The sequence below is a fragment of the Kitasatospora sp. NPDC034533 genome (assembly GCF_055575155.1).
In genome coordinates this window covers 1-52,947 of record NZ_JBVITE010000060.1, presented here as the reverse complement: position 1 = coordinate 52,947, position 52,947 = coordinate 1, and the positions used below count along the sequence as shown (strand labels likewise).

Sequence of the window (52,947 nt, the reverse complement as noted above, 5' to 3'; positions counted from 1 at the left end):
GGCGTTGACTTTTGGCACGCTGTTGAGTTCTCAAGGAACGGACGCTTCCTTCGGACCGCCTTCCGGCAGGCCCTCCGGGCTTCGTTCTTTCGTGTCCCCAGCTTATCAGACGTTTTCCGCTCCGTTTTCCGGAGTTTCATTCATCCGATCCGCTTTCGCCTTTCGGCGCTCCCGAACTCTACCAGAGTTCCTCGGTCCGTTTTCCCCGGTCGTTCTCGAATTCGAATTCGAGCCCGTTTCCGAGGGGCCGTCCCGTGGGGCAACCCGGAGAACATTACGCACCGGGTCGCCCCACGTCAAACCAGCGTCAGCCGGCGTTGAACGAGCGTCAGACCTCGACCACGACCGGCAGGATCATCGGCCGGCGGCGGTAGTTGTCCGCGACCCACTTGCCGACGGTCCGGCGGACGAGCTGCTGCACCTGACGGGGCTCCAGCACGCCGTCGCTCGCCGAGCGGTCCAGCGCCTCCTGGAGCTTCGAGACCACCGGGACGAACGCGTTGTCGTCGATGCCGGAGCCGCGGGCCTGGATGGACGGGCCGCCGACGATCTTGCCGTTGGTCGAGTCGACCGCGACGAAGACCGAGATGAAGCCCTCCTCGCCGAGGATCCTGCGGTCCTTGAGCGAGGCCTCGCTGATGTCGCCGACCGAGGAGCCGTCCACGTACACGTAACCGGCCTGCACCTTGCCGACGATCCGGGCGACGCCGCCTTCGAGATCGACGCAGACGCCGTCCTCGGCGATGACCACGCGGTTGCGCGGCACGCCGGTGGCGATGCCCAGCTCGGCGGCGGCGCGCAGGTGGCGCCACTCGCCGTGGACCGGCATCAGGTTGCGCGGCTTGCAGATGTTGAAGAAGTAGAGCAGCTCGCCGGCCGAGGCGTGGCCCGAGACGTGCACCTTGGCGTTGCCCTTGTGCACGACCTTGGCACCCCAGCGGGTCAGGCCGTTGATCACCCGGTAGACGGCGTTCTCGTTGCCCGGGATGAGCGACGAGGCCAGGACGACGGTGTCGCCCTCGACGATGCGGATCTGGTGGTCGCGGTTGGCCATCCGGGACAGCGCCGCCATCGGCTCGCCCTGCGAGCCGGTACAGATCAGCACGACCTCCTTGTCCGGCAGGTCGTCCAGCTGCTTGACGTCCACGATCATGTTGCCGGGCACCTTCAGGTAGCCGAGGTCCCGGGCGATGCCCATGTTGCGGACCATCGAGCGGCCGACGAAGGCGACCTTGCGCTTGTACTCGTGGGCGGCGTCCAGCACCTGCTGGATGCGGTGCACGTGGCTCGCGAAGGAGGCCACGATGATGCGCTTCTCGGCGTTCGCGAAGACGTTGCGCAGCGCCGCCGAGATGTCCCGCTCGTGCGGGATGAAGCCGGGGACCTCGGCGTTGGTGGAGTCCACCAGCAGCAGGTCCATGCCCTCCTCCGCCAGCTTGGCGAAGGTCGGCAGGTCGGTCAGGCGGCCGTCCAGCGGCAGCTGGTCCATCTTGAAGTCACCGGTGGCCACGACCATGCCGGCGGGGGTGCGGACCGCCACGGCGAGGGCGTCCGGGATGGAGTGGTTGACCGCGATGAACTCGCAGTCGAAGGGGCCGATGCGCTCGCGCTCGCCCTCCTTGACCTCCAGCACGTACGGCCGGATGCGGTGCTCGGCGAGCTTGGCCTCGATCAGCGCCAGGGTCAGCTTGGAGCCGATCAGCGGGATGTCCGGGTTCTCCCGCAGGAGGAACGGGACGGCGCCGATGTGGTCCTCGTGCCCGTGGGTGAGGATGATGCCGTCGACCTTGTCGAGGCGGTCCCGGATGTAGCTGAAGTCCGGGAGGATGAGGTCCACGCCGGGCTGCTCGTCCTCGGGGAAGAGGACGCCGCAGTCGATGATCAGGATGCGGTCCCCGTACTCCAGGACCGTCATGTTGCGGCCGATCTCGCCGAGGCCGCCGAGCGGGGTGATCCGGAGGGCGCCCTCCTTCAGGGCCGGGGGTGCGCCGAGCTCGGGGTGCGGGTGGCTCAAAAGACTCTCCTCACGACGCACGCCATATGCCCGGGGTCCTCCCCCTGGAGACATATGGCGTGCGTACTCAGTGTCGTTTTCCTACTGGGTCTGTGCTCTCGCGCCTGCGGTCCGGTCCAGCGGCGGACCCTGGAGGGTCCGGCGAGCCGGGGCGCGCACGTCGTTGTCTGCTACAGGTGTACCCCGCCGGCGGCGAGATCCTTCTTCAATCGCGCGACCTCCTCGGGCGTCGCGCCGACCAGCGGCGGGCGCAGCGGTCCGGCGGGCAGGCCCTGGAGCTCCAGGGCGGCCTTGGTGAGGATCACGCCCTGGGTGCGGAACATACCGCTGAACACCGGCAGCAGGCGCTGGTGGATGCTGGTGGCCTTGACCACATCGCCCGCCAGGAAGGCCTCGATCATCGCCCGCAGGTCCCCGGCCACCACGTGCCCGACGACGCTGACCACGCCGACGGCTCCGACGGACAGCAGCGGCAGGTTGAGCACGTCGTCGCCGGAGTACCAGGCGAGGTCGGCCCGGGCGATGGCCCAGGCCGCGGCGCCGAGGTCGCCCTTGGCGTCCTTGTTGGCGACGATCCGCGGGTGCTCGCCGAGCCGGACCAGCGTCTCGTGGCTCAGAGCGACCCCGCTGCGGCCCGGGATGTCGTACAGCATGACCGGCAGCCCGGTCGCGTCGGCGATGGTGACGTTGTGCCGGTACAGGCCCTCCTGCGGGGGCTTGCTGTAGTACGGCGTGACGACCAGCAGGCCGTCCGCTCCGGCGGCCTCCGCCTGCCGGGCCAGCTCGACGCTGTGGCGGGTGTCGTTGGTGCCGACGCCGGCCACCACGTGGGCGCGGTCCCCGACCGCCTCGACCACGGCGCGGACCAGCTGGTCCTTCTCGGCGTCACTGGTGGTCGGGGACTCGCCGGTGGTGCCGTTGACGACGAGGCCGTCGTTGCCGGAGTCGACGAGGTGCGTGGCGAGGCGCTGGGCGCCGTCGAGGTCGAGGTCGCCGTCGGCGGTGAACGGGGTGACCATCGCGGTCAGGACCCGGCCGAACGGCGTCTGGGGGGTGGAGGTCGGAGCCATGCGTCCAAAGCTACTCGTAGGCGGTGGGGCGTCCCCCATGCCGGTCCGGTGTTCGGACAGCTGAACCGCGTCGGTGGCACTGACGTGGGATTCCGGTGCTGCCCGCTCGGGGGTTCAGGCAGCACCGGAATCCGTGTTCACGAATGTAGGGAGCGGCCAGAAAAGCCGCAATCCAGACATGCCAGACACTCTGCCCGTATGCCCGTCGCCCCAGGTCAGGGGGCGACCCGGCCGTGCTTCTCGAAGGCCGCATGGGTGAGCGGCATGAGCCGGGCCCACTGCTCCTCCATCTGCTCGGCGACCATCTCGATCTCGCGCTGCGGGAAGGACGGCACCGCCGAGTTCTCCCGCTTGGTACGCAGCGACAGGAAGTGCATCAGCGAGCGCGAGTTGCAGGTCGCGTACATCGAGGAGAACAGGCCCACCGGCAGCACCGCGCGGGCCACCTCGCGGGCCACGCCGGCCGCCAGCATCTCCTGGTAGCGGGCGTAGGACTCGCGGTACGCGGCCTCCATCGCCCCGGTGGTGGTCCGGTGCTGCTCGGGCGTGCCCTCGTGGAACTCGTACTTGCCGGGGCGGCCCTGCTGGACCAGCTTGCGGTCCTCGCCCGGGACGTAGAAGACCGGCTGGAGCTCGCGGTAGCGGCCGGACTCCTCGTTGTAGGACCAGCCGCTGCGGTGCCGGTGGAACTCCCGGAACACGAAGATCGGCGCGCTGATGAAGAAGGTCATCGAGTTGTGCTCGAACGGCGTGCCGTGCCGGTCGCGCATCAGGAAGTTGATCAGTCCCTTGGACTTCTCCGGGTCCTGCTGGACGGCTTCCAGGGACTGCTCGCCCGCGGTCGAGACCCGGGCCGCCCAGATGACGTCCGAGTCGGCGGCGGCGCTGCGGACCAGCTCCACCGTCACGTCGCTGCGGAAGCTGGGGGCCGTCGGTTCGTCGCTCACGCGTTACTCCTTGCGGGTTCGGTGCTGTGCAGCTTGATGGCGTGCTGCATGGTCTTGCGGGCGCGCGGGGTGTCACCGGCGTCGGCGTACGCCACGGCGAGGCGGAACCAGACGCGCCAGTCGCCCGGCGCGTCCTGCGCCTCGGCCTGGCGGCGGGCGAACACCGCGTCGGCCGAGGCCCGGTCGATCCGCCCGCCCTTGCTGCGCTTCAGCTCGTCGACCGGCAGGCCGCCCTCGGCCTCCAGCTCGCGGGCCATCCGCTCGCTGGCCCTGCCGAAGCGGACGGTCTGGCGCAGGAACCAGACGCCGATCAGCGGGATCACGAAGGCGCAGATCCCGATGCCGATGCCGAGCGGCTTGCCGGTGGCGACCAGCTGGACGCCCTCCCCCACGCAGACGAGGGCGACCAGCAGCAGCACGCCGGACAGGACGAAGAAGCCGGTGCGCGAGGTCATCGGACACTCCCTGGGTTCGACACTGTCACAGGTCCAGGAAGTGTTCGAGGCCGAAGGTCAGCCCCGGCGTCCCGACGACCTTGCGGGCGCCCAGCAGGATGCCCGGCATGAAGCTGCTGTGGTGCAGCGAGTCGTGCCGGATGGTGAGCGTCTCGCCGGTGTCGCCGAACATCACCTGCTGGTGGGCGAGCAGCCCGCGCAGCCGTACCGCGTGCACCGGCACCCCGTCCACGTCGGCGCCGCGCGCGCCGGGCAGGCTGTGGGTGGTCGGGTCCTGCTGCTTCGGGCGGCCGGCCTCGGCCCGGGCGGCGGCGATCAGCTGGGCGGTGCGGGTGGCGGTGCCGCTGGGGGCGTCGGCCTTGCGGTCGTGGTGGAGCTCGACCACCTCGACCGACTCGAAGTAGCGGGCGGCGATCTGCGAGAACTTCATGCCGAGGATCGCGCCGATGGAGAAGTTCGGGGCGATCAGCAGGCCGAGCTCCGGGGCCTCGTCCAGCCAGCCGCGGACGGTGGCGAGCCGCTCGTCCGTCCAGCCGGTGGTGCCGGTGACCACGTGGATGCCGTGGTGCAGGCAGTAGTCCAGGTTGCCCATCACCGAGTCCGGGTGGGTCAGCTCGACGGCGACCTGGGCACCGGCCCGGGTCAGTTCCGCCAACTCGGAGCCGCGGCCGAGGGTGGCCACCAGTTCCAGGTCCGGCGCGGCCTCGACGGCCTTGACCGCCTCGGAGCCGATCCGTCCCTTGGCGCCGATCACGGCGACACGCAGCGTCATAGCGAAGTTCCTCTCACCAACAGGTTCAGACCAGCAGATCGGCGAGCTTGGCGGCCCGCTTGTCGTTGACCGGGCCGATCAGGGCGAGCGACGGCCGGTACGCGCCCAGCACATCACGCGCCACCGCGTGGACGTCCTCCAGGGTCACCGCCGCGATCCGCTCCAGCATCTCGTCCACCGACAGGTGGTGCCCGTAGCTGAGTTCGGCCTTGCCGATCCGGTTCATCAGCGAACCGGTGTCCTCCATGCCGAGCACCGTGGAGCCGGAGATCTGCCCGATCGCCCGCCGCAGCTCCTCCTCGGTGATGCCCTCCTCGACCACCTTGGCCAGCTCGGCGCGGCAGATCCGCAGCACCTCCTCGACCCGCTTGGGCTGGCAGCCGGCGTAGATGCCGAACAGGCCGCTGTCCGCGTAGGACGAGGAGTACGAGTAGACCGAGTACGCCAGGCCCCGCTTCTCGCGGACCTCCTGGAACAGCCGGGAGCTCATCCCGCCGCCGAGCGCCGCGTTGAGCACGCCCATCGCCCAGCGGCGCTCGTCGTGCCGGGGCACGCCGGGCACGCCGAGCACCAGGTGGGCCTGCTCGGTGGAGCGGTTGAGCACCTCGACCTTGCCGGCCGTGCGCAGCGCCTTGACGCCGCGGCGGGCCTCGGCCGGGGCCGCGGTGGAGGCCGCCAGCACCGGCGCGAAGGCCTGCTCGACCTGCTTGACCACCTTGCGGTGGTCGAGGTTGCCGGCCGCGGCGACGACCAGCTGCTCGGGCCGGTAGCGGCGGCGGTAGAAACCGGCGATCTGGTCCCGGGTGAGGGTCCGGATGGTCTCCTGGGTGCCGAGGATCGGGCGGCCGAGCGGTCCGCTGCCGTAGATGACCTTGGCGAACAGGTCGTGCACCACGTCGCCCGGGTCGTCCTCGGCCATCGCCATCTCTTCGAGGATGACGCCGCGCTCGGCCTCCACGTCCTCGGTGCGGATCAGCGAGCCGGTGAGCATGTCGCAGACCACGTCGATGGCCAGCGGCAGGTCGGTGTCCAGGACCCGGGCGTAGTAGCAGGTGTTCTCCTTCGCGGTGAAGGCGTTCATCTCGCCGCCGACCGCGTCCAGGGCCGCCGAGATGTCCAGCGCGCTGCGCCGCTCGGTGCCCTTGAAGAGCAGGTGCTCCAGGTAGTGGGTCGCGCCGTTGAGCTGCGGGGTCTCGTCCCGCGAGCCGACGCCGACCCAGATGCCGAAGGTCGCGGAGCGAACCGTCGGCAGGGTTTCGGTGACGACCCGCAGGCCGCCGGGGAGGACGGTGCGGCGTACGGTGCCGGCGCCGTCGACGCCCTTGAGCAGGGTCCGGGTGGTGCCGGGACGCTGCGTTACCGCCGGGGCCTGCGCCACGGGGGGTACCTCCAGAGGGAACGCACGTGCGGGAGCACGTGCGGACGAACGCGTGGACAACGGGGTGCGGCCCGCACGCCGGGAGGCGTACGGGCCGCGGGGTCAGCTAGCGGCGCTTCACTCGGAAGCGGCCTCGCCGCCCTCCTCGCCCTCGATGACCGGGATCAGGGAGAGCTTGCCGCGCGGGTCGATCTCGGCGATCTCGACCTGGACCTTGGCGCCGACGCCGAGGACGTCCTCGACGTTCTCGACGCGCTTGCCGCCGGCCAGCTTGCGGATCTGCGAGATGTGCAGCAGGCCGTCCTTGCCCGGCATCAGCGACACGAACGCGCCGAACGTCGTGGTCTTGACCACGGTGCCCAGGTAGCGCTCGCCGACCTCCGGCATGGTCGGGTTGGCGATCTGGTTGATCGTGGTGCGGGCGGCCTCGGCGGCCGGGCCGTCGGCGGCACCGATGTAGATGGTGCCGTCGTCCTCGATCGTGATCTCGGCGCCGGTGTCCTCCTGGATCTGGTTGATCATCTTGCCCTTGGGGCCGATGACCTCGCCGATCTTGTCCACCGGGATCTTGATGGTGATGATGCGCGGCGCGTTCGGGGACATCTCGTCGGGCGAGTCGATGGCCTCGTTCATCACGTCGAGGATGTGCAGGCGGGCGTCCTTGGCCTGCTTCAGCGCGGCGGCGAGCACCGACGCCGGGATGCCGTTCAGCTTGGTGTCCAGCTGGAGGGCGGTGATGAAGTTGCGGGTGCCGGCGACCTTGAAGTCCATGTCGCCGTACGCGTCCTCGGCGCCGAGGATGTCGGTCAGCGTGACGTAGTGGGTCTCGCCGTCGATCTCCTGGGAGATCAGGCCCATGGCGATGCCGGCGACGGCGGCCTTCAGCGGCACACCGGCGTTCAGCAGCGACATGGTCGAGGCGCAGACCGAGCCCATCGAGGTGGAGCCGTTGGAGCCGAGCGCCTCGGAGACCTGGCGGATGGCGTACGGGAACTCCTCGCGGGTCGGCAGCACCGGCAGCAGGGCGCGCTCGGCCAGCGCGCCGTGGCCGATCTCGCGGCGCTTGGGCGAGCCCACGCGGCCGGTCTCACCGACGGAGTACGGCGGGAAGTTGTAGTTGTGCATGTAGCGGCGGCGCGTCTCCGGGGAGAGCGTGTCCAGCTGCTGCTCCATGCGCAGCATGTTCAGCGTGGTGACGCCCAGGATCTGGGTCTCGCCGCGCTCGAACAGGGCCGAGCCGTGCACCCGCGGGATGGCCTCGACCTCGGCGGCCAGGGTGCGGATGTCGGTGACGCCGCGGCCGTCGATGCGGACCTTGTCCTTGATGACGCGCTCGCGGACGATCTTCTTGGTCAGCGCGTTGTAGGCGGCGCTGATCTCCTTCTCGCGGCCCTCGAACTCGGGGAGCAGCTTCTCGGCGGCCAGCGCCTTGACGCGGTCCAGCTCGTTGTTGCGCTCCTGCTTGCCCGGGATGGTCAGGGCCTGGGCGAGCTCGTCCTTGACGGCGGCGGTCAGCGCGGCGAGGACGTCGTCCTGGTAGTCCAGGAAGACCGGGAACTCGCCGGTCGGCTTGGCGGCCTGGGCGGCCAGCTGCGACTGCGCGGCGCACAGGACCTTGATGAACGGCTTCGCGGCCTCCAGGCCGGAGGCGACGACCTCCTCGGTCGGCGCGTCGGCGCCGCCCTCGACCAGCTTGATGGTCTTGTCGGTGGCCTCGGCCTCGACCATCATGATCGCGACGTCGCCGTCCGGCAGGACGCGACCGGCGACGACCATGTCGAAGACGGCCGACTCCAGCTCGCTGTGGGTCGGGAAGGCGACCCACTGGCCGTTGATCAGCGCGACGCGGACGCCACCGATCGGGCCGGAGAACGGCAGGCCCGCCAGCTGGGTGGAGGCGGAGGCGGCGTTGATGGCGACCACGTCGTACAGGTGGTCCGGGTTGAGCGCCATCACGGTGACGACGACCTGGACCTCGTTGCGCAGGCCCTTGACGAAGGACGGGCGCAGCGGGCGGTCGATCAGGCGGCAGGTGAGGATCGCGTCCTCGGAGGGCCGGCCCTCACGACGGAAGAACGAGCCGGGGATGCGACCGGCGGCGTACATCCGCTCCTCGACGTCCACGGTCAGCGGGAAGAAGTCGAAGTGCTCCTTCGGCTGCTTGGACGCGCTGGTGGCCGACAGCACCATGGTGTCGTCGTCCAGGTAGGCCACGGCGGAGCCGGCGGCCTGACGGGCCAGACGGCCGGTCTCGAAGCGGATGGTACGGGTGCCGAAGGAACCGTTGTCGATCACGGCCTCGGCGTAGAACACGTTCTCTTCCACCTGGAAGATCTCCTCTTTCGTACGTTCTCCGGGAGAGCGTCCCCGCGTCCTGCCTGCGGTTGGCCCCGGGCCCTCGTCAGGGAGGGCGGCAGTCGGGCCGGTCTTCGATCGAAGCCTCCGGAGGGCCCCGCTCGTTGTGCGGGGGCTCCGACGGCCACTACCGAGGACCGGCGCCTCACGGCTGCCGGGCCGGGAAGGGCGGTCCGCGTCTGGACGCTCTCTCGGATGCGGGCGGCTTCCGTTTGAAGCCTTCGTCCCGCGGGGGGTTCGGGTCCTTCTGCCAGGGTGGCGCGCTCGTGCGCCATCACCCGGCATGCCCACAACCCTACGGTGCAATCCTCGGCCACCTGGGGAGGTGCGCGCGAGTTGTTATGCCCCGACGCCGTCGGCGGCGGGTCGTCGCCGACCGCCGCGGCATACGCGCGAGGGGCGGCTCCCCGGTGTGGGGAGCCGCCCCGAGCGGCGTTCTCAGCGGGCGCCGCCGGCGGCACCGCGGCGGATGCCCAGGCGGTCGACGAGCGTACGGAAGCGCTCGATGTCCTTCTTGGCCAGGTACTGGAGCAGGCGGCGGCGCTGGCCGACCAGGATCAGCAGGCCACGACGCGAGTGGTGGTCGTGCTTGTGGGTCTTCAGGTGCTCGGTCAGGTCCGAGATGCGGCGGGAGAGCATGGCCACCTGGACCTCGGGGGAGCCGGTGTCGCCCTCCTTCTGGCCGAACTCGGCGATGATCTGCTTCTTGACGTCAGAGGCGAGAGCCACTGCAACTCCTTCGGGGTCTACCGAGCGGTCCTGGTCGACAACACAGGACTCATCGAGAACTCGGTGTCGCGAGCACGGCCGGCACTGTGCGGCCCACGGGTGGGCCGCGGACACACGGCTGCGCTCGGAGGCCAAGCGTACCAGTGCGGCCCACCCGGCCGTCCGCCGGGTGGGCCGCACCGGGGGCCGGTCAGCCGGTGGCGCCGCGGACCAGCCGGTAGGTGTCCAGGACGGCGAGCGCCAGCGGGACCAGCGCGATCAGGGTGAGGCTGTCCACCAGGTCCAGGACGCGCCCCCAGAAGGGGGAGACCCCGAGCCGGGGCACCACCAGGGCGATCGCGGTGAACAGCGCGGCGCCGAAGGCGATCGAGGCGGCCAGCCAGACGGTGCGCAGGTCCAGCTCGGTGGTGGAGCCGGCCGCCCGCAGGAAGGCCTGCGGGGTGTGCAGGGAGAGTCCGACGATCAGCAGGCTCAGGCCGAGCAGCCCGGCCACGGTGAGGCTGAGCACCTGCGCGGTGTAGCGGAAGAGCCGGGCGCGCAGCATCGCGGCCAGGCCGAGGGCGAGCGCGAGCAGCTCGGGGAAGGTCTCGTCGGTGAAGCCGAGGACGGCGCAGGCGCCGACCACGACCGCGGCGCAGCCGCCGACCAGGCCGACCAGCACCTCGTGGCCGCGGCGGGCCTGGTGCGCGATCTTCTCGTACTGGACGGCCTCGGCGCGCTCGGCCTCCTCGTCGTAGTCGCGGCTGCGGGTGCGGGTCTGGCCGGGGGCGCTGAAGCCGACCGGCAGCCGGGCGAAGCGGGCGGAGAGGCTGGGCAGGAAGCCGACGGCGGCGACGGCGGCGACGCCGGTGACGGCGGCGATGTGCCCGGCCGGGGTCTGCGGCAGCAGGACGGCCGCGAAGGTGGCGAGCGCGCCGGCGGTGGAGACCAGGGAGGCGGCGACGAACACCGCGTCCCGCTCCGGCAGCAGGCCGGTCAGCAGTACGGAGACGACCAGGGCGACGACGCAGCCGGTCAGGAACTGGAGCCGGCCGGGGCCGTCGCCCTGGTGGGCGACGGCGATGATGCCGCTGCCGCCGATCACGGCGTGCGGCAGCGCGCCGAGGCCGAGCGCGACGGCGGCGGGGGCGTCCTGGTAGACCCGGGCGCGGACCCCGGCGAGCGCGGTGAGCACGACGGCGGTGACGCCGGCCAGGATGCCGGGCAGGCCGTGCATGTCGTGGCGCAGGTCGGAGAACCAGAGCGCGAAGCCGAGCAGGGCGAGCAGCACCCCGGCGCCGATCAGGCCGAAGCCGCGCATCAGCTCGGCGGTCCAGAACCGGCGGTCGGCCTCGACGGCGCTGGCGATCGCGTCGGCGACGTCGTCGTAGACGGCGGGCGGGAGCGACTCGGCGAAGGGGCGCAGGGCCAGCAGGTCACCGTCGCGGACCTGCTGGGCGGCCAGGGGCAGCCCGCTGTCCAGCACCGTGCCGTCGCGGCGGACCAGGTGGAAGCCGGTGGGGGTGCCGTCCGGCTGGCTCTGGTTGGCCAGGCGCAGCACCTCGGGGTAGACGTCCGCGAGCGGGACGTCCTCGGGCAGGGCGACGTCGATCCGGCGGTCCGGGGCGACGACGGTCACCCGGCAGTAGCCGGTCGCGGAAGTGTTGCTCACACTGCCACCTCGGTCCTTCGACGCACGTGGCGCTCCCCCTTGTTGACGGTGCCGAGGCCGGGCGGCGCTCGGTGTGGTGCGGAACCGGCCCGGCCGGGCCGCGAGTTGGCGCGGCGTTACCCTACCCGTTCGGTTCGTGCCCGGTGGCGGTGAGTGCCGGGCCCTGGCGGGCGGTGCGGGGGCGACCGTTAGGATCGGCGCCTGCGCGGGGTACGGGGGCTGCGCTGGGTGGGGCGTCCTCGGCCACCGGATTCCCGTACGGACGTGCGCAATCGCGTGAGGGCTGATGCCGAAGTGATCGATCGACGCCGCGGGGTGGATGACACATGGGTGTGATCACGGTCAAGCGACCGGCCAGGGCTTATCCGCCCACCGTGCCGGACGAGCCGGTGGAGCTGGTGAGCCCGCCGGAACTGCCCCGGCAGGGCGGCGAGGACTGGCTGATGAGCATCCTGCCGATGCTGGGCATGGGCGGCTCGGCGGTGTTCTTCTTCTCGCCGGGAGCGGCGGCCCCGATGAAGATCATGGGCGGTCTGATGATCGCCTCGACGCTCGGCATGGTGCTGGCGCAGATCGTCCGCGCGCGCAAGGGCGGTTCGACCGCGATGGCGGACGAGCGGCGCGACTACCTGAAGTACCTCCAGCAGACCCGCCGCCAGGTGCGCCGCACGGCGGAGCGCCAGCGCGGCGCGCTGCTCTTCCTGAACCCGGCGCCGGACCAGCTCTGGTCGATCGTCGAGGACGGCCGGCGGCTGTGGGAACGGCGCACCGGGGACGGCGACTTCGCGCAGATCCGGGTGGGCCTGGGGCCGGTGCAGCTGTCCACCCCGCTGGTGGCGCCGCAGACCGCGCCGATGGACGAGCTGGAACCGCTGTCGGCGGCGGCGATGCACTCCTTCCTGAAGGCCCACGGCACCCTCCAGGACCTGCCGCTGGCGGTCTCGCTGCGGGCGTTCTACCACATCACGGTGTGCGGGGACCCGGACTCGGTGTACGGCAACGTGCGCGCGATGATCGCCCAACTGACCACCCTGCACTCGCCGGACGACCTGATGGTGGCGGTCGCCGCCGCGCCCGGCGCGGCCGAGGAGTGGGAGTGGACCAAGTGGCTCCCGCACAGCCAGCACCGCAAGGAGGCCGACGGCGCGGGTTCGCGCCGGCTGTTCGCGAGCGACCTCGGCGACCTGGAGTACCTGCTCCAGGACGAGCTGGCCGGGCGTCAGCGCTTCGTGCGCGAGGTGGCGCCGCCGGCCGACCAGCCGCACCTGGTGATCGTCATGGACGGCGCCGGGGTGCCGCACGACTCGCTGCTGGCGAGCCCGGAGGGCGTGCAGGGCGTGACGGTCATCGAGGTGGTGCCGGGCGAGGTCGACGAGCCCAGCGGGCACCTGATGGTGACGGTCAGCGCCGAGGAACTGGTGCTGCGCTCGGCCTCCGGGGCGACGTACTCCGGCAAGCCGGACCTGCTCTCGGTGTGGCAGTCCGAGGCGCTGGCCCGGCAGTTGGCGCCGTACCGGATCTCGGCCGGCGGGGACGACGAGCCGCTGCTGTCCAACCTCGACTTCACCGACATGATGAACTCGGGCGACCCGGGCTCCTTCGACGTGGCCCGCAGCTGGCGCCCGCGCGCCCAGCACGAGCGGATGCGGGTGCCGATCGGCGTCGGTGCCAACGGCGAGCACGTCTACCTGGACATCAAGGAGGCCGCGCTGGAGGGCATGGGCCCGCACGGCCTGTGCGTGGGCGCGACCGGTTCCGGCAAGTCGGAGCTGCTGCGCACGCTGGTGCTGGCCCTGGCGATGACCCACTCCTCGGAGATCCTGAACTTCGTCCTCGCCGACTTCAAGGGCGGTGCGACCTTCTCCGGCATGGCGGACATGCCGCACACCTCCGCGGTGATCACCAACCTGGAGGGCGAGCTCACCCTGGTCGACCGCATGCGCGACGCGATCGAGGGCGAGCTGCACCGCCGCCAGGAGCTGCTGCGCTCGGCGGGCAACTACGCCAACATCCACGAGTACGAGCGGGCCCGGGCGGCCGGCGCGGCGCTGGACCCGTTGCCCTCGCTGGTGCTGATCATCGACGAGTTCTCCGAACTCCTCACCGCCAAGCCCGACTTCATCGAGATGTTCATCCAGATCGGCCGGATCGGTCGCTCGCTCGGCGTGCACCTGCTGCTGGCCTCGCAGCGCCTGGAGGAGGGCAAGCTGCGCGGTCTGGACACCTATCTGTCGTACCGGATCGGTCTTCGCACCTTCTCGGCCGCGGAGTCCCGGGCGGCGATCGGCGTGCCGGACGCCTACCACCTGCCGCCGGTGCCGGGTGTCGGCTACCTCAAGTTCGGCGAGGACGTGATGGACCGGTTCAAGGCCGCCTACGTCTCGGGGCCGTACCGGGCTCCGGGGCAGCAGCGGTCGACCGGCGGGCAGCGGGTCAACGCGCGGCCGGTGGAGTTCACCGCGTCCTTCGTGGAGCCGCCGGACCCGGTGGAGGAGGAGGTCGCGCCGCAGGCCCCGGAGCAGGACGACGCGCTGGTGGACACGGTGCTGGACGTGTTCGTCCAGCGGATGGCCGGCCAGGGCCCGGCCGCGCACCAGGTGTGGCTGCCTCCGCTGGAGGACGCGCCGAGCATGGACCACCTGCTGCCGCCGCTCCAGGTGGTGCCGGAGCGCGGGCTGACCGCGCCCGGCTACCCGGCGGGCCGGCTGCGGGTGCCGATCGGCGTCGTGGACCGGCCGCGCGAGCAGAAGACGGACATCCTGGAGGTCGACTACGCGGGGGCGGCCGGCCACGGCCTGGTCGTGGGCGGGCCCCGTTCGGGCAAGTCGACCGTGGTGCGCACCACGGTGGCCTCGTTCGCCCTCACCCACACCCCGCTGGAGGTGCAGTTCTACCTGCTCGACTTCGGTGCGGGCAGCTTCCAGTCGCTGGGCGGGCTGCCGCACGTCGGCGGGGTCGCCGGGCGCCTGGACGTGGACAAGGTGCGCCGGATGGTCTCCGAGGTGCACGGGGTGCTGAACCGGCGCGAGGAGCTGTTCCGGGTCGCCGGGATCGACACCATCGCCACCTACCGGGCCCGCCGGGCGGCCGGCCAGCTGCCGGACGAGGCCTTCGGCGACGTCTTCCTGGTGGTCGACGGCTGGAACACCTTCAAGCAGGAGTTCGAGGTCCTGGAGCCGGTGATCAACGACATCGCCCAGCGCGGTCTCGGCTACGGCATCCACCTGATCATCACCGCGGCCCGGTACGCCGAGGTGCGCCCGGCGCTGAAGGACCTGCTGCAGAACCGCACCGAGCTGAAGCTCGGTGACGCGATGGAGTCCGAGGTCGACCGCCGGGTGGCGCAGAACGTCCCGGCGCTGGCCGGGCGCGGCATCACCGCGGAGCGGCTGCACTTCCTGTCCGGCCTGCCGCGCCTGGACGGCTCCTCCTCGGTGGACGACCTCCAGGAGGGCGTGGCCGGGCTGGTCGGCGCCGTCGACGGGGCCTGGACGGGCCCGCGCGCCCCGCAGGTGCGGATGCTGCCGGCCGTCCTGGACGGCCACTCGCTGCCGAAGGGCTTCGAGCACCCGGAGCGCGGCGTCGCCTTCGGTGTGGACGAGGCGGAGCTGGCGCCGGTCTTCGTCAACTTCGAGACCGATCCGCTGTTCATCGTCTTCGGCGACACCGAGTCCGGGAAGTCGGCGGTGCTGCGGATGCTGATCAAGCAGATCACCGAGCGGTACACCCCGGACCAGGCGGGCATCGTGGTCGGCGACTACCGGCGCGCGCTGCTCGGCACGGTGCCGCCGGAGTACCTGGTGGAGTACGCGGCCGCGCAGCCGGCCATGGCGGCCATCGTGGACATGCTGCGCGGGGCCTGCGCGCGCCGTCTGCCGGGCCCGGACGTGACCGCGGAGCAGCTGCGCAACCGCAGCTGGTACAGCGGCAAGGACATGTTCGTGATCGTCGACGACTACGAGCTGGTCGCGACGAGCTCGGGCAACCCGCTGGCCCCGCTGGCCGAGTTCCTGCCGTTCGCCCGTGACATCGGCCTGCGGGTGATCGTGGCCCGCAGCGCGGGCGGCGCCGGCCGCTCGCTGTACGAGCCGGTGCTCCAGCGGATGCGCGAGCTCGGCGGCCAGGGCGTGATCCTGTCCGGCAACCGGGACGAGGGCGCGCTGCTGGGGACGGTCAAGCCGCAGGCGCTGCCGCAGGGCCGGGGGATCTTCGTGTCCCGCCGCGTCACCAGCGGGCAGATGGTCCAGACGGGCTGGCTGCCGGTGGCGTGACGCCGCCGACCCTCACGGAGGGTGATCGAAGGGGCCGGACTCGCGGAGTCCGGCCCCTTCGGCGTCCCGGGTGCCGAAACGTTACCTAGATCTTTCCCGGCGGGGGCTGCGGTTCCCGCACCCGGCCCGGGACTCGCCGGGAATTTTCGGGGCGCCTGGGCGTGTCGCCGTCCATCCGAAGCGCCACCTTTGAATCACGGCACGCTTCCCTTTGTTCACCTTCGATTCAATCGCGATGTGGCCGAGGTAACAAGTAGGACAAACCTCGCAATGACTGAACGTGATCATCGGATCGTATGTTTAAGCGGTTCACCGCAACGGATTCCGAAGCAGTTCCGGCGTTGACGCGGTCAATACGCCCAAGGTTCCATTGCGGCCAGGGAGCGACTGGAACCGGACACCGAGCAACCAGCCAGCGGAGGCGATACCGCTCCCACACCAGGACCGACAGAGCCGATCGGAAGCCACATGACCGACACGCTTCGCCCGCCACAGACCGTAGCCGCCCCGGCGGCCGAGGCGGCAGCGCCCCAGCAACTCAAGCGCTCGATCGGCGTCGTGGGCGGCACACTGCTCACGCTGTCCTGCGTCACCCCCGCCTCGACGCTCTTCGTGATCGTGCCGGAGCTGTTCTCCAGCATCGGCAGCGCCACCGCGCTGGCCATCGCGATCGGCACCGTGCTCTGCGTCGCGGTCGCGTTCTGCTACTCCGAGCTCGGCACCCTGATCCCCAGCGCCGGCGGCGAGTACGCGATGGTCGGCACGCTGGCCGGGCGGCTGATGGGCTGGCTGGTCTTCGTGCTCTCGCTGATCGTGGTGATGATCGTCCCGTCGGTCATCGCCCTCGGCACCGCCGACTACCTCGCCCCGGTCCTGCACCTGGACAAGGCCATGACCGGCGCCGCCGTGATGCTCGCCGCCACCCTGGCCGGCCTGCTCGACCTGCGCGCCAACGCCTGGATCACCGGCATCTTCCTGGTGCTGGAGGTCATCGCGGCCGGCGTGGTGTCGGTGCTGGGCTTCGCCCACACCAACAGCGACGCCCCCAGCATGCTGCACGGCGTGATCGCCGGAGCCGACGGCACCACCACCACGGTGAGCGTGGGCGCCATCGTCGGCGCGCTCGGCATCGCCCTGTTCATCACCCAGGGCTTCTCCACCGCGGTCTACCTGTCCGAGGAGCTGGAGAACCCCCGCCGCAACGTCTCGCGCACCGTGCTGTGGACGCTCGGCATCTCCTCCGCGATCATCCTGGTCCCGGTCGTCGCCATCACCATGGGCGCCCCCGACCTCGCGACCCTGACCTCCGGCGACCTCTCCGGCCTGGTCACCGCCTGGAGCAACTCCGCGGTCGGCACCTTCATCAGCCTCTGCGTCGCGCTGGCCATCATCAACGCCGGCATCGTCATGGTCATCCAGAACTCCCGGGTGCTGTTCGCCTCCGCCCGTGACAAGGCCTGGCCGGAGCCGGTCAACAAGGCGTTCGGCACCCTCGGCCGGTTCGGCTCGCCGTGGATCGCCACCCTGGCGGTCGGCCTGCCCGGCGCCGCGCTCTGCTTCGTCAAGGGCGAGTTGCTGAGCAACATCACCGGCATCGCCGTCACCGGGATGTACCTGCTGGTCGCGATCGCCGCGCTGCTCTCCCGCCGCGCCCACCACAAGCACGCCGCCGCCTGGCGGATGCCGCTGTGGCCGGCCATTCCGGTCGTCCTGATCGCCGTCCTGGTCTACGTGATCACCAAGCTGGACACCGAGCCCCTGCTGTGGACCGGCGGCATCACCGCCGTGGCCACCCTCTACTGGCTGTTCTACCTGCGCCCCCGGCAGGACACCCGCTGGGTGATCAGCCTCCCCGAGGACCAGCAGGACTGACCACCACCCTCCCCCACACGTCGGTGCCCCGGACTCCCCCGCAGCCCGGGGCACCGGCGTGTTCCGGCCCCTACTTCCTCGGCTTCCAGGCCGGGCTGGTGGCGATCACCTTCACCTGGTCCGAGGTGAGCAGCGGCTCGGTGCCGGACACCTGGTACACGAGCACCCAGGTGCCGTCCGGGCGCAGGACGCTCGCCGCGAACGGCTTGTCCTTGCCCGCGGGATCCCCGCTGACGGCGATCCTGCTCCCGTCCGGGAGGGTTTCGGCCTCCTTGAAGGACCGCTCGACCACGTCGTCGCCGCCCTTCGCCAGGTTCTCCACCCGCACCGACACCGCGCCGGTGGCCTGGCCCTCGGCCAGCTCGAAGGTGACCGCGAGCGGGTCGCCGGTGCGCCCGGTCACCGTCACGCCCTGCGGCAGCAGCCCGGTCAGCACGGTCTCCCGGTCGGCCAGCGACAGGCCGGGGTCGACCGCGGCCTGGTCGACGCCGTCGTACCGGACCGCGGCGACGACCCGGTCCCAGGACTTGTCGGTGACGACCGACTTCAGCTGGTCGAGGGTGAGCGGCGGGTCGGGGCGGCTGTCCGGCGCGCCCTTCTCCTGGGGCGAGTTCCACTCGCTCACGGAGATGCTCCGGCCGTCCGGGCCGTTCACCACCGCGAGCCACTCCTTGGTGTCGGCCCGGCCGTCCGAGTACTCGTGCCCCTGCTGCAACAGGAGCCTGGAGCCGTCCGGCAGGACGGTGTCGGTGCAGGCGTCGACCCGGGCGAGCTTGAGGTCCGGCGGGCAGCCGGGCAGCTGCACCCGCCCGGGGCGGTGCTTCTGGATGTCGAGATGGATCAGCGACTTGCCGTGGCCGTCGTCGAAGACCACGCTCGCCGAGGCGGACGCGTCCTTCTGGTCGTTGTCGGTGCCGTGCCCCTTGGCCTCGGTGACCTCCCCCCTGGGCAGCAGGGCCCGGAAGGTCGCCAGCACCTCGTCGTCGGAGACCGCGGCCGGGGCCGCGGACTTCACCGAGGTCGGGGTGGCCCCGGCGGCGACGGTGGCGGTGCCCGCGGCGGCGGCCGGCGCGGAGGCCGCGCTCACGGTGCCCGCGTCCCTGGCGCCCGGGGAGGTCAGGTACACCGCCCCGGTGCCCACCAGGGCCAGCGCGGCCGCGCCGCCCACCACCGCGGCGGCCGAACGGCGGCGCCAGCGGCGGCGGCCGAGCCGGTAGCCCTCGGCCGCCAGGTCGGCCCGGTCGGGGCGGAAGCCTTCGCCCGTACGGGTGAGGGCACAGAGAAGATCGTCCTCGAACTTGTCCGGTTCGGACATGGGCGTTCACCGTCTCCTTGCGTCACGGATTGCGGAAGTGCGGCAGATCGGGCGGCCGTCGGCCTCAGCGGGCGGCCAGCTCGGCGAGGGAGTCGCCGAGCAGGGTCCGCAGCCGGGCCAGGGCCCGGGTGGTGCGGGTGCGGACGGCGCCGGAGGAGACCCGCATGACCTCGGCGGTCTCCTCGACGCTGCGGTCCTCCCAGTAGCGCAGCACCAGGACGGCGCGGTCCTTGGGCGGCATCCGGCCGAGCGCGTCGAGGAGGGTCAGCCGCAGGGTGCTGTCGGGCTCCTGCCCCTCCGGCTCCGGCAGGGCGTCGCTGGGACGCTCGCCGCTGGAACGGCGGCGCTGCTGGGCCAGGAAGGTGCGCACCATGACGGTGTGGGTGTAGGCCGCCGGGTTGTCGATCCGGCCCCGGCCGGTGAAGGCGCTGCGCCGCCACAGCACGTACATCCGGCTGAGGGCCTCCTGCACCAGGTCCTCGGCGTAGTGGGTGTCGCCGCTGGTGAGCAGGCAGGCCGAGCGGTACAGGTGTCCGGTGCGGCCGGAGACGAGTTCCAGGAACTCCGCGTCCTTGGCCTCCCGGCCCGCCCTGGTCCACGCCATGTGCCCCGCCCCCCGCCGTCCGTCCTCCCTGACACTTCATCGATGCGGCGGGCGGGCGGCGGTGTTACACCGATCCGGGCGGTACTTCGGCGCGACGGCCTGCGGCCGGTCAGTCGGCGGACTTGCGCCGGTGGTCGCGCAGCACCACGCCACCGCCGATGAGGAGGGCGACCAGCAGCGCGCCGACGCCGAGGACGTACGTCGCGGTGCGGCCGTCGCGATCGGCCTGGGTCTCGCCGAGGCCCACCGGGCGCGGCACGATCGGCGCGGCGGCCAGCTGCACCGGGGCGTCCGGGGTGGCCTCGAAGGGCGCGTCGGCGGGGGCCTTGGTGACGGCCTTGACCGGGTCCACCACGCCCCAGCCGATGAACTTGTCCGGCTCGCGCTGGGTGCGCTGGGCGGTCTGCTCGATCCAGGCCCGGACCTGGGCCGCCTTCCACTCCGGGTGGGCGCCGCGCAGCAGGGCGGCGAGGCCGGAGACGTACGGGGCGGCGAAGCTGGTGCCGTTGTCCACGCACTGGCCGCTGCCGGGCACGGTGGAGAGCATGTCGACACCGGGTGCGGCGACCTTCACGAACCCGCCGTACTGGGAGAACGGCGCACGCTCGTTGTTGCGGTCCGAGGCGCCGACGGCCAGCACGGTCGGGAAGGCACCGGGATAGGTGTCGCCCTCCTTGCCGTCGTTCCCGGTCGAGGCGACCACCACGACGTTCTTGGCCTCGGCCTCCTCGATGGCGGCCTTCAGCTCCTGGTAGCCGCCGAACCGGGCGTCGCCCGCGCCGCGCACGTCCTGGGAGATGTTGATGACCCCGGCGCCCCGCCGGACCGCCTCCCTGATCGCCGCGACCAGGGTGGAGACGTCGCCGTTGCCGTCGCTGTCGTTCTGCCGGATCGACAGGATCCTGGCGTCGGGGGCCAGCCCGACGAAGCCGGTGGTCCTGCTCGGGCGGGCCGCGATGATCCCGGCCACCTTGGTGCCGTGGCCGACCGGGTCCTCGATGGACTTGCCCTGGATCGGCTCCTTGGTCTCCCGGTTGACCAGCAGGTTGGGGCCCTCGTCGACCTTGCCGGCCAGCTGCGGGTTGTTGACGTCCACACCGGTGTCGATGACCGCGACCGTCACCTTGTCGCCGGTGGTCCTCCCGCCCTGCCACAGCTCGTCCAGCAGCAGCCGCTGGAGCGACCACGGCACGGTCTGGACCTCGGGCGCGGGCTTGGGGCAGTCGCCGGCCGCGGCCAGTCCGGGGCCTGACTCCGCGAACGCCGGGGCGGCGAGCGGGCCGCCCAGCACCGCGAGCGCGGCGAGCACCGCGGCCGCCTTCCGGTACCCGTGTCGGGACACCCTGCCACCCCTCATGTCGTCCACCCGTGCCGCGCGTCGGGGGCGGGTGCCCGGAATCCGGGTACCCGCCCCCTGCCGTTCCCTACGGAACCCGAACGTCAGCCCCAGAGCCTGGCGTTGGCGTCCTCGGTCGTCTTGTAGCTCTGCGCGGCCTGCTCCAGCGAGTTCGCGATCTGGGCGCAGGTCTGCTGGAGGTCGGCGGCCTTGGAGTCCCAGATGGCCTGGTGGGCCTGGTAGCCCTGCTGGGCGGCGCCCTGCCAGCTGGAGGCGATGCGGGTGACGTTGCCCTTGAGGTCGTTCAGCAGGTGGTCGATGCGGCTCGCCGAAGCCTTGACCTCCTCGGCCGCCTGGTGGACGGTCTGGAAGTTGACGAGAATGTGGTCGGACACGTTGTCTCCCTTGACGAGGGTGCGGAGCGCCGCGCGATCGTCGGCGGGCGCTCCGCGGTGTGGTGGATCAGGACCGGAAGGCGATCAGCGCAGGTGCGGTGTTCGACGCGAACGCGTCGGTCAGCCCTGGGCGGAGGAGAACATCGCCTTCTGCTCCTCTTCGGTGGCGGCGTACTGCTTGGTGGTCAGCTCGATCGCGTGCTTGATCGCCTCCAGCGACTGCTTGAGCGCGGCGATGTCCTCGTTGACCCGGCCCTGCAGGGTCGTGTAGGCGCTCGCCGCCTGGCCCTGCCAGCCGCTGGTGATGCTGGTGACCGTGTTGATCAGCTTGGTCTTCTCAGCCTCGATCTTGCCGATGGCCTCTTCGATCTGCTTGGCGAAAGCCTGCATCTCCTGAGCAGTCATCGTGAACTGGCCAGCCATGCTCCACCGTCCCCCATGAGACAACATTTGCGTGTACGGAGGGCCCGGTGGGCCGACCGTCGCATCACCGACGTGATGTCCAGCAGCACTGTAGTCGGCACACGCAGCTCACCCAACACCGAATACTGACTAGTTACCAGACCATGACACTGGGTCCAATTCGGTTGTCCCGCTTGGACGGTCAGGCGTTCTGCGGCTGGGCGGCGGCCTTGGCCGTCAACGGCGGGCCCGCCGGGACCAGGTCGGACCACTCTTTGGGGACCAGCAGCGGCTGGACGCCCTGGTAGCCCAACCGGGCCTGGTTGGCGCCCGGTTCGTCCTTCTGCTGCTCCGGGTCCTGGGACGTCGCCCCGGGAGCCGGCGTGGCACCGGGCTGCGGCGTCGGCGGCTTCGGCGCGGCGCTCTGGCCGGGCTGCGGCGAGGCGGTGGAGCGCTGGCTGCCGTCGCTGTTGGCCGGGACGGCGTAGCGCAACCCGGTCTCCGTGATCAGGAAGTCGGAGCCGGAACCGCCCGTGGAGGCGTCCAGCGAGCGGTAGAACAGCCCGTGCCCCGGCGTCACGTACGCCGCCCCGGCGCCGTTGTTGTACGGCGCGGGGTACGAAGTCCCGGCCCAGACCGAGCGCTTGGCCGTCTTGCCGTCCTCGGCGAACCCGTCGAAGGTGCTGCACACCACCAGCCGGGGGTCCTGGCGGTCCTGCCAGTTGTTCACGGGGGCGCCGGTCTTCAGCGGCCAGTCCGCCGCGGTGTCCTTCAGCGGGACGTCCCCGCCCAGCTTGGAGAGGTCGGCCGGGCCCATCTCGTCGCTGTGCGGCTTCTTGTCCTGGTCGTACTTGTAGAGCATCTGGTAGGCCGGGTTCTGCCGGATCAGCTCCGCCTGGAACGGCGTGACCAGGTAGAGCTGGTCCTTGCCGACCACGTAGTGGCGGTCCTGGTAGTGGACCAGCCGGCCGACCCGGCGGTCCGCCTGGTTGCTCAACTCCACCTTGGAGTTGGGGGCCTGACTGTCGGCGACCCCGTCGACCTGCGGGAAGGTGATCGCCGTCCCCTTCACCAGGGTGTCGAGCCACTCCCGCTTGACCCGCTGCGGCACCGCGTTGGGCCCGAACACCGCGGTGACCAGCGCCTTGCGCTCCTTCTCGTCCGCCTGCGGGGAGCCGATCTGGTGCTTGCGGCCCTGCGCGTCGACCAGGTACACCGCCGCGCCCGCGGCGGCCGGCTGACCGGCCGCCGGTGCCGCCGAGATCTGCTGCTCGTCGGCCTGCTGCACCAGCATCAGCTGGTCCGGGCCGAGCATCCGGTCCTTGGCCGCCAGCGTCGCCGAGTCCGCGCCGCCCGCCACGAACACCGCCTGGTTGACGGTCTCCTGCTTGTCGTCCGAGCCCGGGCGGTCGCAGACCGTCCACTTCATCGGCCGGCTCGCCTTGTCCTTGCCCGGCAGCTTGTCCGGCGCGTACGGGATGCCGATCGTCGGACCGTGGTTGGGGTACCGGTCGAGCACCCCGTCGTCGACCACCACCACCTTGGCGTCGGCCGGCAGCACCAGCCGCGCCGAGGACATGTTGAGCACCTGGTGCAGCCGCTTGGTCTTGTTGTCCGGATCGGTGAGCACCACGTACCGGGTGGTCGACTGCTTGCCCTGGATGATGTTCTTGCCGTCGTCCCACTTCACCGGCGCGGCCGGTTTGAAGACCCCCCAGAGCCCGAAGCCGGCCACGATCACCGCCCCGGCCAGCACGCTCGGCAGCACCGCCTTCACCGGACGCGGCGCGTCCTCGTCACTGCCGCCCCCGGCGGGCAGCAGGAAGGCGCCCACCGTGCGCTTGCGGGCGAAGGTGTAGGCGTTCAGCTCGTCCCGGCGCGATGCCATCCTCGTCGTCCCCCTCGTCAGACCTTGCCGGACCTCCTCGGACCGGCCTGCCCCGGTCACCCACCGGGCACGAACCGGCGTGAACCCTCTACGATGCGGCAGCAGACGGTGAGTACGGTACGGGTACGGTCCGCGACACAGCCAGCCGGGCCGCGACAACCGATCAGAGAGGGCCACCGGGGGATGCCAAGCCAGACCGCTCCAGGACGCCGCCGCAGTACGGGCGGCGGCAGGTCGCGCCGGGCCGGCCGGGCGCGGACCGCGCCGCCGGCCGAGGCCGGTGCCGCCCGGCCGCAGCCGACCGGCACCGGGGGCGGCGCCGTCCAGGTCCGCGTCAATCCCCGACCGGGGCTGCTCGGCGGGCGGTTGAGGCTCCAGCAGCTCGTCCTGGTCGAGGTCGCGGCGGCCCTGGTCGCGGTCGGCTGGACGATCAGCCGCCCGGTCGCGGCCGGCTTCGGCGTGGTCGCGCTGGTCCTGCTGGTGCTCGCGGTCGTGCCGGTGCGCGGCCGCACCCTGCCGGAGTTGCTGAGCGTCCGCGCCGCCCTCAAGTCCCGCCGCAAGCAGGCCAGGACGCTGCTGCCGCCGGCCGGAACCGACCCGGGCCTGGCGCCCGCGCTGGAGCTCGAACCGGCGCTGCGCACCTGCACCCACGCCACCGAGGCCGAGTTCGGCGGCCGGCCGATCCGCCGGGAGACCGGCATGGTCGGCGACGGCACCTTCCTCAGCTCAGTGCTGCTCGTCCAGGCCAAGGACCAGCCGCTGCGCCCGGCGCGCACCGCGCTGCCGCTGCCGCTGGACGTGGTCTGCTCGGCGCTCACGGTGGACGACATCACCCTGGAGTCGGTGCAGCTGGTCCAGCACACCCAGCCCGCCCCGGCCCAGCACCTGCCCGAGCAGTCGCTGGCCGCCCGCGCCTACCGCGAGCTGCCGGACGGCACCTCCACCCCCGGGCTGCGGCTGACCTGGGTCGCGCTCAAGCTCGACCCGGAGCGCGCGGCGACCGCCGTACGGGCCCGCGGCGGCGGCGAGGAGGGCGCCCGCAAGGCGCTGCAACGGGTCACCGACCAGCTGGCCGGGCGGCTCAACAGCGCCGGGTTCAACGCGACCGTGCTCGACGAGCGCGAGCTGATCGCCGCGCTGGCCATCTCCACCTGCGCCAACCCCATCGCGGTGGCGGGCCGCCAGGGCACCGGCAGCGGCAGCGGCGGCACCACCCGCCGCACCCAGGAGGGCAACCGGTTCTGGCGGATCGACGACCGCTGGCACACCACCTACTGGATCTCCCGCTGGCCGCAGCTGAGCCGCCCCGGCGGCGCCGCCGGCCGGATCGCGGCGCCGGACCTGGTCAACCTGGTCACCGGCTCCCCGGCGCTCGCCAGCACCTTCAGCCTGACCGCCGGGCACGGCACCGGCGGCTCGGTGACCGTCAGCGGGCACCTGCGGGTGACCGGACGCAACGAGGACGAGGTCGGGCAGGTCGGCCGCCTGGTGGAGACCCGCGCCCAGAGCACCGGGCTCGGCCTGGTCCGGCTCGACCTGGAGCAGGCCCCCGGCATGCTCGCCACCCTGCCGCTCGGAGGGGCCTCCTGATGGCGTACCAGACCTATCCCGCCCTCACCCCGCAGCCCGGCGCCGAGCAGCGCCGGCCCCGGCCGCGGATCCTGCCCGGCTTCGGGCTGCGCGGCCCCCGCCGGGAGAAGCACGTCCTGGAGGCGGCCGACCTCGCGGCGCTGGCCTTCCCCGTCGGCGACGACGGCGTGGTGATCGGCGTCGACCCGCACGGCCTGCCCGCGGTGCTCGGCCTGTTCCGCCCGACCTCGTACGACCTGGTGCTGGTCGGCGGCATGTGGACGGCGCAGATCATCGCGCTGCGGGCGGCCGCGATCGGCGCCCGGGTCGCGGTGGAGACCGCCCGCGGCCAGCTGTGGGGCCCGATGGCCCAGGCGGCCGGCGGCGGCCAGCCCTGCGTGACGATCCACCAGGTCGGCCGGCTCGGACCGCAGGGCGCCTCGGTGGCCTCGCCCGTGCTGGTGGTGCGCGACCTCGGCGCCCGCCCGCCGCGCAGCCGGCTCTCCGCCGCGCCCTGGCAGACCACCCTGACGCTGCTGCCCTACCTGGGCCCGAACGCCTCCCGGGTGCTGAACGCCGCCGACCTCGTCGGCGTGCAGCGGATCTCACCCCAGGAGGCGGAGCTGACCGGCCGGGTGCTGTCGCTGCCGCCGGAGGACGTGGCCGCGCTGCCCACCCTCGGCGACGACCTGACCCTGTGGGCGACCCGGATGCGCCGTCAGTACGTACGGGCCGTGGCCGGGCAGGCCGAACAGCAGGTGCTCGGCGGGCCGCGGAGGATGGACTGAGCGTCGGCCCGCCGCACCCGGCGGGCCTGCGGGGAGCGAAGCCGCCTTCAGCGGGGGTTGCCGTACGGCCTAGTCTTTGATGCGGCAACGGCACCGCTGAACAAGCGGCGGCGAACACGAGGGAGCCAGAAGTGAGTAGCGATCGGGACGGCGTCTACGTCGGCGACAACGCGGCGGAGGACGACGACGACTGGTCGGACGCACCTGACTACACTCCCCCGTCCTGGTACGTGCAGACCGAGCCCGTGGCGGCTCAGGCCACTGCGGCCCAGGCTCCGGCCGCTGCGGCCCAGGCGGATCCCGCTCCGTCTCCGGCTGCCGAGGCGGGGGCCACAGCCGACGCCCCGGCGCCCGCCGCTCCCGCGCCGGCCCCTTCGGCGGCGGCAGCCCAGGCCCCCGCCGCCGAGACCGTGCCGGCCGCCGTCCCGGCTCCGACGCCCGCGCCCGCGCCGGTCCCGCCGGTGCAGGCCGAGGCGCAGCACGTCCCGTTCCCGGTGGCCGGGCCGACGGCTCCGCAGGCCGCCGAGCAGCCGCAGGCCGGCGCCCCGGCCGGCTGGCCGGCGCCGGAGGGCACGGCGCAGGCCGCGGCGGCTGCGCAGCCCCAGCCGTACCCGGCGCCGACGCCCGCCACGGGCGGCCCGGCGGGGCAGCCCGCCCAGCCGCAGGGCTTCGCGCAGCCGCCCGTCCAGCAGGGGCAGCCGCCGCACCCCCAGGGTCCGCAGGGGGCGCAGCCGGCGTGGGACCCGCAGGCCGCGTGGGCCGCGCAGCAGGCCCAGCAAGCGCAGCAGGCCCAGCAGGCCGCCGCTCCGCAGCAGCCGGCCCCGGCCGCCCAGCCCGGCCCGGTGCCCCAGCCCGGCCCGGTGGACCCGCGCCAGGGCGGCTGGCCGCAGCCCGCCGCGTACCAGCAGCCGGCCCAGCCCCAGCCCCAGCCCGGCCCGCCGGCCCAGCCGCAGCCCGTCCAGCCCCAGCCCGTCCAGCCGCAACCGTGGCAGCAGCACCCGCAGGCGCCCCAGCCCAGCGCGTTCCAGCAGGCCGCCGCCCCGCAGCAGACCGCGCACGGTGCGCCGCTCGGCTACACCGCCGCCGTCGAGCTGTCCTCGGACCGGCTGCTGCGAAGCCAGCCCAAGCAGCAGCGCCAGCAGCCGCGCTTCCAGTTCGGCGGCAAGGCCGCGGCGGCCGAGAAGGCCCGCAAGCTGGAGATCATCCGCACCCCGGTGCTGAGCTGCTACCGGATCGCCGTGATCAGCCTCAAGGGCGGCGTCGGCAAGACCACGACCACCACCGCGCTCGGCGCGACCCTGGCCAGCGAGCGCCAGGACAAGGTGATCGCGATCGACGCCAACCCGGACGCCGGCACCCTGGGCCGCCGGGTCAAGCGCCAGACGGGCGCGACCATCCGTGACCTGGTGACGGCCATCCCGCACCTGCGCAGCTACATGGACATCCGTCAGTTCACCTCGCAGGACCTGAACTCCGGTCTGGAGATCCTGGCGAACGACGTCGACCCGGCGGTCTCGACCACCTTCAACGACTCGGACTACCGCCAGGTGATCGACGTGCTGGGCCGCCAGTACCCGATCATCCTGACCGACTCCGGCACCGGCCTGCTGTACAGCGCGATGCGCGGGGTGCTGGACCTGGCCGATCAGCTGATCATCGTCTCCACTCCCAGCGTGGACGGTGCCTCCAGCGCCTCGACCACCCTGGACTGGCTCTCCGCGCACGGCTACGCGGACCTGGTGCAGCGCAGCATCACCGTGGTCTCCGGGGTGCGCGAGACCAGCAAGATGATCAAGATCGAGGACATCGTCGCGCACTTCCAGACCCGCTGCCGCGGCGTGATCGTGGTGCCGTTCGACGAGAGCCTGGCGGCCGGCGCCGAGGTCAACCTCGACATGATGCGTCCCAAGGTCCGCGAGGCGTACTTCGAGCTGGCCACCCTGGTCGGCGAGGACATCGTCCGGGCCCAGCAGACCGCCGCCCAGCAGGCGGGCTGGCAGCAGCAGGCGCAGGCGCCGTACCCGCAGCCCGGCCGGCCGCAGCCGTACGCCGACCCGCAGCAACAGCCCCAGCCGTACCCGCAGGCCGGCCCGCCGGCCCCGGGCGCGCCGTGGGCCCCGCAGCCCGGCCAGGCCCCGCCGCCCCCGCCCGGGTACGGCTACCCGCAGCAGCCCGCCCCCGGGGCACCCTGGCCGCAGCAGCCGGGACCGGGCTACGGCTACCCGCCGCAGGCGCCCCAGCAGTGAGACGGACGGAGGGGCCCGCCGACACCGGTCGGCGGGCCCCTCCGCTCATGTTCCGCGGCTCACAGGCCGTCGGTCAGCTCCCGCGCCCGCTTGACGTCGTCGGCCATCCGGTCCAGCAGCGCGTCGATGGAGTCGAACTTCTCCATCCCGCGCAGGTAGGCCAGGAAGTCCACGGCCACGTGCATCCCGTACAGGTCCAGGCCGACCCGGTCGATGGCGTACGCCTCCACCGTGCGGGAGGTGCCGTCGAAGGTCGGGTTGGTGCCGACCGAGATCGCCGCCGGCATCCGCTCCCCGTCCGCGGTCAGCCAGCCCGCGTACACGCCGTCGGCCGGGATCGCGCTGTGCGGCACGGTCTCGACGTTGGCGGTCGGGTAGCCCAGCTCGCGCCCGCGCTGGGCGCCGCGCACCACCACGCCCTCGACCCGGTGCGGGCGGCCCAGCACCTCGTTGGCGCCGGCCATGTCCCCGGCCTCGACCAGTCGGCGGGTCAGGCTGGAGGAGAACGGCTGGCCGTCCCCGGCCGTGCCGCACACCTGGAGGTCGATCACCTCGACCTCGAAGTCGTCCGCCCGGCCCAGCTCGCCGAGCAGCGCCACGTTCCCGGCGGCCCGGTGCCCGAAGCGGAAGTTGGGGCCCTCGATGACGAGCCGCGCGTGCAGCGCGTCCACCAGCACCTGCCGGACGAAGTCCTCCGGGGACTCCTGCGAGAACTCGGTGGTGAACGGCAGCACCAGCACCGCGTCCACCCCGAGCTCCGCGATCAGCTCGGCGCGGCGCGGGTGCGGCGCCAGCAGCGGCGGGTGGCTGCCCGGGCGGATGACCTCGCGCGGGTGCGGGTCGAAGGTCACCACGACCGAGGGAAGGCCGAGTTCGCGGGCGCGCTCGACCGCCCGCCCGATGATCAGCTGATGCCCTCGGTGGACCCCGTCGAACGAACCGATGGTGACGACGCTGCGTCCCCAGTCACCGGGGATCTCCTCCAGGCCACGCCAGCGCTGCACCTGACCGCTCCTTGTTCCGTACGGCGCGTACCCTCTGTACGCTCAAACGCTCAAAACCCGAACCCCTATAGCGTGCCATGCGCCTGCCCCGGCTCAGGCACCGGAATACGGGTTGAGCGCACCGCCGGCCCCGCCGCCCGTTCGGGCAGCGCCCGCTCGGCGTCGGCGGCAGCATACTGAGGGTCCCGTCCGGCCGCAGCCGAAGTCCGCATCCGGGCCGGCCGAGGGCCGTCCGGGGCGGCCTGAGCCTCCGGAGCGGCCCGAGCGGGCGGCACGGCCCCGGACGGCCGACCGGCGAGCAGCAGGGCGACGGCCGTGGAGCGCCCGTCCCAGCCCACCGGTGGCTCCTCCGCTCCCGGCGGAGCGGGAGCGGCGTGGGCGGGGGCGGTGTGGGCGGGAGCGGCGTGGGCGGGAGCGGAGTGGGCGGGTGGCGCCCCGGCCCGGACGGGCCGCTCGGCTCCGCGGTGCTCGGCGGACCACGCCCCGGCGGTGGTCCGCGCCCCCGGGTCGGCCCCGGCGGCGAGCAGGGCGCCCAGCAGCTCGCGGCGCAGCGCGTCCGCCGCCGGGGCGGCCACCGGGACGGACAGCGCCTCGGCGAACGGCCGTCGCACCCCCGGGTCGCGGGCGGCCAGCGCGGCGTCGAGCAGTGCCCGCAGCTCTGACCGGTCGGCCGGGCCGACGGCGGTGGCGCGGGCGAGGCGGCGGCCGAGGTAGTCGACGGCGACCGGGCCGGCCAGCCCCGGATCCGCCCGCAGCAGCCGGACGGCCAGCTCGGCCCCCTGCCGCACGGCCGCCGGGGCGGTGGCGTCGGCGAGCACCCGCAGCGTCTCGGCTCTGGCGGCGCCGGGGGCCGCCGACCGGTCGGCGAGCGCGGCCAGAACAGGCTCCGGGTCGCTCTCCAGGGCCGGTGCGAGGGCCCGCGGGGTGAGGAAGGCGTCCCCGCCCGCCCGGAAGCGGTCGAGCGCGGCCGGCAGGTACGCGGCCCTGGTCACCGGATCGCCGACCAGCAGCGCCAGCGCGGCCCCGTGCAGGCCGGGCTCGTCCTCGCGGCCCAGCAGGGCCAGCGCGGTGTGGCGCAGCAGTTCGGCCCCGGCACCGGAGGCGTACGGGGCGACCCGCAGCGCGTGCACCGCGGCCGCGACGTGCCGCTCGGGCCGCCGGTCGTGGCTCCAGCGGTCGACCGCCCGGCAGAGCGCGGACGGCTCCTCGGCCGCGAGCAGGGTGAGCAGTGCGTCCGCCCTCGGGTGCGCGGCGGCGGCCAGCGCGTCGGCCAGCTCGTCCAGGGCGAGCCGCCGGTGGGCGTGCAGCAGGTCGTGGGCAAGGTCGGCCGTGGTGCGGCCGGGGCGGCCGGGCAGGCCGCGCGGGTCCTCGAACCAGGCGCAGAGCAGCGGGACCACCGTGACCGGGTCGGCGCGCAGCCGCTCGGCCACCACGGCGAGGAAGCGCTGCCCGGGTCCGTCGGCGGTCACCAGGCGGCGCAGCAGGGCGAGTTCGGTCTCGACGGGCAGGCCGAGTCCGGTCCAGAAGGCCGGGCCGAAGCGGCCGAGACCGGCCGGCGGGAGCGCCGCCGCGCCCGCCGGGCCCGCCCGTTCGGCGATCCGCGCGGCCAACTGGTCCAGCAGCGCCCGGTGTTGGGACCGGTCGGGGCTGGCGGCCAGGCCCTCGGCGAGCAGCCGGGCCGCCCACCAGGCGGGTTCGCTGCCCGGCGGGCGCAGGTCCAGGGCGCGCCAGATCCGGTGCAGCCACGGGTCCAGTGCGCCGGCGCCCCAGGTGTCGGCCACCCGGCACAGCGCGGCGGCGACCGGCCCGATCCGGTGCCGGGGGACGGCGCGCGCCCCGCCGGCCGCCTCGCCGGGCGGGAGGTCCCGGGGCGGGGTGTCCTCGGCCTCGCCGAGCAGCAGCCGCAGCGCCGCGTCCAGGTCCAGGTGCCGGCCCTGCACCCAGTGCGCGAACTCCCCGTGGGCGAAACGGAATCCGGACCCGGCCGGGACGAACAGGCCCTCGGCGAGCACCGCCGCGGCCCAGCCGCCCTCGGCCGGGAACAGCTCCTCGAAGACGGCCCGCTCCAGCCCTCCGGCCGCCTCGCCGCCGAGCGTCAGCCGGGCCGCCTCGTGCACCCGCCCGGCCACCGCCGCCGCGAGCCGGCGCACCCGCCCGGGCCGCGGCGCCCCGCCCGGCCGCACCGCGCCCCGGCGGTGGGCGCCCGGGCGGCGCGGTCGGCCGTCCCCGGCCAGCCGCTGGGCCACCCGCAGGCAGCACAGGTCCAGGTGGGCGTCGAACAGCTCGCCCCGGCGCACCGGCCCGACGCCCAGCCCCTCGGCCCACAGCTCCCCGGCCAGCCGGACGGCCAGCGGGTGCCGCGCGTCCTCGGCGGCGGCCGGGTGGCCGGGCGGCAGCCCGTACCGGCGGCGCACCCGCTCGGCCGCCTCCGGGGGCAGGGGGCCGAGCCACTGCCCGGCCAGGCTCGGCCCGCCCGGGCCGCGGCTGTCCGTCCGTACGGTGGGGGCACTGGGCGGGTCGCCGTCCGGGTGCGGCTCCGGCGTCCGGTGCGGGCCGGAGCCGCCGTCCCAGGTCTCGGCCGCGAGCTCTTCCCACAACTCCTCCCCGCAGGCGGTCAGCAGCCTGGCCCCGCAGCCGGCCAGCCACCAGCCGGCGCCGCGCAGCCAGCGCGCGTCCACCGGCAGCAGGGCCTCCTCGGGGCCGTCCAGGACCACCAGCAGCGGGCGTCCGGCCGCCGCACACAGGGCCGCCACCGGCTCGGGCGCGGGCGCCGGGACGCCGAGTCCCGCCGCCGCGGCGGCCAGCGCCCGCGCCACCGGCTCGGCGAGCGAGCGGTCCCCGGCGCGCAGGTCGGCGCCGCGCAGCCAGAGGGTGGGCAGCGGGTCGGCGGCGGCCGCGCGACGGGCGGTCAGCGCGGCGAGTTCGGTGGTGCGCCCGCTGCCGGGGGCGCCGACCAGCACGGTGACGGTCGCGGCCGACTCCTCCCCCGCCAGGCCGTCCGGCCGGTCCACCCGGTCCGCGGCCAGTCGGGCCACCCGCCCCGGTCCGGCCCCGGCGGCGGTGGCCTGGGCGCCGGTCAGCCGCAGTACCCCGGCCAGGTTGAGCGCCCGCCCGTAGCCGGGCACCGTCGCCGCGTTGCCCGCCGACAGCCCGGCCAGGGGCCCGGCGTCCGCCACCCCGCCACCGACCGCCACGGCCGGCAGCGCCCCGCCGTGCCGGGCGCCGCGCACGGCGGGCGCGGCCAGCGCGACCACCGCGCCGCTGCGGGCGTCCAGCACCGGTGAGCCGGCCGGCACGGCGACCCCGGCGACCACCGGCACGTCCAGCAGCAGCACCCCGCCCAGCCGGTGCCCCCGGTACTGCGCGCCGGTGGCCCCGAGCAGCCCGCAGCGCAGCGCCACCACCCGTCCGTCCTCCCCCGCCAGGGCGGGCAGCAGCACCTGGTGCCCGGGCGGCGCGGCGGCGGCCAGCGGCAGCGGTGGCACCGGCAGCCCGCCGACGGCGTCGGTGCGCAGCAGGGCGAGCCCGTGCTCGGGCAGCGGCAGGACGGCGCCCGGGCCGAGCACCCTGGTCTGCCCGCCGGGGGTGTGCAGGACGATCCGGTCCAGGCCCGCCACGCTCTCGTGCGCCGTCAGCACGCTGCCCTGCCGGTCGGCGACGAACCCCAAGCCGTGCAGCCGCCCGTCGAGGTCGCGGAGCCGCAGCAGGTACCGCCCCGGATCGCCCTCCTGGAACCCCGGCATGCCCGCGCCCCTTCGGCCGTCGCTCGCTCGCGGGGAGCCTGCCCGCCGGGGCGGCGAGCCGACCGCGCCCGCGCCGCTCACCACGGGCGTTCACTCCGCGCGCCCCCTCGGACGGGTGAAGGGGCGCCCGGACATGCCTGGGCCCCCGTCGGGGTGACTCCCGACGGGGGCCCGGGCGACGGCGGCGGTCCGTCAGCCGACGAAGACGGCGACCGGCTTCGCCTGGCCGCCCTTCTCCTCGACCAGCGCCAGGAAGCGCCCGTCCGGCCCGAACACCGCGATCGGCCCGTCCACGCCCAGCCCGGGCGCCTTCAGCCGGGCGCCGTGCGACAGCTTCGTCGCCGAGGCCTCGTCCAGGTCCCAGCGCGGGAAGGCGGCGTCCGCGGCCTCGCCGATCGGCAGCACCTCCAGCCCCTTGGCCGCCTCGCCGGTGACCTCGGCCTCCAACTGCTCCAGGGTGCGCGCCGACTCCACCCCGTACGGACCGACCTTGGTGCGCCGCAGCGCGGTCAGGTGCCCGCCGACGCCCAGCCCGGCGCCGAGGTCCCGGGCCAGCGCCCGGATGTAGGTGCCGGAGGAGCACTCCACGGTGACGTCCAGGTCGATCACCGGGGTGCCGTCCTCGGCGACCGCCGCGCGCTGCTCGTGCACGGTGAAGGAGTGGATCGTGGTCGGCCGGGCCGTCAGCTCGAAGTCCTCGCCCTCGCGCACCCGCGCGTAGGAGCGCTTGCCGTCGATCTTGATCGCGCTGACCTTCGAGGGCACCTGCATGATCTCGCCGGTGAGCGCCGCGATCCCGGCGTCGATCGCCTCCCGGGTGACGGCGCCGGCCGGGGTCGAGGAGGTCACCTCGCCCTCGCGGTCGTCGGTGACGGTGGTCTGGCCGAGCCGGATGGTCGCCTCGTACGTCTTGGCGGTGAGCATCAGGTGGCCGAGCAGCCGGGTGGCCCGCTCGACGCCGATCACCAGGACGCCGGTGGCCATCGGGTCCAGCGTGCCGGCGTGCCCGACCTTGCGGGTGCCGGCCAGCCACCGCAGCTTGGCGACGACCCCGTGGGAGGTGATGCCCTCGGGCTTGTCGACGATCACCAGGCCGTCCGGGCCGGTGCCTTTGCGCTTCATCGAGCTCTTTCTCTCAACATCGGTTGTTCTGGGGCGTCGGCTCCGCGACGTCGAAAGAACGTCGTCAGAGATGATCAACGTACCGGCCCCAGCGCAGCCCGGAACCGCTCGACCACCGCGGCCACGTCCTCCCGGACGCTGAAGCCGGCGGCGAAGACGTGCCCCCCGCCGCCCAGTTCGGCGCAGGCCGCGGCGACGTCCACCGCGCCCTTGGAGCGCGAGGAGCCGCGCAGCGTCCCGTCCGGGTCCTGCTTCAGCACCAGCGCCACCTCGGCCTCGGCCGGCCGGCGCAGGATGTCGATCAGCCCCTCGATCTCCTCGACCGTGACGCTGAACAGCGCGAGGTCCTGGTACGGCACCCAGGTCCACACCAGGCCCAGTCCGCCGGCCGCCTCCGGCTCGTAGACGGCCCGGTCGAGCGCGCCCGCGAGCACCTTGAGGTAGCCGAAGGAGGAGGTGTCCCACAGCTGCCGGGAGATCAGGTCGTGCCGGATGCCGGTGGCCAGCAGCCGCCCGGCCAGTTCGTGGGTGGCGGGAGTGGTGGCCCGGTACTTGAACGAGCCGGTGTCGGTGGCGACCCCGGTGTACAGGCAGGTGGCCAGCTCCTGGTCGAGCTCGACGCCGAGCCGGCGCAGCAGTTCGTCGACCAGCACGGCGGTGGCCGGCGCGGTCGGGTCGATCAGCTGGTGGGTGCCGAAGCCCGGGTTGGAGGCGTGGTGGTCGAACACCACCAGGACGGGCGCGGCGAAGGCCTTGTCGTGCAGCAGGCCGAGCCGGCTCCGCGCGGCGACGTCGAAGCAGAGCACCAGCTCCGGCACCTCCGGCACCTCGGCGGCCGGCACGATCAGCTCCTGGCCGGGCAGGAACGCCAGCGACTCGGGCACGATCTGCGGGTCGTCGCCGAAGGAGACCCGCACCTGCTTGCCGAGCGCGCGCAGCGCCAGCGCCGCCGCCAGCGAGGAGCCCAGCGCGTCGCCGTCCGGGCAGATGTGGCAGATCAGGTCGATGGAACGGGCCCGCCCGATCTCCGCCACCACCTGCTGCCAGACCAGCTCGAACCCGCTCTCCTCGGTGCGCGGGGCCGGGAGCGCCGCGAGGGCACCCTCCACCGTGCTGGTGGAGGACGCCCCCGTGGTCGATCCGGCTCGCGAGGCGGCCTTCGCCGGCTCACCCGCCATGACTACTCGTCCTCGTCGTCACGCTCGGACGCCGGGACCCGGTACGGGTCCGCGTCGCCGGCGTAGGTCGCCCCGGCGGCCTGGGTGCGCACCGCGGCGTCCGAGGTGCGGGCCCGGTCGAGCAGGTCGTCGATGTTCCGGGCGTTGTCCGGCAGCGCGTCCGCGACGAAGGTCAGCGTCGGGGTGAAGCGCACCCCGATCTTGCCGACCTCGGAGCGGATCACGCCCTTGGCGCTCTCCAGCGCGGCCGCGGTGGCCTCGCGCTCGGTCTCGTCACCGAAGACGGTGTAGAAGACGGTGGCCTCGCGCAGGTCTCCGGTCACCCGGGTGTCGGTGATGGTCACGAACCCCAGACGGGGGTCCTTGATCCGCCGTTCCAGGGTCTGGGCGACGACCACCTGGATGCGGTCGGCGAGCTTGCGCGCCCTAGCGGTGTCGGTCACGTTGCCTCCTCGTGCAGTGGGCCCGGTACCCGGGCGAGCTGCGCACCCGTCGGGGCCCACGCCCCAAAGTACCGGCCCGCGCCCGGCCTTGCGGGCGCTCTCGGTCCTGATCTGTGTGAGAACGGCGACTTCCGCCGGCCGGCTCCACAGCTCTCATTCGTCGTCGTCGTTGTGGTAGCGCCTCCTCGCGGAGAGGAGCTGCACCTCGGGGCGGCCGGCGACCAACCGCTCACAGCTGTCCAGGACCTCGGTGACGTACCCGGCTTCGCCGGAGACCACCGCGAGGCCGATCTCGGCCCGGCGGTGGAGGTCCTGGTTCCCGGTCTCGGCAGCGCACACGCTGTACTTGCGCTGCAGTTCGGCCACGATGGGCCGCACGATCGAACGCTTCTCCTTGAGCGAGTGGACGTCGCCCAGCAGCAGGTCGAAGGTGAGTGTTCCAACGAACATGTGTGACAGGTCAAGCCGACCTGGAAGGCCTCGGAGAGCGGCCCGGAACCGGGCCGACACCCCTGGACCCTACACAGCGAGACCGGGGCCGGTCGACGGGAATTCCACCCGTCGACCGGCCCCGGCTGACACCGACTAGGCGCGCGGCTTCTCGCGCATCTCGTAGGTCTCGATGATGTCGTCGACCTTGATGTCGTTGAACGACCCCAGGGTGACACCGGCCTCGAAGCCCTCGCGGACCTCGGTCGCGTCGTCCTTGAAGCGGCGCAGACCCTCGATGGAGAGGTTCTCCGCCACGACCTTGCCGTCGCGCAGCAGGCGGGCCTTGGCGTTGCGGCGGATGATGCCGTCGCGGACCAGGACACCGGCGATGTTGCCGAACTTGGAGGAGCGGAAGACCTCGCGGATCTCCGCGGCGCCGAGGCGCACCTCCTCGTACTCCGGCTTGAGCATGCCCTTGAGGGCGCTCTCGATCTCCTCGATCGCCTGGTAGATGACCGAGTAGTACCGGACGTCCACGCCTTCCTTCTCGGCCGCGGCGCGCGCACGGCCCTCGGCGCGCACGTTGAAGCCGATGATGATGGCGTCCGAGCCCATCGCCAGGTCCACGTCGGACTCGGTGATGGCACCCACACCGCGGTGCAGGACCCGGAGCTCGACCTCCTCGCCCACGTCCAGCTTGACGAGGGCGTCCTCAAGGGCCTCGACCGAACCGGAGACGTCACCCTTGATGATGAGGTTGAGCTGCTCGATGGAGCCGGCGGCGATGGCCTTGTCCAGGTCCTCCAGGGACACCCGGACCCGACGCTGCGCGAAGGCGGCGTTGCGGTCGCGGGCCGAGCGCTTCTCGGCGATCTGGCGGGCGGTGCGGTCCTCGTCGACGACGATGAAGCTGTCGCCGGCGCGGGGCACCGAGGTCAGACCGAGCAGCAGCACCGGACGGGACGGGCCGGCCTCGGAGAGGTTGTTGCCGTTCTCGTCGAGCATCGCGCGGACGCGGCCGTAGGCGTCGCCCACGACGATCGAGTCGCCGACGCGGAGGGTACCGCGCTGGACCAGGACGGTCGCCATGGCGCCGCGGCCCTTGTCCAGGTGGGCTTCGATCGCGATGCCCTGCGCGTCCTGGTCGGGGTTGGCCCGCAGGTCGAGCGAGGCGTCCGCGGTCAGGACCACGGCCTCCAGCAGCTGGTCGATGTGCAGACCCTGGCGCGCGGAGATGTCGACGAACATCGTGTCGCCGCCGTACTCCTCGGCCACCAGGCCGAACTCGGTCAGCTGGCCGCGGACCTTGGTCGGGTCGGCGCCCTCGACGTCGATCTTGTTGACGGCGACCACGATCGGCACACCGGCGGCCTTGGCGTGGTTCAGCGCCTCGACCGTCTGCGGCATGACACCGTCGTTGGCCGCGACCACCAGGATCGCGATGTCGGTGGACTTGGCACCACGGGCACGCATGGCGGAGAACGCCTCGTGACCCGGGGTGTCGAGGAAGGTGATCGGGCGCTGCTCGCCGTTCACCTCGGTGACGACCTGGTAGGCACCGATGTGCTGGGTGATGCCACCGGCCTCGCCGGCCACCACGTTGGACTTGCGGATGGCGTCCAGCAGGCGGGTCTTACCGTGGTCGACGTGACCCATGACGGTGACGACCGGCGGGCGCGGGGCCAGCTGGTCCTCGTCGCCCTCGTTGGCACCGAAGTCGATGTCGAACGACTCCAGCAGCTCGCGGTCCTCGTCGTCCCGGCTGACGATCTCCAGGACGAAGCCCATCTCGTCGGCCAGCAGCTGGAGCGTGGCGTCGGAGACCGACTGGGTCGCGGTGACCATCTCACCGAGGTTGAACATGACGGAGACGAGCGCGGCCGGGTTGGCGTTGATCTTCTCCGCGAAGTCCATCAGCGAGGCGCCGCTCGACAGGCGAACGGTCTGGCCGTTGCCGCGAGGCAGCATCACACCGCCGACGGACGGGGCCTGCATGGCCTCGTACTCCTGGCGCTTCGCCCGCTTCGACTTGCGGCCGCGCGCCGGGCGACCGCCCGGGCCACGACCGAAGGCGCCCTGCGTGCCACCACGGGCACCCGGGCCGCCGGGACGACCGCCGAAGCCGCCGGGACGCGGGCCGAAGCCGCCACCGCCGCCGGGGGCACCGCCACCGGGACGCGGGCCGCCGAAGCCACCGCCACCGGCCGGACGCGAGCCCGGACCGGCCGGACGGCCCTGGAAGCCGGGACGGGCACCGCCCGGAGCACCCGGACGGCCGCCGGGGCCACCCGGACCACGGCCACCCGGACCCGGACGCGGGCCGGCCGGACGCTGCGGCATCATGCCCGGGTTCGGGCGCGGCATGCCGGACGGGGTCGGGCCGCCGGGACGCGGCGCGGCCGGACGCGGCATGCCGTCGGGACGCGGGGCGCCACCGGGACGGGGAGCACCGGCACCCGGAGCACCCGGACGCGGGGCGCCACCGGGACGCGGCGCACCGGCACCGGGAGCGCCGGCGGGACGCGGACGGTCGCCACCGGGACGCGGCGCACCGGCACCCGGAGCACCGCCCGGACGCGGACGGTCGCCACCCGGACGCGGCGCACCGGCACCCTGGGCGCCACCCGGACGCGGGGCACCGCCCTGGCCGCCCTGACGGCGGTCGCCGGGACGGCCCATGCCGGTGGCGCTACCCGAGGTGAACGGGTTGTTGCCCGGACGCGGGCCGGCCGGACGCGGGCCCGGACGGGCACCGGAGGCCTGGCCACCCGGGCGCGGGGCCTGGGCGGACGGACGCGGGGCGTCGCCGGCCGGAGCCGGCGAGGAGAACTCGGCCGCGGGCGCGGCCGGGGCCGCCGGAGCGGCGGGACGCGCGGCCGGGCGCGGGCCCGGAGTCGGCGCGCCCGGCTTCGGGGCGGCGGGGGCGGCCGGCGCGGAAGGCGCGGCGGCAGCCGGGGTCGGACGGGGACCAGGGGTCGCGCCGGGGCGCGGTCCCGGGGTCGGAGCCCCCGGCTTCGGGGCACCCGAGCCGGCGGCGGGGGAGGGCGCCGCGGTCTTCCGCGGGCCCGGCTTGGCAGCGGAACCACCACCGGTGGGGGCCACACCAAGCGCGTCAGTCAACTTGCGCACGACCGGCGCCTCGATCGTCGAGGACGCCGAACGAACGAACTCACCGAGCTCGGTGAGCTTGGCCATGACGGCCTTGCTCTCCAAGCCAAGCTCCTTGGCGAGTTCATAAACCCGGACCTTAGCCACTTCACTCCTGTCTATGAGTCCGGGGGTCTCGTCCGCCGGACTGTCGCTACTTCATGGGCGTACCCATCGCGTACTCATCGCGTACTCATCGAGTGCTCATCGCAATCTCGACCTACTTCCACATCGCGAGGTACCTGACTGGTGGCACGGCGCGCGGCTGCCCGCGCGCCGTGCTTGTTGCGGTGGTTCTCCGCCGCGCGAGCGGCGGCCGTCGCGGGAGGCGGCCCTGCTACGAGGCTTCGCCCGCCCGCTCCCCGATGAACTCGCGGAGCCGCTCCGTGTCGAGCGCTCCCTGGAGCCGGAAGGCCCGGGGGAACGCCCGACGGCGGACCGCGAGGTCGAGGCAGCCGGGGTCGGGGTGCACGTGGGCGCCCCGGCCCGGCAGTGCGCCACGGGGATCAGGGACGCACTCGCCCTCGACCGCCGTGACACGCAACAGCTGGTGCTTGGCCGCGCGCTTGCGGCAGCCCACGCAGGTGCGTTCCGGGCGTGCTCGGACATGCGTCCGGCCAGACGAAGGCAAGTCTACCCCTCCGAAGCGACATGGCGCCGCCCCGCCGATCCCGGAGGACCGACGAGGACGGCTGTGACAACACTGACTACCGGGCCTGCGATTCCTCGCCCTGGCCCTCGGTGTCCGGCCGGATGTCGATCCGCCACCCGGTGAGGCGCGCGGCCAGGCGGGCGTTCTGCCCCTCCTTGCCGATCGCCAGCGACAGCTGGTAGTCCGGCACGATCACCCGGGCGGAGCGCTGGGCGGCGTCCACGATCTCCACGCTGGTCACCCGAGCGGGCGACAGGGCCGCGGCCACCATCTCCCGGGGGTCCTCCGACCAGTCGACGATGTCGATCTTCTCGCCGTGCAGCTCGCCCATCACCGCGCGCACCCGGGAGCCCATCGGGCCGATGCAGGCGCCCTTGGCGTTCAGGCCCTGGCGGCGCGACCAGACCGCGATCTTGGTCCGGTGGCCGGCCTCGCGGGCGATCGCCGCGATCTCCACGCTGCCGTCCGCGATCTCCGGGACCTCCAGCGCGAACAGCTTCTTCACCAGGCTGGGGTGGGTCCGCGACAGCGTCACCGAGGCCCCGCGCACGCCGCGGCGCACGGCCACCACGTAGCACTTCAGCCGGGTGCCGTGGCGGTAGTCCTCGCCCGGGACCTGCTCCTGCGGAGGCAGGATGGCCTCCAGCTTGCCGATGTCGACCAGCACGTTCTTCGGGTCGTTGCCCTGCTGGACGACACCGGTGACGATGTCGCCCTCCTTGCCCGCGTACTCGCCGAAGGTCTGGTCGTCGGCGGCGTCGCGCAGGCGCTGCATCATCACCTGGATGCCGATGCTGGACGCGATCCGGCCGAAGCCGCTCGGGGTGTCGTCGAACTCCTTGGGCTCGACGCCCTCGTCCAGCTCGGCCGGGTCCTCCATGGCCCACACGGTGACGTGGCCGCTCTTGCGGTCCAGGTGCACCCGGGCCCGGCGGCGCGAGCCCTCGGTGCGGTGGTACGCGGTGAGGAGGGCGGACTCGATGGACTCGACCAGCAGGTCGAAGGGGATGTTCTTCTCGTTGACCAGCGTGCGCAGGGCACTCATGTCGATGTCCACGGCTACGCCTCCTCGTCTTTCGTCACGTTCGTCATGGTCGTACGGCACCGGTGGTTCACTCGGCGCCGTCGTCCCCCTCGTCGAAGTCGGCAGCCGCGTCCAGGAGCGCGTCGTCGTCCTTGCGGTTGAACTCGACCTGGACGCGCGCCCGGGCCACCTCCGCGTACGCCAGACGGCGCTCCTTCGGGCGGCCGCGCCCCTTCACCGGCTGCACCTCGACCAGTGCGCCGTCCTCGTCGGCCTCCAGGACCCGGGCGACGACCTCCCCGCCGTCCGCCAGGTGGATCTTGGCCAGCCGGCCCTCTGCGCGCTGCCAGTGCCGGGGCAGGACCAGCGGGCGCTCCGCGCCCGGCGAACCGACCTCCAGCAGGTACGCCTCGTCCCCCATCAGGTCCGACTCGTCCAGGGCCTCGCCGACCACCCGGCTGAACTCGGCGATGGCGTCCATGTCCACACCGCCGTCGGTGTCGACGTCGATCTGCACCTGCCGGCGGCTGCCCGTCCTGGTGACCCGGACGTCCTCCAGGTCCAGTCCGGCCTGCTCGGCCAGCGGCTCCAGCAGCGCTCGCAGCCGGTCGGTGTGGGTGGTGCTCATCCGGGTGGACTCCTCGGCCGCGTCTGCTGTTGTCAGAAGGTCGCCCCGCGCCCTCGGCGCCACACCGGGTCACGGCAGCTCGGCCCAAAGCCTATCCGGTGAAGCCCCGAACCACCGATTCCGGACCTCCGGCCGCCGCCCGCACGCGACCCACTGCGAGCAAGGTCACACTGTGCGGCGCCCGGCACGGCGCCCCCGAACCGGGCCCGGGAACGTGGGGATTCTGTAATGATTCACGCCTACGAGGGGAGGCGGGGAGGCCGTCCTCCCGTACCCGCCACGGAGTGACCCCGATGCAGCCGCCCAGCCGACGGACCTTCCTGGCCCTCGGACTGCTCACCACCCTCACCGCCTGCACCGGCGGCTCCGACGGGCACCCCACCACCGCCGAACCACCGCGGGACCCGGACACCCCCGCCCGGCTTCGCGCGGTCGCCGTCACCGACCGCCTGCTCGGCGCCTACGACGAGCTGCTCGCCGCCCCGGACGCCCGGACCGCCCTGCTGCGACCCCTGCGCGAGGACACCGTCCGGCACCGCGCCGCCCTCGCCCAGGGCCTGCCGACCGCCTCTCCCTCCGCCTCCGGCCCCGCCTCGGGCACCCCCTCCCCGACCGGCAGCCCGACCGGCACCCCGGCCGATCCCGTCGCCACCCTCGCCGACCTGGCCGCGCTGGAGCGCCGGAGCGCCGACTCCCACCTCCACGACCTCGAAGGGGTCGGCCCGGACCTCGCCCGGCTGCTCGCCGCCATCGCCGCCTCCAAGGCACTGCACACCGCGGCCCTCGGCGACCAGACCCCCGTCGCCGCTGCCGAGGACCGCGCCGCCACCCCCGAGGCCACGGCCGCCGCCGTCCCGGCCCTCCAGACCGCCCTCGGCGCCGAGCACGCCGCCGTCTACGGCTACGGCGTGGTCGGCGCCCACCTGCCCGACGACCGGCAGCGCGCCGACGCCCGCGGCGCCCACGCCGCCCACCAGGCCCGGCGCGACGCCTGGCAGCGCCTGCTGACCGGCGCCGCCGCCTCCCCCACCCCGGCCGCCGGCGGCTACCAGCTGCCCTTCCCGGTCACCTCCCCGGCGGACGCCACCAGGCTCGCCGTCCACCTGGAGACCCGGCTGACCACCGTCTACGCCGACCTGGTCGCCACCGTCCCGGCCCCCTACCGCTCCCGGGCCGCCACCGCCCTGCGCGAGACCGCCCTGTCCGCCCGCCGCTGGGGCGCCCCCGCGACGGCGTTCCCCGGCGTGCCCGACTGACCTCCTCGCCGGTGGCCGGGCGGGACGCGCGACACCCGCCCGGCCGAAAGCCCGGCACGTCACGCCCAAACCCTGACAATGGACCCATGTCGGGAGCCGAACCCACCATCACCGTCCCCAGCCGGCTGACGAACGCCGTCACCGCCGCCCACGGCGAGGCCGGCCGCCGGTGGCTGGCCGCCCTGCCCGCCAGGGCCGCCGACCACCTCGCCCGCTGGGACCTCACCCTGGAACGGGTCCTCGACCCCGGCGGCAGCCTCAGCCTGGTCGCCTACGTCCACCGCGACGACCTCTCCCCCGCCGTCCTCAAGGTCGGCCTGCCCACCCCCGAGACCGCCCACGAGCACACCGCCCTCACCCACTGGGCCGGCCGGGGCGCCGTGCTGCTCCTCGGCTCCGTCCCCGCCGAGGGCGTCCTCCTGCTCGAACGCCTCCACGGCGAGATCCCGCTGCGCTCGCTGGCCGAGCCCAAGGCCATGCTGGAGGCCACCAGCCTGCTGCACCGCCTCTGGACGGACCTCCCCGAGGGGCACTCCCTCCCCGCCGTCGGGCAGCGGATCGCCGCGGCCGCCGCCACCGCCGACCGCCTCGCGGAGGCCGCCGACCCCGTCGCCGCCGAGGCCCGGCCGCTGATCGCCGAGGCCCTGGACACCGCCCGCGACCTCGCCGGTTCCGCCGGCGAGTCCTTCCTGCTGCACGGCGACTTCCACCACGGCAACGTCCTGGCCGCCGACCGCGCCCCCTGGCTGGCCATCGACCCGCGCCCGGTGGCCGGCGAGCGCGCCTACGACCTGGCCCGCCTCGCGCTGGACCGCGCCGACACCCTGGTCGGCTCCCCCGGCGCCCCCGCGGCCGTCCGCCGCCGGCTGGGACGGCTCTCCGAGGCCCTCGAAGTCGACCGGGACCGGCTGCGCGGCTGGACCCTCTTCCGCGCCGTCGACCTCGCCCTGCGCGCCCTCACCGAGGGCCGGCGCGAGGACGCCGAACTCTCACTGGAGTTCGCCGGCGCCCTGTGAGCCCCGGACCGCCGCCCCGCGCAGCGGCAGCCGGGCGCCCATCACCGCGTACAGCCGGTCCGTCGCGGGGAACCGCACCGCCCGCGCCAGGTCCTGGTACCCCAGCGCCCGGTACAGCCGCCGCGCCGGCGTCTCGGCGTCGATCGCCGAGAGGATGCTCCGGTCCAGCCCCGACCGCTCGCAGAGCGTCCGGATGATCCGCGAGCCGACCCCCCGCCCCTGGAACTCCGGCAGCACGTGCAGCTCGGTGACGGCGAAGACTCCGTCCAGCCAGTCCCCGTACCCCCGGGCGGTCAGATGGGGCTCGATCACCGTGCTCCACCAGTGCTCCCGGTGGTTGGGCATCCCGTACCCGAACCCGACCAGCCGCCCGCCGCTCATCGCGCCGAGCGCGATCACCCCCGGCTGGAGGGCGTGCCGGCCGACGATGTGCAGCCGTACCGCGACCTCCTCCGGCGTCAGGCCGAACGCCGCCGCCTGGACCTCCAGCGCCTGCGGCGCCCAGGCGGCGAGGTCGATGGGCCCGATCGTCACACCGGTCAGCTGATCCATGCTCCGGACGTTACTACCAGCGGCCCCACGGCGCGGCCGAAGATCCCAACCACTCCTGCCGCACCGATCAGAAGAGCACGCTCATGAACGCCCCGACCTCCCGGAACCCCACCCGCCGGTACGCGGCCCGGGCCCGCAGGTTGAAGTCGTTGACGTACAGCGACACCACCGGCGCCACCTCCCGCAGGGCGACGTCCAGGACGGCCGCCATGCCCGTCTCGGAGAGCCCCCGCCCCCGGTGCTCCGGGGCGACCCAGACCCCCTGGATCTGGCAGGCCCCCTCCGTCACCGCGCCGATCTCCGCCTTGAAGACGACCTGCCCGTCCTCCCCGAACCGCGCGAACGACCGCCCAGTGGAGACGAGTTCGGCCACCCGCGCCTGGTAGAGGAGCCCGCCGTCCCCCGCCAGCGGCGACACCCCCACCTCCTCGGTGAACATCGCCACGCAGGCCGGCATCAGGGCCTCGACCTCGTTGCGCCGCACCCGGCGCACCAGTGGGTCCGGCGCGATCTCCGCCGACGGCACCGAGGTCGCCAACAGCGGCTGGTGCGCCCGGACTTCCCTGGGCGGTCCCCAACTGCGTTCCAGCAGCGCCCAGAAGGCCGCCGTGGCCCCCGCCGGCCCGACGATCGAGGAGCAGCGGCGGCCCTGCCGACGGGCCCGCTCCGCGAACGCCGCGACCGCCTCCGAGCCGGCGTTGACCAGGACCAGGTTCGCCCCGGCGTAGCAGAGCGCGTCCAGCACGCCGTCCCCGTCGTACCAGCCCCACATCTCCCCGCCGAGGCGCCACGGGTCCAGCCCGACGGCCTCGACCCGGGTCGCGACGAAGGCGTTGGCGACCGGGTCGCGGTGGAGGATCTCCAGGGCGTCCCCGAGGTCGGGCGGCTCCAGCACGCGGGTGGTGGCCAGGGCCCGGGCAGCCTGGAAGGAGCTCGGGAGCATCACACCTCGATCGAGCATCGAGACAGCACCTCACTGAGACGACTCTGGCCGCACCCTACTCCGTGGCCCCACCCGGCTACGGCCGCGGGGCCGTCCGCGAACGGACGGCCCCGCTTCCGGAAAACGCCGCGCGGGCCCTCCCGCGCGGTCAGGACTGGGCGGAGGTCACTCCCCCGCGACGACGGTCGGCGCGCCCGACTCGACGCCCTCCGCCTGCATCTGCTCGGCGAGCTTGAGGGCCTCCTCGATCAGGGTCTCGACGATCTTCGACTCGGGAACGGTCTTGATGACCTCGCCCTTGACGAAGATCTGGCCCTTGCCGTTGCCGGAGGCGACCCCGAGGTCGGCCTCGCGGGCCTCGCCCGGACCGTTGACGACGCAGCCCATGACGGCCACCCGCAGCGGCACCTCCATGCCCTCCAGCCCGGCGGTGACCTCCTCCGCGAGCTTGTAGACGTCGACCTGGGCCCGGCCGCAGGACGGGCAGGAGACGATCTCCAGGCCGCGCTCGCGCAGCCCGAGCGACTCCAGGATCTGGGTGCCGACCTTGATCTCCTCGGCCGGCGGGGCGGAGAGCGAGACCCGGATGGTGTCGCCGATGCCCTCGGCCAGCAGCGCGCCGAAGGCGACCGCCGACTTGATGGTGCCCTGGAAGGCCGGCCCGGCCTCGGTCACGCCGAGGTGCAGCGGGTAGTCGCACGCGGCGGCGAGCTGGCGGTAGGCGTTGATCATCACGACCGGGTCGTTGTGCTTGACCGAGATCTTGATGTCGCGGAAGTCGTGCTCCTCGAACAGCGAGCACTCCCACAGCGCCGACTCGACCAGCGCCTCCGGGGTGGCCCGGCCGTACTTCTCCAGCAGGCGCTTGTCCAGCGAACCGGCGTTGACACCGATCCGGATCGGCACGCCCGCGTCCTTGGCGGCCTTGGCGATCTCGCCGACCTTGTCGTCGAAGGCCTTGATGTTGCCCGGGTTCACGCGCACCGCCGCGCAGCCGGCGTCGATCGCGGCGAAGACGTACTTCGGCTGGAAGTGGATGTCCGCGATGACCGGGATCTGCGACTTCTTGGCGATGATCGGCAGCGCGTCCGCGTCGTCCTGCGAGGGCACCGCGACCCGGACGATCTGGCAGCCGGAGGCGGTGAGCTGCGCGATCTGCTGGAGCGTGGCGTTGATGTCCGAGGTCACCGTGGTGGTCATCGACTGCACCGAGATCGGTGCGTCGCCGCCGACCGGCACGTTGCCGACCATGATCTGCCGCGAGTGGCGGCGCTTGGCCAGGGGCTTGAGCGGCAGGGACGGAATACCGAGCGAGATCGCGGTCATGTGCGCAGGGTTCCCCGGGGTTGAGGTGTGGGCGGCCTCCCGGCCGTCGCACGGCCGAGGCCGGGCGCGCGGACGATCGCGCACCCGGCCCCCACGGTACGGCACGGCGCCGTGCCGGAGCATCCTCCCTGGCTGCGGCTAACCGATCTTCACCGGGTTCACGAGGTCGGCGACCATCACCAGCAGGGTGAATCCGATGAACACGCTGGCCACCACGTACGCCACCGGCATCAGCTTGGCGACGTCGAACGGGCCCGGATCGGGCCGCCGGAACAGCCGGGCGAACCGGCGCCGGACCGCCTCCCAGAGCGCTCCGGCCACGTGCCCGCCGTCCAGCGGGAGCAGCGGCAGCATGTTGAAGAGGAAGAGCGACAGGTTGATGCCCGCCAGCAGGTACACGGCGGTGGCGACCCGCTGGGTGGCGGGCACGTCCATCGAGAAGACCTCGCCGCTGACCCGGGCGGCGCCGACCATGCCGATCGGCGAGTCCGGGTCGCGCGGGGCGTCGCCGACGATCGCGTTCCACAGCCCGGGGATCTTCCCGGGCAGGGCGACCAGCGCCTTGACCCCGGTCTCGGCCTGGTCGTACATCCGGTCGATCGACTGTCCGAGGCTGAGCTGGACCACCCCGGTCGCCGGGGTGAACCCGAGGAACCCGGCCTGGACGGTCTGGCCCTTGATCGGGACGTTGTTGCCGTCGTACTTCTGGACGTCGTTGACCGCGATGGTCGGGTTGAGGGTGAGCTGCTCCCCGGCCCGCTCGACCACGACCGGGACGGTCCGGCCCGCCGACTTCCGGATGTCCGCCTGGAGCTGGTCGTAGGTGCGGATCCGGTCGCCGTCGAAGGAGAGGACCTTGTCGCCCGCCTTCAGTCCGGCCTGGGCGGCCGGGGTCAGCGGGGCGCCCTCCGGGCAGGTGTCCCTGGGCGCGCCCGCCTTGACGACGCACTTCTCGACGCTGCCGACCGTCGGCACGGTCATGCTGACGCCGAAGCCCATCATCACGGTCAGGAAGAGCCCGAACGCCAGGATCAGGTTCATGAACGGCCCGGCGAACATCACGATGACGCGCTGCCAGGGCTTGCGGGTGTAGAAGAGCCGGTGCTCGTCCCCCTCCTGGAGCTCCTCGTAGGAGGCCTCGCGGGCGTCCTCGATCATGGTCCGCCAGGGCGAGCTGCTGCGCTTGGTGATCCGGCCGTCCTCGCCCGGCGGGAACATCCCGATCATCCGGATGTACCCGCCGAACGGGATGGCCTTGATGCCGTACTCGGTCTCGCCCTTGCGGCGCGACCAGAGGGTCGGCCCGAAGCCGACCATGTACTGCGGCACCCGGATGCCGAACAGCTTGGCCGTGGAGAGGTGGCCGAGTTCGTGCCAGGCGATCGAGACGAGCAGCCCGACGACGAAGACCAGGATGCCGACCACCGTCAAAACCGTTGCCACCGCTGGTCCTCCGTCATGCTGCTCCGCTCATCGTCTTGTCCTACCGCTCTAGGGCCCGAGGGCGCCCACCACCACGGTCGGCCGCCCCGGGGCCGCCGACCGGCCGTCAGCCGGCCGCCAACTCGCGGGCCCGGGCGCGCGCCCAGTCCTCCGCGTGCAGGACGTCCTCCACCGTCAGGGAAGTTCCCGCCGCCGAAGCGCCGTCCCGCTGGCCGTGCTCGGCCACGACCTTGGCAACAGTGTCCACGATTCCGGTGAAAGCGAGGCGGCCGTTCAGGAACGCCTCCACGCACTCCTCGTTGGCCGCGTTGAACACCGCCGGGAAGGTGGCGCCCAGGGTGCCCACCTCGCGGGCCAGCTCGACCGCCGGGAAGGCCTCGTCGTCCAGCGGGAAGAACTCCCAGGTGGCGGCCTTGGTCCAGTCGCAGCCGGGGGCGGCGTCCGGCACCCGGTCCGGCCAGCCCAGACCCAGCGCGATCGGCATCCGCATGTCCGGCGGGCTGGCCTGGGCCAGGGTCGAACCGTCGGTGAACTCCACCATCGAGTGGACCACCGACTGCGGATGGACCACGACCTCGATCCGGTCGAACGGCACGTCGTACAGCAGGTGGGCCTCGATCACCTCCAGGCCCTTGTTCACCAGGGTCGCGGAGTTGATCGTGACGACCGGGCCCATCGCCCAGGTCGGGTGCGCCAGGGCGTCCTGCGGGGTCACCCCGGCCAGCTGCTCACGGGTCCGGTTGCGGAACGGACCGCCACTGGCGGTGACCACCAGCTTGCGCACCTCCGCACGGGTGCCGCCGGCCAGCGCCTGGAACAGCGCGGCGTGCTCGGAGTCCACCGGCACGATCTGGCCCGGCCGGGCCACCGCCTTCACCAGCGGGCCGCCGACGATCAGCGACTCCTTGTTGGCCAGCACCAGCACCCGGCCGGCCTCCAGCGCGGCCAGCGTCGGCCGCAGGCCGATCGAACCGGTGATGCCGTTCAGCACCGAGTGGCACTCCAGGGCGGCCAGCTCGGTCGCCGTGTCCGGGCCCGCCAGCACCGTCGGCAGCGGACGGCCCGCCGCCTTCGCGGCCAGCGCCTCGCGCAGCGCCGGCTCGGCCGCCGGATCGGCCACCGCCACGGTGTGCACCCCCAGCCGCAGCGCCTGCTCGGCCAGCAGCTCCACCCGGCCGCCCGCCGCCGACAGGGCGACCACCCGGAAACGGTCCGGGTTGCGGAGCACCACGTCGATGGCCTGGGTGCCGATCGAACCGGTGGAACCGAGGATCACCAGCTCTCGGGGGCCGGAGGGGTCCGCCACGGTGGGCGTGAAGCGCAGCTGCGGGTGAGCGAGCGAAGTCATGCGCCCATTGTGGCCTGTTCGCGGCGCCCGCCAGGACGCCCTCCGGTCCCGCGGTCTACCGTCGGAACCATGCGTACCGTCATCGCCGGGGGCCACGGACAGATCGCGCTCCGGCTGGAACGGCTGCTCGCCGCGCGCGGCGAGCGCCCCGCCGGGATCATCCGCCGCCCCGAACAGGCCCAGGACCTCGTCGACGCCGGCGCCGAGCCGCTGCTGCTCGACCTGGAGGCCGCCACCGCCGGGCAGCTCGCCGAACTGCTGACCGGGGCCGACGCGGTGGTCTTCGCCGCCGGCGCCGGACCGGGCAGCGGCGCCGCCCGCAAGAACACCGTCGACCGGGACGCCGCCGTACTGCTCGCCGACGCGGCCGAACTCGCCGGGGTCCGCCGGTACCTGATGGTCTCGGCGATGGCCGCCGACGCCGCCGCGCACCACCCGGCCGACGAGGTCTTCGAGACCTACCTGCGGGCCAAGGGAGCCGCCGACGACGCGGTCCGGGCCCGGACCGCGCTGGACTGGACGGTGCTGCGCCCCGGGCGGCTCACCGACGGCCCCGGCACCGGCCTGGTCCGGCTGGCCCCTTCGGTCGACCGCGGCGCGGTGGACCGGGAGGACGTGGCCGCCGTCCTGGCCGCCCTGCTGCGCGAGCCCGGCACCGCCGGGCTGACCCTGGAGCTGGTCGCCGGGAACGCCACCGTCGAGGAGGCGGTCGCGGCGGCCGCCGGGCACGACGGCTGAGCCGGGGGCGGGGGGCGGGGGCGGCAGGGTGGTGGCTCGGGGGACGGGAAACGTGGGAAGGCCCGGTTCGACGGACGAACCGGGCCCTCCCGCCACGGCGGTGCTACGTCACCGCCGCCGCGTCGCTCAGAGGTCCAGGCCGGTGAGGACCATGACCTTCTCGACGGTGTAGTCGTCCATCGCGTACTTGACGCCCTCGCGGCCGACGCCGGAGTCCTTGACGCCGCCGTACGGCATCTGGTCGGCGCGGTAGGACGGCGCGTCGCCGATGATCACACCGCCGACCTCCAGCTCCCGGTGGGCGCGGAAGGCCGTCTGCAGGTCGTGGGTGAACACGCCGGCCTGGAGGCCGAACGCCGAGTCGTTGACGGCCGCGAAGGCCTCGTCCACGCCGTCCACCTTGTGCAGCGACAGCACCGGGCCGAACACCTCGGACTTCGCCAGGATGGCGTCCTCGGGCAGGTCGGCCAGCACGGTCGGGGCGTAGGTGGCGCCCTCGCGGGTGCCGCCGGTGAGCACCTTGGCGCCCTTGGCGACCGCGTCCTCGACCCAGGACTCGACACGCTTGGCGGCGTTCTCGTCGATCAGCGGGCCGACGTCGGTCGCGTCGTCGCTCGGGTCACCGGTGACCTGGGCCTTGACCTTGGCCACGACCTTCTCCGCCAGCGCGTCGTACACCGACGCGTCGGCGATCACCCGCTGGACCGAGATGCAGGACTGGCCGCCCTGGTAGTTGGCGAACATCGCGATCCGGCTCGCCGCCCAGTCCAGGTCGGCCTCCGAGGACCAGTCGGCGAGCACCACGGCCGCGGCGTTGCCGCCGAGCTCCAGGGTGCAGTGCTTGCGCGGCACCGAGTCCATGATCTGGTAGCCGACCTTGTCCGAACCGGTGAAGGAGATCACCGGCAGGCGCTCGTCCTGCACCAGGGCCGGCATCCGGTCGTTCGGCACGGTCAGGATCGACCAGGAGCCGACCGGCAGGTCCGTCTCGGCCAGTACCTCACCCAGCACCATCGCCGACAGCGGGGTCGCCGGGGCCGGCTTCAGGATGATCGGGGCACCGACCGCGATCGCCGGGGCGATCTTGTGGGCGACCAGGTTCAGCGGGAAGTTGAACGGCGCGATCCCGAGCACCACACCGCGCGGGAAGCGGCGCACCACCGCGAAGCGGCCCACGCCGCCCGGGTCGGTGTCCAGCCGCATGGTCTCGCCGTTGGTGCGGCGCGCCTCCTCGGCGGCCCAGCGGAAGACCGACACCGCGCGGCCGATCTCACCGCGGGCCCACTTGATCGGCTTGCCGTTCTCGGCGCTGACCAGCTGGGCCAGCTCCTCGGTGCGCTCGGTCAGCCGCTTGGCCACGTGGTCCAGGGCGGCGGCACGCTGGTGCGCCGGGGTGGCGGCGAACACCGGCAGGGCGGCGACGGCGGCGTCCAGCGCCTCCTCGACCTGGGCCTCGGTCGGGATGCTCACCTTGCCGACCAGACGGCCGTCCCAGCTGTTGTGCACCTCGAAGTCGGCGTCACCGCTCGCCCGGCGGCCGGCGAGCCAGAAATCGTACGTGGTGGTCACCGTGGTACCGGCCCTCTCCTCGTCTGTCCTACGGCCCACGGACGTGGGACCCGGACTTGAGGGTAGGCGGGGCGGCGCGCCGACCGGATTGGCCGACTAGGAGCGTTCGCCCCCGGGGTCACTCCACCGCGTCCTACCGCCGATCCTCGGTCGGGAGCGGGCGCGCGTCTCGGAGAGCGGGCGAGGCGTATCGGGAAGCGGGCGAGGCGTATCGGGAGCGGAACCGGCGTCTCACTCCTCGCCGGAGCGCAGCGCCAGCCACAGCTCCATCCGCACGTCCGTGTCGTCCAGCGAACGGCCCAGCAGCTCCTCGACCCGGCGCATCCGGTAGCGCAGCGTGTGCCGGTGCACGCCCAGGTCGGCCGCGGCCGCGTCCCACTGGCCGTGCCGGGACAGCCACGCCCGCAGCGAGGCCACCAGGTCACCGCGGGCCGTCCGGTCGTGCTCGCGCAGCGGCCGCAGCAGCCCCTCCGCGAACGCCGTCACCGCGTCCTCACCGAGCAGCGGCAGCAGCGAACCCGCGCCGACCTCCTCGTGGTCCACCGACCGGCGTCCGCCGCGCAGCGCCACCGCCAGCGCCCGCTCGGCCTGCGCGTGCGCCGTGCCGGCCTCCTCCAGCGCGGCCGGAGCCGAGACGCCCAGCGACAGGCCCTCGTGCTCCTCCACCGCGCCCAGGCACGCCCGGTGCACCGCGCCGTTGTCCAGCGCCAGCACCATCAGCCGCGGCCCGTGGGTGCCGTCCTCCCGCGCCACCAGCAGCTTCTCGCCCACCCGGGCACCCGCCTGCTCGGCCCGGTCGCCCAGCTCGCCGAGCGCCTCCGCGGCATCCGCGTTGGACGGGCCCGCCCCTGCCACCAGGACCCGTATCGTGCCCTCCGGCATGCCCCCGAACAGCCCCACCGCCACCTGGCGGGCCGTCGCCACCTCACCGGCCAGCACCATCCGCAGCAGTGCCGCGCCCATCCGCTCCTCCGCCTGCCGCAGCTCGCGCGAGCGTTCCAGGGTGAGGGTCAACAACGCCACCGCCGCGTTCAGCACGTACCGCTCGGTCGGCGTGATGCGGTCCTCGGTCCCGACCGCCAGGAAGCCCCGGGCCCGCCGGTCCGCACCCAGCGACTGGACCACCACGTAGTCCTCGTCCGCCGTGTCTATCCCCGGCGCGGGGGGGGGGGGGGGGGGGGGGGGGGGGGGGGGGGGGGGAAGGGGGGGGGGGGGGGGGGGGGGGGGGGGGGGGGGGGGGGGGGGGTAGGGGGAGGGGGGGGGGGGGGGGGGGGGGTCGACCGGGACGAGCAGAGAAAGGGGTTGGGTGCGCGGTGCGTGACTTCC

The 52,947-nt window shown here is 73.5% G+C and carries 40 protein-coding genes; 8 read left to right on the top strand and 32 right to left on the bottom strand.

The window, feature by feature from the left end; all coding sequences use genetic code 11:
• Positions 1 to 328: 328 nt before the first annotated feature.
• The 9 genes from ACZ55U_RS31100 to eccD all read right to left on the bottom strand — a co-directional run bounded on the left by ACZ55U_RS31100 (position 329) and on the right by eccD (position 11,371).
• Positions 329 to 2,014: a ribonuclease J gene (locus ACZ55U_RS31100; RefSeq protein WP_465531422.1), complete on the bottom strand. Its 1,686-nt coding sequence runs from the start codon at positions 2,012 to 2,014 to the stop codon at positions 329 to 331.
• A gap of 170 nt (positions 2,015 to 2,184) precedes the next feature.
• The gene (gene dapA, locus ACZ55U_RS31095) at positions 2,185 to 3,084 is read right to left on the bottom strand and encodes a 4-hydroxy-tetrahydrodipicolinate synthase (protein ID WP_465531420.1); all 900 of its coding nucleotides are present in this window, start codon (positions 3,082 to 3,084) and stop codon (positions 2,185 to 2,187) included.
• Positions 3,085 to 3,299: 215 nt separating this feature from the next.
• The gene (gene thyX / locus ACZ55U_RS31090; RefSeq protein ID WP_465531418.1) at positions 3,300 to 4,031 is read right to left on the bottom strand and encodes an FAD-dependent thymidylate synthase; all 732 of its coding nucleotides are present in this window, start codon (positions 4,029 to 4,031) and stop codon (positions 3,300 to 3,302) included.
• Positions 4,028 to 4,486 (bottom strand): tetratricopeptide repeat protein, encoded by a 459-nt coding sequence (locus ACZ55U_RS31085; RefSeq protein ID WP_465531416.1) that lies wholly within the window; start codon positions 4,484 to 4,486, stop codon positions 4,028 to 4,030. The genes thyX and ACZ55U_RS31085 overlap by 4 nt, the downstream gene beginning before the upstream one ends.
• Positions 4,487 to 4,511: 25 nt before the next feature.
• On the bottom strand, positions 4,512 to 5,258 hold the full coding sequence (dapB, locus tag ACZ55U_RS31080; RefSeq protein WP_465531414.1) for a 4-hydroxy-tetrahydrodipicolinate reductase: 747 nt from the start codon (positions 5,256 to 5,258) through the stop codon (positions 4,512 to 4,514).
• Between the two features lie 25 nt (positions 5,259 to 5,283).
• Positions 5,284 to 6,696: a M16 family metallopeptidase gene (locus tag ACZ55U_RS31075; protein WP_465531412.1), complete on the bottom strand. Its 1,413-nt coding sequence runs from the start codon at positions 6,694 to 6,696 to the stop codon at positions 5,284 to 5,286.
• 57 nt (positions 6,697 to 6,753) lie between these two features.
• Positions 6,754 to 8,961: a polyribonucleotide nucleotidyltransferase gene (locus ACZ55U_RS31070; RefSeq protein WP_465531410.1), complete on the bottom strand. Its 2,208-nt coding sequence runs from the start codon at positions 8,959 to 8,961 to the stop codon at positions 6,754 to 6,756.
• Between the two features lie 468 nt (positions 8,962 to 9,429).
• Complete coding sequence (rpsO, locus tag ACZ55U_RS31065; RefSeq protein WP_196952393.1) at positions 9,430 to 9,720, bottom strand: 30S ribosomal protein S15; 291 nt, start codon at positions 9,718 to 9,720, stop codon at positions 9,430 to 9,432.
• Positions 9,721 to 9,910: 190 nt separating this feature from the next.
• Positions 9,911 to 11,371, bottom strand: a complete 1,461-nt coding sequence (gene eccD / locus ACZ55U_RS31060; RefSeq protein ID WP_465531408.1) for a type VII secretion integral membrane protein EccD — start codon at positions 11,369 to 11,371, stop codon at positions 9,911 to 9,913.
• Between the two features lie 326 nt (positions 11,372 to 11,697).
• Between eccD and eccCa the strand changes: the two genes are divergently transcribed.
• Both eccCa and ACZ55U_RS31050 read left to right on the top strand, forming a co-directional pair.
• On the top strand, positions 11,698 to 15,642 hold the full coding sequence (gene eccCa / locus ACZ55U_RS31055; protein ID WP_465531406.1) for a type VII secretion protein EccCa: 3,945 nt from the start codon (positions 11,698 to 11,700) through the stop codon (positions 15,640 to 15,642).
• Positions 15,643 to 16,110: 468 nt separating this feature from the next.
• Positions 16,111 to 17,514: an APC family permease gene (locus ACZ55U_RS31050; protein ID WP_465531404.1), complete on the top strand. Its 1,404-nt coding sequence runs from the start codon at positions 16,111 to 16,113 to the stop codon at positions 17,512 to 17,514.
• A 70-nt stretch (positions 17,515 to 17,584) separates the two neighbouring features.
• On the opposite strand, the gene ACZ55U_RS31045 is transcribed toward ACZ55U_RS31050, so the two are convergent.
• From ACZ55U_RS31045 to ACZ55U_RS31020, 6 genes are all read right to left on the bottom strand, one after another.
• Positions 17,585 to 18,829: a hypothetical protein gene (locus ACZ55U_RS31045; protein WP_465531402.1), complete on the bottom strand. Its 1,245-nt coding sequence runs from the start codon at positions 18,827 to 18,829 to the stop codon at positions 17,585 to 17,587.
• 64 nt (positions 18,830 to 18,893) lie between these two features.
• Positions 18,894 to 19,433: a SigE family RNA polymerase sigma factor gene (locus tag ACZ55U_RS31040; protein WP_465531400.1), complete on the bottom strand. Its 540-nt coding sequence runs from the start codon at positions 19,431 to 19,433 to the stop codon at positions 18,894 to 18,896.
• A 109-nt stretch (positions 19,434 to 19,542) separates the two neighbouring features.
• On the bottom strand, positions 19,543 to 20,775 hold the full coding sequence (gene mycP, locus ACZ55U_RS31035) for a type VII secretion-associated serine protease mycosin (protein WP_465531398.1): 1,233 nt from the start codon (positions 20,773 to 20,775) through the stop codon (positions 19,543 to 19,545).
• Positions 20,776 to 20,873: 98 nt separating this feature from the next.
• Positions 20,874 to 21,164 (bottom strand): WXG100 family type VII secretion target, encoded by a 291-nt coding sequence (locus ACZ55U_RS31030; RefSeq protein WP_465531396.1) that lies wholly within the window; start codon positions 21,162 to 21,164, stop codon positions 20,874 to 20,876.
• 120 nt (positions 21,165 to 21,284) lie between these two features.
• Entirely contained in the window at positions 21,285 to 21,587 is a 303-nt protein-coding gene (locus ACZ55U_RS31025; protein ID WP_465531394.1) for a WXG100 family type VII secretion target, read from the bottom strand.
• A 181-nt stretch (positions 21,588 to 21,768) separates the two neighbouring features.
• Complete coding sequence (locus ACZ55U_RS31020) at positions 21,769 to 23,454, bottom strand: type VII secretion protein EccB (protein ID WP_465531392.1); 1,686 nt, start codon at positions 23,452 to 23,454, stop codon at positions 21,769 to 21,771.
• A 183-nt stretch (positions 23,455 to 23,637) separates the two neighbouring features.
• On the opposite strand from ACZ55U_RS31020, the gene eccE reads away from it, so the two are divergent.
• The 3 genes from eccE (at position 23,638) to ACZ55U_RS31005 (ending at position 28,057) form a co-directional block, all read left to right on the top strand.
• Entirely contained in the window at positions 23,638 to 25,044 is a 1,407-nt protein-coding gene (gene eccE / locus ACZ55U_RS31015; RefSeq protein ID WP_465531390.1) for a type VII secretion protein EccE, read from the top strand.
• Complete coding sequence (locus ACZ55U_RS31010; RefSeq protein ID WP_465531388.1) at positions 25,044 to 25,811, top strand: hypothetical protein; 768 nt, start codon at positions 25,044 to 25,046, stop codon at positions 25,809 to 25,811. Before eccE ends, ACZ55U_RS31010 begins: the two co-directional genes overlap by 1 nt.
• A 131-nt stretch (positions 25,812 to 25,942) precedes the next feature.
• Complete coding sequence (locus ACZ55U_RS31005) at positions 25,943 to 28,057, top strand: MinD/ParA family ATP-binding protein (RefSeq protein ID WP_465531386.1); 2,115 nt, start codon at positions 25,943 to 25,945, stop codon at positions 28,055 to 28,057.
• A gap of 59 nt (positions 28,058 to 28,116) precedes the next feature.
• On the opposite strand, the gene ACZ55U_RS31000 is transcribed toward ACZ55U_RS31005, so the two are convergent.
• The 10 genes from ACZ55U_RS31000 to rimP form a co-directional block, all read right to left on the bottom strand.
• The gene (locus tag ACZ55U_RS31000) at positions 28,117 to 29,061 is read right to left on the bottom strand and encodes a bifunctional riboflavin kinase/FAD synthetase (RefSeq protein ID WP_465531384.1); all 945 of its coding nucleotides are present in this window, start codon (positions 29,059 to 29,061) and stop codon (positions 28,117 to 28,119) included.
• Between the two features lie 65 nt (positions 29,062 to 29,126).
• Complete coding sequence (locus ACZ55U_RS30995; protein ID WP_465531382.1) at positions 29,127 to 32,804, bottom strand: serine protease; 3,678 nt, start codon at positions 32,802 to 32,804, stop codon at positions 29,127 to 29,129.
• Positions 32,805 to 32,996: 192 nt separating this feature from the next.
• The gene (gene truB, locus ACZ55U_RS30990; RefSeq protein ID WP_465531380.1) at positions 32,997 to 33,926 is read right to left on the bottom strand and encodes a tRNA pseudouridine(55) synthase TruB; all 930 of its coding nucleotides are present in this window, start codon (positions 33,924 to 33,926) and stop codon (positions 32,997 to 32,999) included.
• 74 nt (positions 33,927 to 34,000) lie between these two features.
• The gene (locus tag ACZ55U_RS30985; protein ID WP_465531378.1) at positions 34,001 to 35,104 is read right to left on the bottom strand and encodes a DHH family phosphoesterase; all 1,104 of its coding nucleotides are present in this window, start codon (positions 35,102 to 35,104) and stop codon (positions 34,001 to 34,003) included.
• 2 nt (positions 35,105 to 35,106) lie between these two features.
• A complete protein-coding gene (rbfA, locus tag ACZ55U_RS30980; RefSeq protein ID WP_465531376.1) occupies positions 35,107 to 35,547 on the bottom strand; it encodes a 30S ribosome-binding factor RbfA in 441 nt (146 codons plus the stop codon).
• A gap of 153 nt (positions 35,548 to 35,700) precedes the next feature.
• Positions 35,701 to 35,997, bottom strand: a complete 297-nt coding sequence (locus tag ACZ55U_RS30975) for a DUF503 domain-containing protein (RefSeq protein WP_030289887.1) — start codon at positions 35,995 to 35,997, stop codon at positions 35,701 to 35,703.
• A gap of 135 nt (positions 35,998 to 36,132) precedes the next feature.
• Positions 36,133 to 39,234 (bottom strand): translation initiation factor IF-2, encoded by a 3,102-nt coding sequence (infB, locus tag ACZ55U_RS30970; RefSeq protein WP_465531374.1) that lies wholly within the window; start codon positions 39,232 to 39,234, stop codon positions 36,133 to 36,135.
• A gap of 229 nt (positions 39,235 to 39,463) precedes the next feature.
• Positions 39,464 to 39,706, bottom strand: coding sequence for a YlxR family protein (locus tag ACZ55U_RS30965; RefSeq protein WP_465531372.1), 243 nt, complete (start codon positions 39,704 to 39,706; stop codon positions 39,464 to 39,466).
• A 127-nt stretch (positions 39,707 to 39,833) separates the two neighbouring features.
• Positions 39,834 to 40,835 (bottom strand): transcription termination factor NusA, encoded by a 1,002-nt coding sequence (nusA, locus tag ACZ55U_RS30960; protein WP_465531370.1) that lies wholly within the window; start codon positions 40,833 to 40,835, stop codon positions 39,834 to 39,836.
• 55 nt (positions 40,836 to 40,890) lie between these two features.
• Positions 40,891 to 41,430: a ribosome maturation factor RimP gene (rimP, locus tag ACZ55U_RS30955; protein WP_465531368.1), complete on the bottom strand. Its 540-nt coding sequence runs from the start codon at positions 41,428 to 41,430 to the stop codon at positions 40,891 to 40,893.
• A gap of 293 nt (positions 41,431 to 41,723) precedes the next feature.
• On the opposite strand from rimP, the gene ACZ55U_RS30950 reads away from it, so the two are divergent.
• Together ACZ55U_RS30950 and ACZ55U_RS30945 are read left to right on the top strand one after the other, a co-directional pair.
• Positions 41,724 to 42,686 (top strand): ferritin-like domain-containing protein, encoded by a 963-nt coding sequence (locus ACZ55U_RS30950; RefSeq protein WP_465531366.1) that lies wholly within the window; start codon positions 41,724 to 41,726, stop codon positions 42,684 to 42,686.
• An 86-nt stretch (positions 42,687 to 42,772) separates the two neighbouring features.
• Entirely contained in the window at positions 42,773 to 43,702 is a 930-nt protein-coding gene (locus ACZ55U_RS30945; protein WP_465531364.1) for an aminoglycoside phosphotransferase family protein, read from the top strand.
• Here the strand turns inward: ACZ55U_RS30945 and ACZ55U_RS30940 are convergent.
• The 5 genes from ACZ55U_RS30940 to dxr form a co-directional block, all read right to left on the bottom strand.
• Positions 43,676 to 44,254 (bottom strand): GNAT family N-acetyltransferase, encoded by a 579-nt coding sequence (locus ACZ55U_RS30940; RefSeq protein WP_465531362.1) that lies wholly within the window; start codon positions 44,252 to 44,254, stop codon positions 43,676 to 43,678. The genes ACZ55U_RS30945 and ACZ55U_RS30940 overlap by 27 nt on opposite strands.
• Before the next feature lie 67 nt (positions 44,255 to 44,321).
• A complete protein-coding gene (locus ACZ55U_RS30935) occupies positions 44,322 to 45,197 on the bottom strand; it encodes a GNAT family N-acetyltransferase (RefSeq protein WP_465531424.1) in 876 nt (291 codons plus the stop codon).
• A 165-nt stretch (positions 45,198 to 45,362) separates the two neighbouring features.
• Entirely contained in the window at positions 45,363 to 46,523 is a 1,161-nt protein-coding gene (gene ispG / locus ACZ55U_RS30930) for a flavodoxin-dependent (E)-4-hydroxy-3-methylbut-2-enyl-diphosphate synthase (protein ID WP_465531360.1), read from the bottom strand.
• Between the two features lie 138 nt (positions 46,524 to 46,661).
• A complete protein-coding gene (locus ACZ55U_RS30925; RefSeq protein WP_465531358.1) occupies positions 46,662 to 47,966 on the bottom strand; it encodes a M50 family metallopeptidase in 1,305 nt (434 codons plus the stop codon).
• Positions 47,967 to 48,072: 106 nt separating this feature from the next.
• The gene (gene dxr / locus ACZ55U_RS30920) at positions 48,073 to 49,314 is read right to left on the bottom strand and encodes a 1-deoxy-D-xylulose-5-phosphate reductoisomerase (RefSeq protein ID WP_465531356.1); all 1,242 of its coding nucleotides are present in this window, start codon (positions 49,312 to 49,314) and stop codon (positions 48,073 to 48,075) included.
• A gap of 69 nt (positions 49,315 to 49,383) precedes the next feature.
• Between dxr and ACZ55U_RS30915 the strand changes: the two genes are divergently transcribed.
• Positions 49,384 to 50,052, top strand: coding sequence for an NAD(P)-binding oxidoreductase (locus ACZ55U_RS30915; RefSeq protein ID WP_465531354.1), 669 nt, complete (start codon positions 49,384 to 49,386; stop codon positions 50,050 to 50,052).
• A gap of 126 nt (positions 50,053 to 50,178) precedes the next feature.
• Here the strand turns inward: ACZ55U_RS30915 and ACZ55U_RS30910 are convergent, their stop codons facing one another.
• On the bottom strand, positions 50,179 to 51,621 hold the full coding sequence (locus tag ACZ55U_RS30910) for an aldehyde dehydrogenase family protein (RefSeq protein ID WP_465531352.1): 1,443 nt from the start codon (positions 51,619 to 51,621) through the stop codon (positions 50,179 to 50,181).
• A gap of 231 nt (positions 51,622 to 51,852) precedes the next feature.
• Positions 51,853 to 52,746, bottom strand: coding sequence for a PucR family transcriptional regulator (locus tag ACZ55U_RS30905; RefSeq protein WP_465531350.1), 894 nt, complete (start codon positions 52,744 to 52,746; stop codon positions 51,853 to 51,855).
• Positions 52,747 to 52,947: the final 201 nt, after the last annotated feature.

What these genes read in the sequence shown, in the direction of transcription:
- dapA (WP_465531420.1), bottom strand. Translation starts at nt 3,084, where the DNA reads ATGGCTCCGACCTCCACCCCCCAGACGCCGTTCGGCCGGGTCCTGACC.
- ACZ55U_RS31085 (WP_465531416.1), bottom strand. Translation starts at nt 4,486, where the DNA reads ATGACCTCGCGCACCGGCTTCTTCGTCCTGTCCGGCGTGCTGCTGCTG.
- dapB (WP_465531414.1), bottom strand. Translation starts at nt 5,258, where the DNA reads ATGACGCTGCGTGTCGCCGTGATCGGCGCCAAGGGACGGATCGGCTCC.
- eccCa (WP_465531406.1), top strand. Translation starts at nt 11,698, where the DNA reads ATGGGTGTGATCACGGTCAAGCGACCGGCCAGGGCTTATCCGCCCACC.
- ACZ55U_RS31050 (WP_465531404.1), top strand. Translation starts at nt 16,111, where the DNA reads ATGACCGACACGCTTCGCCCGCCACAGACCGTAGCCGCCCCGGCGGCC.
- ACZ55U_RS31045 (WP_465531402.1), bottom strand. Translation starts at nt 18,829, where the DNA reads ATGTCCGAACCGGACAAGTTCGAGGACGATCTTCTCTGTGCCCTCACC.
- ACZ55U_RS31040 (WP_465531400.1), bottom strand. Translation starts at nt 19,433, where the DNA reads ATGGCGTGGACCAGGGCGGGCCGGGAGGCCAAGGACGCGGAGTTCCTG.
- ACZ55U_RS31025 (WP_465531394.1), bottom strand. Translation starts at nt 21,587, where the DNA reads ATGGCTGGCCAGTTCACGATGACTGCTCAGGAGATGCAGGCTTTCGCC.
- ACZ55U_RS31020 (WP_465531392.1), bottom strand. Translation starts at nt 23,454, where the DNA reads ATGGCATCGCGCCGGGACGAGCTGAACGCCTACACCTTCGCCCGCAAG.
- eccE (WP_465531390.1), top strand. Translation starts at nt 23,638, where the DNA reads ATGCCAAGCCAGACCGCTCCAGGACGCCGCCGCAGTACGGGCGGCGGC.
- ACZ55U_RS31010 (WP_465531388.1), top strand. Translation starts at nt 25,044, where the DNA reads ATGGCGTACCAGACCTATCCCGCCCTCACCCCGCAGCCCGGCGCCGAG.
- ACZ55U_RS30995 (WP_465531382.1), bottom strand. Translation starts at nt 32,804, where the DNA reads ATGCCGGGGTTCCAGGAGGGCGATCCGGGGCGGTACCTGCTGCGGCTC.
- truB (WP_465531380.1), bottom strand. Translation starts at nt 33,926, where the DNA reads ATGAAGCGCAAAGGCACCGGCCCGGACGGCCTGGTGATCGTCGACAAG.
- ACZ55U_RS30985 (WP_465531378.1), bottom strand. Translation starts at nt 35,104, where the DNA reads ATGGCGGGTGAGCCGGCGAAGGCCGCCTCGCGAGCCGGATCGACCACG.
- ACZ55U_RS30975 (WP_030289887.1), bottom strand. Translation starts at nt 35,997, where the DNA reads ATGTTCGTTGGAACACTCACCTTCGACCTGCTGCTGGGCGACGTCCAC.
- rimP (WP_465531368.1), bottom strand. Translation starts at nt 41,430, where the DNA reads ATGAGCACCACCCACACCGACCGGCTGCGAGCGCTGCTGGAGCCGCTG.
- ACZ55U_RS30950 (WP_465531366.1), top strand. Translation starts at nt 41,724, where the DNA reads ATGCAGCCGCCCAGCCGACGGACCTTCCTGGCCCTCGGACTGCTCACC.
- ACZ55U_RS30945 (WP_465531364.1), top strand. Translation starts at nt 42,773, where the DNA reads ATGTCGGGAGCCGAACCCACCATCACCGTCCCCAGCCGGCTGACGAAC.
- ACZ55U_RS30940 (WP_465531362.1), bottom strand. Translation starts at nt 44,254, where the DNA reads ATGGATCAGCTGACCGGTGTGACGATCGGGCCCATCGACCTCGCCGCC.
- ACZ55U_RS30935 (WP_465531424.1), bottom strand. Translation starts at nt 45,197, where the DNA reads ATGCTCCCGAGCTCCTTCCAGGCTGCCCGGGCCCTGGCCACCACCCGC.
- ispG (WP_465531360.1), bottom strand. Translation starts at nt 46,523, where the DNA reads ATGACCGCGATCTCGCTCGGTATTCCGTCCCTGCCGCTCAAGCCCCTG.
- dxr (WP_465531356.1), bottom strand. Translation starts at nt 49,314, where the DNA reads ATGACTTCGCTCGCTCACCCGCAGCTGCGCTTCACGCCCACCGTGGCG.
- ACZ55U_RS30915 (WP_465531354.1), top strand. Translation starts at nt 49,384, where the DNA reads ATGCGTACCGTCATCGCCGGGGGCCACGGACAGATCGCGCTCCGGCTG.